General features: G+C 38.1%; 37 protein-coding genes and 1 tRNA gene. 15 read left to right on the top strand and 23 right to left on the bottom strand.

Annotated features, from left to right (window positions below; genetic code table 11):
- Positions 1–174: 174 nt before the first annotated feature.
- A tRNA-Arg gene (locus WD048_11255) sits at positions 175–248 on the bottom strand.
- Positions 249–635: 387 nt separating this feature from the next.
- Between WD048_11255 and WD048_11250 the strand changes: the two genes are divergently transcribed.
- On the top strand, positions 636–956 hold the full coding sequence (locus WD048_11250) for a hypothetical protein (GenBank protein ID MEX0812782.1): 321 nt from the start codon (positions 636–638) through the stop codon (positions 954–956).
- Positions 957–963: 7 nt separating this feature from the next.
- Here WD048_11250 and WD048_11245 read toward each other — a convergent pair whose 3' ends face one another.
- The 4 genes from WD048_11245 to WD048_11230 form a co-directional block, all read right to left on the bottom strand.
- Positions 964–1,404 (bottom strand): thioesterase family protein, encoded by a 441-nt coding sequence (locus tag WD048_11245; protein ID MEX0812781.1) that lies wholly within the window; start codon positions 1,402–1,404, stop codon positions 964–966.
- A gap of 1 nt (position 1,405) precedes the next feature.
- Positions 1,406–3,835, bottom strand: a complete 2,430-nt coding sequence (locus WD048_11240; protein ID MEX0812780.1) for a DUF5686 family protein — start codon at positions 3,833–3,835, stop codon at positions 1,406–1,408.
- A gap of 297 nt (positions 3,836–4,132) precedes the next feature.
- On the bottom strand, positions 4,133–6,226 hold the full coding sequence (locus WD048_11235) for a T9SS type A sorting domain-containing protein (GenBank protein ID MEX0812779.1): 2,094 nt from the start codon (positions 6,224–6,226) through the stop codon (positions 4,133–4,135).
- A gap of 767 nt (positions 6,227–6,993) precedes the next feature.
- A complete protein-coding gene (locus WD048_11230; GenBank protein ID MEX0812778.1) occupies positions 6,994–10,350 on the bottom strand; it encodes a VCBS repeat-containing protein in 3,357 nt (1,118 codons plus the stop codon).
- 100 nt (positions 10,351–10,450) lie between these two features.
- Between WD048_11230 and WD048_11225 the strand changes: the two genes are divergently transcribed.
- Complete coding sequence (locus tag WD048_11225; GenBank protein MEX0812777.1) at positions 10,451–11,542, top strand: TauD/TfdA family dioxygenase; 1,092 nt, start codon at positions 10,451–10,453, stop codon at positions 11,540–11,542.
- Positions 11,543–11,564: 22 nt separating this feature from the next.
- On the top strand, positions 11,565–12,452 hold the full coding sequence (locus WD048_11220; protein MEX0812776.1) for a bile acid:sodium symporter family protein: 888 nt from the start codon (positions 11,565–11,567) through the stop codon (positions 12,450–12,452).
- An 85-nt stretch (positions 12,453–12,537) separates the two neighbouring features.
- On the opposite strand, the gene WD048_11215 is transcribed toward WD048_11220, so the two are convergent.
- Complete coding sequence (locus tag WD048_11215) at positions 12,538–13,191, bottom strand: ABC transporter ATP-binding protein (protein ID MEX0812775.1); 654 nt, start codon at positions 13,189–13,191, stop codon at positions 12,538–12,540.
- Positions 13,192–13,300: 109 nt separating this feature from the next.
- On the opposite strand from WD048_11215, the gene WD048_11210 reads away from it, so the two are divergent.
- Entirely contained in the window at positions 13,301–13,552 is a 252-nt protein-coding gene (locus WD048_11210; GenBank protein MEX0812774.1) for a hypothetical protein, read from the top strand.
- A gap of 8 nt (positions 13,553–13,560) precedes the next feature.
- Here WD048_11210 and WD048_11205 read toward each other — a convergent pair whose 3' ends face one another.
- Entirely contained in the window at positions 13,561–14,763 is a 1,203-nt protein-coding gene (locus WD048_11205) for an acyl-CoA dehydrogenase family protein (GenBank protein ID MEX0812773.1), read from the bottom strand.
- 110 nt (positions 14,764–14,873) lie between these two features.
- Here WD048_11205 and WD048_11200 point away from each other — a divergent pair, with 110 nt between their 5' ends.
- The 5 genes from WD048_11200 (at position 14,874) to WD048_11180 (ending at position 17,583) form a co-directional block, all read left to right on the top strand.
- A complete protein-coding gene (locus tag WD048_11200; protein MEX0812772.1) occupies positions 14,874–16,148 on the top strand; it encodes a DUF2851 family protein in 1,275 nt (424 codons plus the stop codon).
- Positions 16,149–16,175: 27 nt separating this feature from the next.
- Positions 16,176–16,394 carry a PspC family transcriptional regulator gene (locus WD048_11195; GenBank protein MEX0812771.1) on the top strand — a complete coding sequence of 73 codons (219 nt, stop codon included), beginning with the start codon at positions 16,176–16,178 and terminating at the stop codon, positions 16,392–16,394.
- A gap of 41 nt (positions 16,395–16,435) precedes the next feature.
- Positions 16,436–16,600: a PspC domain-containing protein gene (locus WD048_11190; GenBank protein ID MEX0812770.1), complete on the top strand. Its 165-nt coding sequence runs from the start codon at positions 16,436–16,438 to the stop codon at positions 16,598–16,600.
- A 13-nt stretch (positions 16,601–16,613) separates the two neighbouring features.
- Positions 16,614–16,790 (top strand): hypothetical protein, encoded by a 177-nt coding sequence (locus WD048_11185; protein MEX0812769.1) that lies wholly within the window; start codon positions 16,614–16,616, stop codon positions 16,788–16,790.
- Between the two features lie 241 nt (positions 16,791–17,031).
- On the top strand, positions 17,032–17,583 hold the full coding sequence (locus WD048_11180) for a transposase (protein ID MEX0812768.1): 552 nt from the start codon (positions 17,032–17,034) through the stop codon (positions 17,581–17,583).
- A gap of 141 nt (positions 17,584–17,724) precedes the next feature.
- Here the strand turns inward: WD048_11180 and WD048_11175 are convergent, their stop codons facing one another.
- A complete protein-coding gene (locus tag WD048_11175) occupies positions 17,725–21,168 on the bottom strand; it encodes a pyruvate carboxylase (protein MEX0812767.1) in 3,444 nt (1,147 codons plus the stop codon).
- A 348-nt stretch (positions 21,169–21,516) separates the two neighbouring features.
- Positions 21,517–22,041, bottom strand: coding sequence for an rRNA adenine N-6-methyltransferase family protein (locus WD048_11170; protein MEX0812766.1), 525 nt, complete (start codon positions 22,039–22,041; stop codon positions 21,517–21,519).
- A 198-nt stretch (positions 22,042–22,239) separates the two neighbouring features.
- On the opposite strand from WD048_11170, the gene WD048_11165 reads away from it, so the two are divergent.
- Together WD048_11165 and WD048_11160 are read left to right on the top strand one after the other, a co-directional pair.
- The gene (locus WD048_11165) at positions 22,240–23,193 is read left to right on the top strand and encodes a phytanoyl-CoA dioxygenase family protein (GenBank protein MEX0812765.1); all 954 of its coding nucleotides are present in this window, start codon (positions 22,240–22,242) and stop codon (positions 23,191–23,193) included.
- 3 nt (positions 23,194–23,196) lie between these two features.
- Entirely contained in the window at positions 23,197–24,126 is a 930-nt protein-coding gene (locus tag WD048_11160) for a hydrogen peroxide-inducible genes activator (GenBank protein ID MEX0812764.1), read from the top strand.
- A 101-nt stretch (positions 24,127–24,227) separates the two neighbouring features.
- Here WD048_11160 and WD048_11155 read toward each other — a convergent pair whose 3' ends face one another.
- The gene (locus tag WD048_11155; GenBank protein MEX0812763.1) at positions 24,228–26,411 is read right to left on the bottom strand and encodes a gliding motility-associated C-terminal domain-containing protein; all 2,184 of its coding nucleotides are present in this window, start codon (positions 26,409–26,411) and stop codon (positions 24,228–24,230) included.
- Positions 26,412–26,501: 90 nt separating this feature from the next.
- Positions 26,502–28,523, bottom strand: a complete 2,022-nt coding sequence (locus WD048_11150; protein MEX0812762.1) for a VWA domain-containing protein — start codon at positions 28,521–28,523, stop codon at positions 26,502–26,504.
- A 217-nt stretch (positions 28,524–28,740) separates the two neighbouring features.
- Here WD048_11150 and WD048_11145 point away from each other — a divergent pair, with 217 nt between their 5' ends.
- The gene (locus WD048_11145) at positions 28,741–30,534 is read left to right on the top strand and encodes an SLC13 family permease (GenBank protein MEX0812761.1); all 1,794 of its coding nucleotides are present in this window, start codon (positions 28,741–28,743) and stop codon (positions 30,532–30,534) included.
- Between the two features lie 21 nt (positions 30,535–30,555).
- On the opposite strand, the gene WD048_11140 is transcribed toward WD048_11145, so the two are convergent.
- From WD048_11140 to WD048_11095, 10 genes are all read right to left on the bottom strand, one after another.
- The gene (locus tag WD048_11140) at positions 30,556–32,910 is read right to left on the bottom strand and encodes a tail fiber domain-containing protein (GenBank protein MEX0812760.1); all 2,355 of its coding nucleotides are present in this window, start codon (positions 32,908–32,910) and stop codon (positions 30,556–30,558) included.
- An 85-nt stretch (positions 32,911–32,995) separates the two neighbouring features.
- On the bottom strand, positions 32,996–35,482 hold the full coding sequence (locus WD048_11135) for a tail fiber domain-containing protein (protein ID MEX0812759.1): 2,487 nt from the start codon (positions 35,480–35,482) through the stop codon (positions 32,996–32,998).
- Between the two features lie 11 nt (positions 35,483–35,493).
- A complete protein-coding gene (locus tag WD048_11130) occupies positions 35,494–37,344 on the bottom strand; it encodes a hypothetical protein (protein ID MEX0812758.1) in 1,851 nt (616 codons plus the stop codon).
- Between the two features lie 25 nt (positions 37,345–37,369).
- Positions 37,370–37,987: a tail fiber domain-containing protein gene (locus WD048_11125; protein ID MEX0812757.1), complete on the bottom strand. Its 618-nt coding sequence runs from the start codon at positions 37,985–37,987 to the stop codon at positions 37,370–37,372.
- A gap of 97 nt (positions 37,988–38,084) precedes the next feature.
- Positions 38,085–38,927, bottom strand: coding sequence for a hypothetical protein (locus tag WD048_11120; protein MEX0812756.1), 843 nt, complete (start codon positions 38,925–38,927; stop codon positions 38,085–38,087).
- 105 nt (positions 38,928–39,032) lie between these two features.
- A complete protein-coding gene (locus tag WD048_11115; GenBank protein MEX0812755.1) occupies positions 39,033–39,590 on the bottom strand; it encodes a hypothetical protein in 558 nt (185 codons plus the stop codon).
- A gap of 411 nt (positions 39,591–40,001) precedes the next feature.
- Complete coding sequence (locus tag WD048_11110) at positions 40,002–41,873, bottom strand: hypothetical protein (GenBank protein ID MEX0812754.1); 1,872 nt, start codon at positions 41,871–41,873, stop codon at positions 40,002–40,004.
- A gap of 25 nt (positions 41,874–41,898) precedes the next feature.
- On the bottom strand, positions 41,899–44,487 hold the full coding sequence (locus WD048_11105; GenBank protein MEX0812753.1) for a tail fiber domain-containing protein: 2,589 nt from the start codon (positions 44,485–44,487) through the stop codon (positions 41,899–41,901).
- Positions 44,488–44,492: 5 nt separating this feature from the next.
- Complete coding sequence (locus tag WD048_11100; GenBank protein MEX0812752.1) at positions 44,493–47,147, bottom strand: tail fiber domain-containing protein; 2,655 nt, start codon at positions 47,145–47,147, stop codon at positions 44,493–44,495.
- Positions 47,148–47,159: 12 nt separating this feature from the next.
- Positions 47,160–49,070, bottom strand: coding sequence for a tail fiber domain-containing protein (locus tag WD048_11095; protein MEX0812751.1), 1,911 nt, complete (start codon positions 49,068–49,070; stop codon positions 47,160–47,162).
- Positions 49,071–49,342: 272 nt separating this feature from the next.
- Here WD048_11095 and WD048_11090 point away from each other — a divergent pair, with 272 nt between their 5' ends.
- From WD048_11090 to WD048_11080, 3 genes are all read left to right on the top strand, one after another.
- Positions 49,343–49,897 carry a hypothetical protein gene (locus WD048_11090; protein MEX0812750.1) on the top strand — a complete coding sequence of 185 codons (555 nt, stop codon included), beginning with the start codon at positions 49,343–49,345 and terminating at the stop codon, positions 49,895–49,897.
- A gap of 93 nt (positions 49,898–49,990) precedes the next feature.
- On the top strand, positions 49,991–52,300 hold the full coding sequence (locus tag WD048_11085; protein ID MEX0812749.1) for a TonB-dependent receptor: 2,310 nt from the start codon (positions 49,991–49,993) through the stop codon (positions 52,298–52,300).
- Positions 52,301–52,368: 68 nt separating this feature from the next.
- Positions 52,369–52,791: a transcriptional repressor gene (locus WD048_11080; protein MEX0812748.1), complete on the top strand. Its 423-nt coding sequence runs from the start codon at positions 52,369–52,371 to the stop codon at positions 52,789–52,791.
- A 3-nt stretch (positions 52,792–52,794) separates the two neighbouring features.
- Here WD048_11080 and WD048_11075 read toward each other — a convergent pair whose 3' ends face one another.
- Complete coding sequence (locus tag WD048_11075) at positions 52,795–54,969, bottom strand: hypothetical protein (protein ID MEX0812747.1); 2,175 nt, start codon at positions 54,967–54,969, stop codon at positions 52,795–52,797.
- Between the two features lie 225 nt (positions 54,970–55,194).
- Positions 55,195–57,390, bottom strand: a complete 2,196-nt coding sequence (locus WD048_11070; GenBank protein ID MEX0812746.1) for a hypothetical protein — start codon at positions 57,388–57,390, stop codon at positions 55,195–55,197.
- Between the last annotated feature and the right edge of the window lie 281 nt (positions 57,391–57,671).

Below are 57,671 nucleotides of genomic sequence, written 5' to 3'. Positions count from 1 at the left end.
GTTTGAAAAACAAAAAAGCCCTCCAATTTCTTGGAAGGCTTTGTGATCGCGACAGGATTCCCCGCCCGCCTGAATGCGTTCGGGCGGGGAACCTGTGACCGTCTGCGGTTTTCAAGAAATAAATTCACTCAAATTATAAAATAAAAAAGGCTCCACACTTGTGAAGCCTTTTCGTGATCGCGACAGGATTCGAACCTGTGACCGTCTGCTTAGAAGGCAGATGCTCTATCCAACTGAGCTACGCGACCATGTTTTCAAAAATTAAAATAGTCAATGTAATGCTTTAAGATGCTCCCCGCCCGAACGTGCCTTTTCGGTACGGGCGGGTATCCAACTGAGCTACGCGACCAATATTTCAAAGCAGGATTAAAAACCTGCGGTAATCAAAAATTGCGATATCCAATGCAGACGATTCTCTGAATGTCTGCATCCAGACAAGCTTTGCTTCGTCTGGACTGAGCTACGCGACCATTTTAAAATTTGGAACTGCAAAAATAGCCATTTTCTGCCTCATTAAAAAAGCTTTTGAGGCTAAACACGGTAAATAATTGAGAATGTATTTTATCGAACAATATATCTCCTATCTTTGAGCAATGTTTATAAAAAAGATAGTCAGCTTCCTTTTGTCCCTATTTATGATCATTGCAGGTATAGGGCACTTTATCAATCCTGAAATGTACAATCCTTTTATTCCGGATTTTCTTCCCAAATTGGCGGTAAATTATATCACCGGTATTGTAGAAATTGCGTTGGGTATTGGTTTGTTAATTCCTGCTTTTCAAAAAATGGCCGCATTTGGAATTTTCCTTTTGATGTGTGCTTTTCTGCCCTTGCACATTATCGATGTATTTATTGAAAATCCTGCCATTGGCAGCAAAACAATGGCCTATATAAGGCTTCCCATTCAATTTGTATTTATCGCCTGGCCTTTATGGATATGGAAATCAAAGAAGTAGATTTAAATTATAATTCTTCCAGCATTTTTTCCATACGCTTTTTAAAAGCCTCCGGCACCGGAACTACCTTCCGACTTTTATAGTCAAAGGTGACCAGTGTACAAAAAGCATTGGCCACCTCTTTATCGCTATCTGCATGGCGAATACGATACACAACGCGATAAGCCTTAGAGAAAAATGCTGTAATTGTGACCTCTACAATTAAAGTATCTCCCCAAAATGCTTCTCCCTTAAATTGACAAGACATATCGCCCATAATAGAGCTGCTGCCTTCTACATCGGCCTCATCATATCCAAGCCATCTGAAAAAACGTACACGGGCTTCATCAAGCAGTCCAATGATTTGTACATTGCCCAAATGTCCGGCATAATTGATATCATTGGCACGGACTTCCATTTCGGTAGAAAACAAAAACTTTTCCGGCAATTCAATTTCCAGTTTTTCCATACTATATTTTAAGATACAGGCTCAAATACAAAGCCCAATTGGTAATTTGAGGTTTATCGCGATGGGTAATTCTCCAAATGGAATCTATGCGAATGACTTTAAAAATATTTTCAAAACCAAAACCCGCCTCAACATAGGGTACCGGATAGGCTACATCATATTCATTGAAACGATTGATGTACTTGTTTTCATCACGCAAATTCCCGTAAAAAACATTAGCTGTGAGTACCTCGCGCCATTTCAATTTTTTAATCCCCGGGATTTTATCCAAAATAGACCCGCCTATAAAATACTGGAAATTCAAGCTGACATACTGATCTGCCACAAACTCCAGTATATTCATATTGTTAAACAGGTATTTGTTGTGGATATAGGAAAAATTTCCCTCCGGTGATTTCAGCAATAAAAAAGGCAAAGTGCCATAAATCTTTCCTGCCCATAGGTTGTAATACATTGACATTTTCGAATTGAGCCGCACATCGCCCTGCATACCTACACTTACATCATGGTATTCAAAATCACTGTTGATTACATTTTTAAACCCGGATGTATAGCGTCCATGAAAAACAGGAAAGGAATTCTTCTTTCTAAATTGAGCAAATAGACTGCTGGCAGATGCTTCCCTGTTGAATGTGCCCGGCAATGGCCTGGACTTGTGCTGCCACCTCAGCGCAATTCCCGCTTCCGAAATTTTAACTTCATCGCTGAAACCTCCATTGCTTTCGTATAAAAAATCAAACCCAGGTGTAATACGCCTATGCCGTGCACTAAAATAGGCGGTTACATCTTTATGAAATTCAGTATCATAAACAATACTGTATTCATCTATATTGTAAAGCCGCTGCAGGGTATTGGGTTTTTGAATAATGGTAAATACATTGTCCTTATCCATTTCTTCTGCATGACGTGTCATCAGATCAACATCTGTCCGGGCAGAAATTGAAATCTTGTTCCAGGGCCGTTTTGAAATGATAAACTGAAATTCACCTCCATATTTAATCCTTTCATCCTGCAAGCCATAAGCTGCATATCCTCTGAGCAAAACCCGTTCGGAAAAATCGGTATTGGTTTTAAATCCAAGCCTGAATCGCCAACCTTCCAAAGCATTTCTGCTCACTAAAGAAGTAATTGCGCCAAGACCAATTCCACCTAATTTCACATAACCTGAAGTAGCGGTACGCACCAGGTATTCATAAACTTTATAAGTTCTCGTACGCTTCAGGCTATCGACCATATCGTAAATTCCCTGCTCGCTATGCTCCAAATCCATATGCCGCCTGCTTTGCCAAAATGAATCGCTACGTGCACCGGCCTGATCAACAATATTAGAAGCCTCAAAAGCATTGAATTCCTTTGATTTATGACTTGCATCAATTTTAATATCCTTATAACTTGTGGTTTTCTTGCCCAATATCTTGGCTTCAGCACCAATAATATAATTCATTTTCACTTTCATAAATTCGCGATCGGGCAACCACATTAATGTGCTGCTGTCATTTGATACCTGCATCATTCGAGGGGCAAAATGCAGCTTGAATTCCAGGGCCTTTACCAGCTCAATATTAATATCCTCCACCATTTCAGCCTCAATACTGGCAATAGCATAGTTTTTAATATTTACAATAAAACTGCCTCTGAAAGTATATTCTCCTTTTCTTTTGGGTTCAAATTCCATTTCAAAATGAGGTACGCCCTGTATGAATAATGTATCGTAAACATTAAGATTGTAGCGATACACATTCATCCCATAATCTGCAATTGGACTAATGAAGTTTTTGCCAAATACCACCATCAGATTATCATAGATATTGAAATTCTGATCCACATTAGACAAGAGTTTGGCAATAAAATCCTTGCGCTGTACACCTGAAACTCTTACACCCTGAATTTTTTCAGAAACTTTACGCGGATTGTTCTGCTTGTATATACTTGCAATATTTTCAATCATAAAGAGTGGCAATATTGTTGTGTTTTCATCTTCTAATGAATCTATGTACTCGGACAGTATCGGAAATTTAGAAATGATCAGCTTTTTTTGAATATCCTCAGGAGTGACATCAAGCAAATCAACTTCATATTTATTGTAAACTTCATAGCTAATGGCATCTAAACGGTGAATATCGTGATTGGCCTTATTCTTTATAATTCGCCTGAACAGCACTTTGGCTGGATCCATTTCTGCTGACACGCTTATCTCACCAATACTGATCTCATCCTGTTCTAAAGCAATTTTTAAATTATTGGGATTTTGATTAGCTATTGATAATGTTTGAGATTTATAGCCCATCGCAGATACGGTAATAGAATCACTGCGCTTGCTAAGTTGTAGACTGAATTTCCCGTCAACATCTGTTGATGTGCCAGTGAATTTTCCCGGAACTGTAATATTGCAAAATGGAATGGGTTCCCCACTTTTAGCTTCACTAACCATGCCGCTGATTACAATCTGAGCACTTGAAAAATGCAGACCTAATCCAATGCAGAATAAAAAAATAAAAATTAAGCGGCTCAATATTGATATCAAAATAACAGGAAAGTTCAAAAATAGAACATCTCATCAAAGAATACGTGTAATATTATTGTTTGTTTGTTGGGAACAATAGAAAGACGAAGGAGCATGTATAAATAGTTGTATGCCTAATCACTAAATTAAAGTGCTCTTAATAAACTGAGCATAGAAATTCTTTAGTACAAATTTTTTATAATATTTATAGAACTTAGTATAAGGCTATAAAATTTTCAGCATCTTGAAACTTTGCATTTTTTTATCAGACAAAAGCTGAAGGAAATAAATCCCTTGAGGCAATTCCTGTAAATCAATAATATTGGACATGGCTTTCAGCTCCCCTTGCTTGTAAACCCGTCCGCTTATATCCACCAGGCGAAAATCATACGCCAGTTTAACATCAATATAAAGCAGATCTTGAACTGGGTTAGGATGGATTTTAATTTTGCTCCTTATTGAAAACTCATCTAATTCCTCCACCCTTACATTTGTGGTATCACCTAAACTATCAGCAGTTGCACTGTATTTAAAATATACCGCTAATGAAAAAGCAGTGCAGCCGTTACTGTCAATTACTTCAGCCTGATATAGGCCACTTGTGTCGGGCAATATTGCCGTCTCATTTTGAAATTGATTCAGTTGAATGCTGTCATTATAATACCAGTTGATATTGCCGTAATTGGCCGGATTTACCAAAAAAACTGAATCAGCTATAGTGTCTATTAGCGGATTGGGCAAATCATAGAAACCAACTTCAATACTATCAGAATAATATACGCAACCAAAACTATCTGTCCGCTGCACAAAGAAAATCCCTGCTGAATCAGTGCTAATGTCCTGTTGATTTGAGCCATTGCTCCAAAAAACTGACCCATCTAATGTATCGCTCATAGAAAGAATAATGCTTTCTTCAGGGCAGGTGAAATTTGATGGCTTGGCACTTAACTGCGGTAAAAAATTTGTATCGGCTTTACTTAGAATTATATCAATTGAATCCTTGTTTACACAATTGTTGCTGTCAGTTATTTCTACTGTGTATATCCCAGATTCGCTCACCCAAAGTCTATTTACTCCAAGTCCTGACCAGGATACGGTATTGTAATTTCCCAGTAATTGCAATTCTATACTATCTATTCCGCAAAAGACAGTATCCGGGTAATTGAAAACAATATCAGCCGGATGGTTTACAGTAACAGAAATAGTTCTACTGGTATCTTTGCAGGCGTATTGATCTTCTACAATTAAATAATATTGGCCGCTGTTTTTTGTTTTGATGCTGAATGAAGTATCATTCGTTGACCATTTTTTTTTAAGCGTTGAAGTAGTATTGAGCACAATCGAATCTCCTAAACAAAATGTACTGTCACCTTGTGCCTGAAAATTTGCTTCCGGCAATGCATAAGTACAGTTTGTCTGAACCACTAGTCCGGTAGTGTTCTGAAGTGAAAGTTCAAAATCCGTCCATTTATTGCACTCCGTTTTTAAATGAAAATCCAGCCAAGGCCCCAAGACCGAAAAAGTGCGTAAATGCTGTTCTGCACGACTTATAAAACTGCAAAAAAGACAAACACTTGTTTCACCAAAATCACAAGCGGCATTCGAATTGGCAAATCCACAGTGGCTGCCCCCATCTAAAGTTATCAGGTATTTACAATCGCTTGCCAGGTTGTTGTACATATCAATTTGATTGCCCAAAGGTGGTGCTACATTGTCCTCCGAACCTGCAAAAACCAAAGCGGGAATATTTACGTTCTGGGCAGCAGCAATTGCAGAAACATTGGTTTCGGCAGCAGCAAAAGTAGCCATCACATTAATATTGCTGTTTTGCTCTGCGGCAAGAAAACTGCAACCACCACCCATAGAATGTCCCATTACAGCAGTTTTACCATTTATCTTTTGATAGAAAAAGGCATTTGGGTCGGTAGACTGTGCCTGGAAATAATCAGTCAAAAAACTCAAATCCTGTCCAAAAGCTGCATGATCGGGAAAAGGAATTGGGCCTACTTCCGTTTTAGGAAAAACCAGGATAAAACCTTTTGGTACAAATTCATCCACAAAATTCTGATAAGCACCAAAATTCATTGAAAATCCATGACCAAAAACAATAAGCGGAAAATTACCATTGGCTAACGGGGTATTGCTACCAGGCTGTGTTGCAGGATAAAAAATTTCTGTATCGATATTTCTTGATCGTTGTGGATCACTAATGCTTTGGCTGCTTTGTCCAATTGAAAAACTCTGTGCATAAAGATTGAAAGGTGAGATAATCCCAATACTAAGATATATACAGACAATACTGACAACAGAGCTTTTCATGAACTCATAAGTTTTAAATAATTAAGATAAGGAACTTGCACTTAAGCAAGCTTGAATACATTTTGCATTAACATTTATTGTCAAAAATTGTTTGTTGGTATTTTCCTTAACCATTTGCAGCAACTAACAGGAGGGTATAAAAACAAAAGGCGGGACTCAAATTGCTTTGAAATCCCGCCTTCAACAATCCGGCACCGTAGTGCGAATCATTGTCGAATTACAGTTATTACGGATTCCCATATTCCTGCAACATAAATGCTACAGGTTTTTTCGGGAAAACTTTAAAACTCATCTATCGAAATCCCCGGCTTGCACCGTTTCATTCAGTAACTCCAAGCTTTCGCAGGAGCGAGAAAATTCAGCCTTCTGAAGCTTACGCTTTTTCAATCTTTTCTTTCCGAAGAAAGAATCAATCCTTTAGCTTTCCTTTTCTCAGATGAAGATCAAAGCTTTCGGCTTTCGCCTCTACCCTTTATCTCTCATTCGATAGTATCAAAAGTAGATGTAAAATCCAGATGTACAAATCTTTTTGATAAAAATTAATACACAATATTCCCACTAGTCAATACACTAAAAATCCCTGTTTATTCACATAAAATATATAGATATCCACCGGTTTTTCGAAGAAATAAACATTTTGCGTAAAAGAGTTTGATTGCAAATAGGTTTATACACAATTGACTACAGAGATTCCGCAAAAAAAATCAATCGTGTAAGATATTTAATGCACTAAAATGCTACACTAAGCTGGTGCTTATACTTGTCAATTAGTTTGCAGAGTTTACCCATCTGAAAATTTTAAGAGCAGCATCATTTCTGCCCAAAAGTATCAGTGGCTTGTTCTGCTTATTCAATATTTCTATAAAACGGCAATCGCCATTGGCATAAAATCCAGACTCAGGAGCTTGTAAAGCAGTGAACCCACCATTTCCGTCACCTTCTAATAGAAGTCCCTTTTGGGCTGTATAGCTGCCCCTTTCGGTTTCTGTATGAAAAAAATTCCCCGCCAGTAAAATATCAGGATTACTGTCCTTATTATAATCCAATACTTGCATTGCTTTTACAGGGGCTACCTGTGCTGCTATTGGTAATTGATGAATTTTAAACGTTCCCTTTCCCTTATTTTCAAGATATACAGAAGCTGTTGTATGCACTTTCAAATGCAAAGCCTTATCTAATGGCTCTTTTCCGAAAATCTCTTCCATATCTGCTGAAGCAAAATCTGCATGTTTGTAATATTTTTTTGAAAACCCTGCAATCCTGTCTTTAAAAGTATTCAATTGTTTTACAGGATAAAGTCTTCCATCCTCATAATAGGCAGTAATTATATCCCTATAAGCATTTTCATCAAAATCAGCAGCAAAAATTTCCAGTGGAAAATCAGCACTGGCTTTATACCTGGTATTTAAACCCAAATTGCCAATCACGTAATCAGTTGAACCATTCTTATTGAAATCACCGGATACAATACAATTCCAAAAACCATTTAAACTGTCCCCCGGTAAAACTTTTGGGCTGACATCTTTAAAAAATCCCGATTTATTTTTGAAAAATTTCGGGGACATGTATTCTCCAACTACAATCAAATCAACATTGCCGTCCCCATCAAAATCTGACCAAATGGCATCACTAATCATACCTGCATTTTTAAGCCCGGGGGCCAATTGATCAGTCACATCCACAAAACGCCCATTTTCATATGCCAGCAAATAAGATTCCGGTGGAAGGGGATAATTTTTAGGTTTAATTTTTCCGCCTATAAATATCAATGGCTTTGTTGAATCAGAAGCTATATAATTTAGCTTCGCAACAGAAGCACTGCTGCGAATATCCGGTAAAATATTCTCCTGCTTAAAGTTACCATTGCCAAGGTTTCTGTATATCCTGTGCCTGTAGAATGAATCACCTTCTGCTTTTTCATTTCCACCGGAAGCAATCAGCAGATCATTAAGTCCATCACTGTTGTAATCAAAAATCAAAATTGCGGCATCTTCCTGCCATGCTTCATTTTCCAAACCAGCTAAAGTATCGCTCTCAAAAACTTCCGGACTGTTCTGATAAAAGATTGTAGTCGCCTGTGCCGCACCACCAATTACTACATCATCAAATCCATTGCCATTCAAATCGCCAATAGCTATACATGGCCCTTCGCGAGAATACATTTGCGGCATTAATGGGTTTTCTGCCAAATCATTGAAATTATTTTCTTTATGCAAATATTTCAAGCCTTTGATTTCCACTGCTTCAAAAGCTTTTTTGGTCAATTCCTTTTTAGGTGAATTTCTAAGTTGAGGATCAGTATATTCAATTTCGAGCAATTGATTGGCAGCAATATTTTTCACAATGCTTTGCTTGCCATTTGGCCAGCTAACAATCACAGAATCGATAATTTTTTGTGTGCCCAGCCCAAAATGCAATACATCCTCTGAAGCGGAATAAAAACCCCGACATGGCTGCAATTCCTGCATTTGCATTTCAATTCCCTTTTCAGCATAGTAATAAATATGAACTCTACTGTGCAACAAAGGCCTGCGTTCTGAGTCTGTTAATTTTACTCTCAAAAAATTATTCCCTGTTAGTTCATCACTTGTGTTTTTAAGAATCAGAGCAGGTGATTTGGCATTATTGAGAATTAAGTCAAGGTCACCGTCATTGTCAAGGTCGGCATAAGCAGCACCACGAGTGTTTAGAGCTTTTGAAGGCTGCCAGGTATCACTCCTGTTTTTAAAAGAAAGTGCTCCTGTATTGGAAAAAAAGAAATTCTTAAAAACAGGAGCTGTGAGAGTATCTCTTTTTTGAAGCTTGATGAGAAAATCTTTATCGGATATTGCCGGCAAAGTCTGACGAACAGAATCGAAAAAAAGCGGTGTATCGTGTTTGAAAAAATCCTGGTGGAAATAGCCATTTGAAATAAAAATATCTTTATTTGAATTGTTGTCAAAATCTGCAAGAAGTACCGACCAGCTCCAGTCTGTAGCGTCAGCATTAATCATTTGTGCTATTTCAGAAAATTGCAATTCCCCGTGGTTAAGAAATAATGTATTTCTAACTTCTTGCCTTGCAATATCACTATGAGTTAGCATATTATCCCAGTTAAAGAGCTTTTCGTATTTCACTGTTTTTTGGCGGTAATAATTCAGTGGGCGCATATCCGATATCATAAAATCTACAAAACCATTATTAGAAATATCAGCCGCATCCATCCCCATTGAAAAAAAACTCATTGTTTCCTGTATATCGCTCTTTTTAAAACTTTTTCCATCATTATTAATATAAATCATGTCAGGTATATCAAAATCATTGCTGACAATAAGGTCCGGCCAGCCATCATTATCCAAATCAGTAGCGGTGAGAGAAAAAGAAGTCTTCACTGCACTTCCGTCATTTAAACCCATTTCCAAACCACGCTCCTCAAACACTCCTTTTTCACGCTGCATAAAAAGTTTTACAGGACTTTCATTCTTCATACTCAATTCTTCCACACTCAATAATGCACTGTTGATCTCTGAAAAATCTACATCCCATGTGGACACAGCTATATCCATGAGTCCATTTTTATCAAAATCTGCAAGTGTCATTCCACTTACCGGCCTGTCCATAGATATATGAAAATCAGGATCGGTACAGAACTTAAAATCTCCTAAATTGAGATAAACAAGTAGCTTGCTTTCAGTTTCTTCCAAATTGGAAGTATTAGTTTTCATTTGATGAAGCGGATTGTTGGACACTGAACGCCTGCCCAAAATAATGTCAGGTTTTCCATCCTTGTTAATGTCATAAATCAAAACGGAAGTAGCACCTCTAACTGAAGGGATACCACTTTGACCAAAACGCTGTTCAAACTTTAAACCGCCCTTGTTTTCATAAAGTCCGTGCAATGAATCCCCAACAAGGAAAATATCATAGAAGCCATTGCCATTCAAATCGCCCACAGCCACTCCCCCACCTTCAATCCCGGCATGTGATAGCTTGCCAAACTCGTGTTCTATTCCGCTGGCTTTAGGATCGAGTATTTCAAATAAAAAACTTCGTTTAGAAAAATTGTTTTCGGATGAAAACGAAAAAGTGATACTATATGAAAACAGCAAAATAAAACATAGGCTGTATCTGAAATTCAATGACATAAAGTAAATTTAGCCAATCTTTTATCAATCCACAGAGAAACAAGTTTTACCACATTTTAAAATTTCTATTTTCTTTTTATTTTCTTTACTTTAGAATTAAATGATTCAAGGAAAAATGGAAACCAACACATTGAAAGAAAAAGACAAATTGAATTTCAGGTATTTTGATGAGGAAATAAGTTTACCGCTCGTTGCTGAAGCAAAGGAGGATAAAAGTAAAGCTGCACTTATCGAATGGATAGATCAAAACAAAGAATTTATCGACAAACAAATTTATAAGGATGGTGCAATTCTCTTTAGAGGATTTGACATCAACACTGCCCAGGATTTTGAAGATGTAGCAATAAAAATTGACCCGGATTTAAAAAACAATTATTTGGGAACTTCACCGCGCAACAGTGTTACAAAATATGTCTTTTCTGCAAGTGAGCTCCCCTCTCATTACCCTATCATGCAGCACTGCGAAATGAGTTTTTTACCCAACCCGCCCCGCAAACTCTTTTTCTTTTGCGAAACACAACCGGAACTGGGTGGAGAAACACCTATTGTTAATTTCAGAAAAGTATATGAACAAATGGATCCCGAAATCAGGCAGGAATTTGAAACCCGGGGTATTAAAAATATTAGAAATTATAATGGCCCCAACAGCAAAAGCAAATTTGATTTGTGGAAGCTCAAGCGTTGGGATGAAATGTTTTTAACAGATGACAAAAATGTTGCTGAGGAAAAATCAAAAGAAAATGGTTTGGAGGTAGTTTGGAAAGACAATGATAAGCTACGGCTAATCAATGACCAAGAAGCTTGTATTACACACCCGGTGACTGGCGAAAAAGTTTGGTTCAATCATTTGCAGGTTTTTCATCGTTCTGCTGCGGCTATAGAATACAAAAAGATCCACAAATTGCAGGGTAATTTGCGCTCCTTTTTCTACAACAATTTCATTTCCATAATGACATTCTTTAAAGAAAAATTCAGCAGTCCGATGGATCAAGCCATGCATTGTACCTTTAAAGATGGCTCTGAAATTCCAAGAGCTTATGTGGAACATGTAGAAGACCTTATTTGGAAAAACATGAGCGTTTTCCCATGGAAAAAAGGCGATGTAGTGGCTATTGACAATTACAGTACCAGCCACGGAAGACTCCCCTACGTAGGTGATCGAAATATTTTAGTAAGCTGGTCTGCCGAATAAACATCCCCCAAAGCACTTAATTTTGGAAAAACTTTCCGGGAATATTCAATTCAATGAAGAGAGTCTTTTATTGCTCAATATCTGCATAGGCTTTATACTTTTTGGAATAGCACTGGATTTAAAGGGTTCTGATTTTAAGCTTGTGCTCACTAGTCCCCGATCTGCAATTGCTGGCTTTGTTTCCCAGTTTTTGTTCTTACCTGCAGTCACTGCGCTTTTAATTTGGTTGTTTGAAATTCCTACCGGTTATGCCCTGGGAATGATATTGGTAGCTGCCTGCCCTGGAGGTAATATTTCCAATTTTATCAGTCATCTGGCAAAGGCCAATACAGCTTTGTCGGTGAGTATGACTGCCCTGGCAACTGCATCGGCAGCAGTTCTTACACCAATTAACTTTACATTTTGGTCACAGTTGCTGTTTGACAATTTAGATACAGAATATTTCACCCTAGATCCCCTCAAGTTGGCTGAAACGATTTTCCTGATCATGGCAGTGCCGATTATGTTGGGAATGGCTTTTAACTTTAAGTTTCCAAGCAAAGCGCTCTTGATTAAAAAACCTGTGCGTATTTTATCCATGATCATTTTTGTAGGCTTTATTGTCATTGCAATAGCTCAAAACTTTGATGTGTTTACGGCACATTTCAGCGAAATATTTTTGCTCGTTCTCATGCATAATGCCCTGGCCTACACAGTGGGTTTTTTAGTTGGTTTTATCCTGAAAGTACCGCTTGCCGATAAGAAAACCATTGTGATCGAAACAGGCATCCAAAACTCGGCACTGGGTCTGGTCATAATTTTTTCCTTTTTCAATGGCGCAGCGGATATGGCCTTAATTGCCGCCTGGTGGGGCGTTTGGCATGGTATTTCGGGAAGTGCACTTGCATTTATTTTATCGCGATACAGGTAGCGATAAAACATTTTCAAAGCCTGAGTTTTGCCAATAAATCCAAGATATAATCTCAGTTGAAGCTCGCGTCACCTGAGCATTGGCTCTAGCTTAGAATCAACCCATCCTGCATTTCCAGTTTGCGGTCGGCCATATTTGCCAGGTCTTTATTGTGGGTGACCAATATAAATGTCTGCTCCAATTCATCTCTCAGGCGGAAAAACAATTCGTGCAGTTCCTTTGAATTATTGGAATCCAGATTGCCTGAAGGTTCATCAGCCAACACGAGTGCAGGCTTGTTCATCAATGCGCGGGCAACAGCTACTCTTTGCTGCTCTCCCCCGCTCAGGGCATTGGGCTTGTGTTCCATTCGATTCTTTAAACCCAGCAAATCCAGCAATTCCTTTGCGCGCTTTTCCGGATTGGAAATATTTGCTTTGCCCAAATAAGCTGGAATCAGAATATTTTCCAGCGCAGTGAATTCAGGTAACAAATGGTGAAACTGAAAAACAAAACCGATCTTCTCATTTCTGAATTTGGCCAATTGCTTTTCATTCAGGCTGTCTATTGCTGTATTGTCAATTTTAATGCTGCCGCTGTCGGGCTTGTCCAGCGTACCGATGATTTGCAAAAGCGTACTTTTCCCGGCACCCGAAGCTCCCACTATACTTACAATTTCAGATTTTTCCACTTTCAGGCTTACACCTTTCAGCACTTCCAGTTCCCCGTATTTTTTATGGATATCCCTTGCTTCGAGCATTCTTGGATTTTATTGAATCAAAATGTAAATATACCGATCTGGGTTTTATCTATTGGTCTCCAAAGAGCCACATTTTTTATTTCTTTGCAAAAAATGAAAATCCGCTGAAATGAAATTTCCACTTTTCCGAAAATACAGCAATGAAAAGAGTTATTTTCAAATCAATGATGAAAACTCATTTACTGAATTGAAAAGCCTTCCCGGTGATCAATGGGAAACCAATGATTTTCATGCCAATAATTATTTCGACCGTCTGTATATCGAACAATTGATAGAAGCGGAACCCGCCCACTTTGTAGCCATAGAAGCGGAGGAATACAACAGCATTAAATCCAGGTTAAAAAAACCGGAAGCTGAATAAAATCCTGCTTAGGCAAATGCATTTATCCCCGTCACATCCTGCCCGGTGATGAGCAAATGGATGTCGTGTGTGCCCTCATAAGTAATGACCGATTCCAGGTTCATCATATGGCGCATAATTGAATATTCACCTGAAATGCCCATAGCTCCAAGAATCTGACGCGATTCACGAGCGATTTTCAATGCAAACTCCACATTGTTGCGCTTGGCCATGGATATTTGTGCGGGTGTTGCCTTGCCTTCGTTTTTCAATGTACCCAAGCGCCAGGCCAGCAATTGCATCTTGGTAATTTCGGTGATCATTTCTGCCAGTTTTTTTTGTGTCAGTTGAAAAGCTGCAATGGGTTTGTCGAACTGATAGCGTTCTTTGGCATAGCGCAAAGCCGTATCATAGCAATCCAATGCGACTCCAATGGCACCCCAGGAGATGCCATAGCGTGCAGAAGACAAACAAGTTAACGGACCTTTCAGTCCTCGTATTTCTGGAAAAAGATTGGACTTTGGCACTTTTACATTATTAAAGACCAATTCGCCCGTAGCACTGGCGCGCAACGACCATTTTTGCTTGATCTCAGGTGTAGAAAAACCTTCCATACCTCTCTCCACAACCAACCCTCGGATTTTGCCACTTTCATCTTTTGCCCAAACCACTGCAATATCGGCAAAGGTGGCATTGCTGATCCACATTTTGGCACCATTGAGCAGCACATGGTCTCCGTCATCTTTGATGGTAGTTTCCATTCCGCCAGGGTTGGAGCCGTGATTGGGCTCGGTCAGGCCGAAACAACCCATCATTTCGCCTGTGGCCAACTTGGGTAAAAACTTCTTTTTGATTTCTTCTGAAGCAAATTTGTAAATAGGATACATTACAAGCGAGCCCTGCACAGATGCGGTAGAACGAATGCCCGAATCACCCCGTTCAATTTCCTGCATAATCAGGCCATAGGAGATTTCGTCCATGCCTCCCCCTCCGTATTCCGTTGGGATATTCGGACCAAAAGCGCCAATCTCACCCAGCCCTTTGATCAGTTGTTTGGGAAATTCAGATTTTTGCGCATAATCGTCAATGATCGGGCTGATCTCTTTCTTTACAAAATTGCGTACCGATTCGCGCACCAGCTTGTGCTCATCACTGAGTAAATCATCTACATTGTAATAATCGTGGTGTTGGTAAAGGTCGCTTTTGTGTGATTTATTTTCATTTTGGCTCATACTGAAATGTTTTGTTGTTCAAAGTTACATATTTCAGTCTATCTGGTATTTGTAGAATGAAGAATGATTTTCCTGCTTTACTTTCCTGCATTTTTCATATATTCAAAAAAATGAAAGAGGAGCTTTTACATTTTATATGGCAGTTTCAGAACTTTAAGCAAAATGAGCTCGAAAGTTTTGACGGGAAGCAAATTCAAGTACTCAACTCTGGGCAACACAATGGCGATGCCGGGCCTGATTTTTTAAATGCCAGAATTAAAATAGATGACACGCTTTGGGCGGGCAATGTGGAAATCCATGTGCATCAATCCGACTGGCAAAAACACGGGCACCAGAAAGATCCAAAATATAAGAATATTATTCTGCATGTCTGTTATTTCATGGATACTGAAATTCCGGAACTCAATGCGCATGTGCCTACACTCGTACTCAATGGAATAGTTCAGCCTAGTCTGCTCGATAAATACAAAAAATTGCAGCAAAACAAGCATTGGATACCTTGTGCCAGAATGATCACCCCTGAGATTTTAAAAAGTCAAATGCCATTTTATGGCTTTGCACTTTGTATGGAGAGAATGGAAAAGCGTTGCGCTGAAATTTCTGAAATTTTCAAAAAAAGCAAATCCGACTGGGAAGCCACAGCTTATGCTATGCTTGCCAGAAGTTTTGGTTCGCGAGCCAATAAATTTGCCTTTGAGCAATTGATGCAATCCATTCCGTACAAAATCCTAATCAAACATGCAGGCAATATGTTCCAGCTTGAGGCACTCCTTTTAGGACAGGCAAACTTGTTACCAAAAGCAGCCAATGATTCCTATGTGCAAAAACTGATTGAGGAATATCGCTTTTTAAAGAAAAAATACAATCTAAAGGCAATGAAACGCGAAGCCTGGAATTACTCCAAATTGCGCCCCGCAAACTTTCCCGACTTAAAAATTGTGCAAATGGCACATTTCATTCATCAATTTCCACAGCTTTTCTCCAAATTCTTAGCGCTTAAAAATGCAATTGATTTCAGCAAACACACAAAAATTAAAGCCTCCTCCTATTGGGACAATCACTATCGTATTGATACAGCATCAAAAGTAAAAAGGGAGAAAATGCTGAGTCCTTCATTTCTGAACTTGTTAATTATCAATGCAATTGTGCCGCTTGTTTTTTATTATGGAAAGAAAAATGATAATTTAGAGATTAAAGAGTGGGCGTTAAATTTATTGGAGCAGATTCCCGCAGAGAACAATTCAATAGTAAAGCGCTGGGAAAGCTTGGGATATAAAGCTGAAAATGCGCTGGAAAGTCAAGCTTTGATTGGGCTTAAAAAGGAATACTGCGACAAAATACTTTGTCTAAAATGTAGAATTGGTGCAAAACTCTTCAATTCTTAATATATTTGGCTGAATAATTTTTCAGAAATGACAGATCTTAAAAGTTACCTACAATTGCGTTTTTACGGAGTCTGTACTTATCTTGGTGAAAAGCTGGATATGCCTTCGAGCAAAATCCGTTTGTTTTTTATTTACTCGAGTTTTGTAGCTGTCGGCTCTCCAATCATCATTTACCTTTCAATGGCTTTTCTGCTCAAGTTGCGCAATTATATTAAAGGACAGAGAAATCCGGTTTGGGATATCTGATTTGCTCTATACATCAATTGCTTTGCTAAAAACACAAAATTATGACTGAAAGAAAAATTCTTGGAGTCTGCGCATGGCTGGCTGACAAATTTGAAATAGATGTGAGTATCCTGCGCATTGTATTTGTTATAGCAGCCATTATGGGAGTAGGCTCTCCGGTATTGATCTACCTTATCCTTGCGCTTATAAAGCCTTCTCACTACTAAAAACCTGTGTCTTATGAATTTCGAAATCGACAAAAGCACTTACGAATACATTGAAAAAGCCATTCACAGCGATACCAGCCCTGTCGGAATTGATGCCAAAAAAACACATATCCTTATTCTGCAAAGACTGGAAAATATCAGCAAACGGCTGGAAAAACTTGAGCAGAAAATAGAGGAAAGCAGCAAGTAGCATTCAAGTAAGCAAATCCGTAGCGAGGCGCTACGGATAGGTTGATTTGACAGCTGTGTAGCTATTCCCGCAACGAACTAATGTTTTGGCAACTGATTCGTAGCACCTTCATCAAATCCTGTTCGTAGCACCCTTGCTACGAACTATTCTTCAAAATCCCAATTCACTTCCCAACTGTTCGTAGTACCGAACTACAAACAAAAAACTCGACATTTTAATATATTTTTAATAAATTCACGATATGTCAAAAGGTGGATATAAAATACGTGATCAGAAAGCTTGTTATTTTGTTACTTTTCAAGTTGTTTACTGGATTGATGTGTTCACCCGACAAACATATAGAGATATCTTTTTAGACCTCTTGCGCTTTTATCAGGAAAATCAAGGTTTGAAAGTACATGCATATGTGATTATGAGCAATCACATCCACCTGATCCTTTCTGCTTCTCAATCAAAAAATGATTTGAGTAGCATTATTGGCAGAATCAAATCCCTTTCCAGTAAGAAAATTAAGGATGAAATCGAACAGAGCAATGAGAGTCGTAAAGAATGGATACTATGGATGATGAAAAGAGCAGCAAGCAAACATAAAAGAAACGATTCATTTCAACTATGGACACACGATAGCCATCCTATTCTATTGGATGACAATATCAAATTAAAGCAGCGACTGGATTACATTCACCAAAACCCTGTGAAAGCAGGAATTGTAGCTAATGCAGAAGATTATATCTATAGTAGTGCCGGAGCTTATGCAGGCTTACCAAGTTTAATTAAAATTGATTTTATTTAATTTGTTTCATTAGCATTGTAATCCGTAGCGAGGCGCTACGGATAGGTTGATTTGACAGCTGGCAGCTATTCCTGCTACGAAATACTGCTTTGACAACTGTTCGTAGCACCCTTGCTACGAACTATTCTTCAAAATCCCGACTCACTTCTTCATCCTGATCACCAAATCATTGGAATAAACCATTTCCCCGGCTTTTAAAACAACATCTTCCACTACCCCACCGCTGTTGGCCGTAATGGTAGATTCCATTTTCATAGCTTCAATTACAAAAAGCGGTGTGTTCTTTTTGATCTTGTCACCGGCTTTTACCAGCACCTTGGTCAACAAACCCTGCAGCGGTGCTCCAATCTCATTTTCACCTTCAGCTTTTACATGTGCTACTTTATCCACTTTTACAGATTCATCACGTACCATAACTGCACGTGATTGTCCATTGAGCTTGAATGTCACCAGGCGCATTCCATCCTCATCAGCAACGCCTACATGCACCAGTTCTACCAGGATGTTTTTTCCCCGCCCAATGGTGATCATGGCCTCTTTCTGAACTTCTGTCATTCCGTAGAAAAACAAAGGTGTAGGTATAACACTTACATCCCCGTATTCTTCTCTGTGATTGTAATAATCTTTATAAACCTTTGGATAAAGCTTGAAAGAAAGAAAATCGAGCTCTGTAGGTGAGGCTTCGGGAAAAGCTTTCTGAAATTCTTTCAATTCTTGCTTAAAATCAATGGGTTTAAGATGTTCGTTGGCACGACCTTTATAAGGCTTTTCACCTTTAAGCACTATTTTTTGCAATTCTTTTGGAAACCCACCATGAGGCTGTCCCAATTCCCCTCTGAAAAAAGCTTTTACGGAATCCGGAAAAGCAATAGAATCGCCTTTTTCCAAAATATCGTTTTTACTCAAATTATTGGACACCATAAACAAAGCCAGGTCACCTACAACTTTTGAAGAAGGGGTCACTTTTACAATATCACCAAAGAGCTCATTTACATCAATATAGGCTTGTTTGATTTCCTGCATTCTATCATCCAGCCCGAGGGATTCGGCTTGTGGCTTGAGATTGGAATATTGTCCTCCCGGGATTTCATGCTGATAAATCTCAGCAGTTCCTGCTTTTAAACCCGATTCAAAGGGATAATAATATTCCCGCACATCTTCCCAGTAATGCGAGTATTGATTGAGTAAATCAATATTGTAGGGTTCATATCGATCAGAATTTTTGAGTATTTCCAGTAAGGTATTGAAATTGGGCTGGGAAGTAAGCCCCGACATGGATGCCAAAGCAACATCTACCACATCCACACCTGCTTCAATGGCCTTCATGTAGGTGGCCAATTGAGCAGCACTGGTATCGTGCGTGTGTAAATGAATTGGCAAATCAGTTTCTTTTTTCAATTTACTGATCAATATTTCAGCAGAATAAGGTTTTAGCAAACCCGCCATGTCTTTTATAGCCAAAATATGTGCTCCGGCATCTTCAATGCGTTTTGAGAGATCAGCATAGTAATTCAAATCATATTTCTTCTGCGATTTGTCCAGGATATCGCCAGTATAGCAAATCGATACTTCAGCGATGGAGTTGGTACGCTCCCGCACTGTATTGATACTCACTTTCATATTCTCCAGCCAGTTGAGGGAATCAAAAATCCTGAACACATCAATACCCGTTTCAGCAGATTTTTCAATAAATTTTTCTACCAGATTATCGGGATATGCAGTATAACCCACTGCATTGGAGCCGCGCAAGAGCATTTGCAACAACACATTGGGCATGGATTCCCTCAATTGTGCCAGACGCTCCCAGGGAGATTCTTTTAAAAAACGCATGGAAACATCAAAGGTGGCACCTCCCCAAACTTCCATAGAAAACAACTGAGGAAAATGCTTGGAAAAACCCTCTGCTACCGAAAGCATATCACGGCTGCGCACCCTTGTAGCCAAAAGCGACTGATGTGCATCCCTGAAAGTAGTATCGGTAAATTTTACAGTTTTCTCCTTTTTTAGCCATTTGGCAAATGCTTCCGGCCCTTTTTTATCCAGGAGTTGTTTTGTCCCTTTTGGATGATCTGAGAATTTATCAAAAATGGGGATTTCAGGTGTTTTTAATTTTTTAGAGGGATCAACAAAGCGCACATCTGAATTGCCATTGACAGTAATATGTGCCAGGTAACGGAGCATTTTAGTGCCCCTGTCCTGCTTGGCTTCATACTTCAAAAGCTCTGGGTGCTTTGTTATAAAATTCACTCTTGCATTTCCTTCCTGAAAAACGGGATGTTCTACTAATTTCTCAAGAAAAGGGATATTGGTTTTCACACCGCGAATCCTGTACTCTGTTAAGGCACGATGCATGCGCTGACAGGCTCCTTTTAAAGTACGACCGTTGGCCGTTACTTTCGCCAGCATAGAATCAAAAAATGGAGAAATGGTAACGCCACGATAAGAACTTCCTTCATCAAGCCGAATACCAAAGCCACTGGCATTTCTATAAGCTACCAGGGTGCCGTAATCCGGCTTGAAATCATTTTCGGGGTCTTCTGTAGTAATGCGGCATTGAATGGCAAAACCCTTGCACTGGATATCGCTCTGATTGCGCAGAAAAATACTTGGGCTATCAAGACGCTGACCTGCTGCAATCAATATTTGACTTCTGACAATATCCACGCCTGTTACTTCTTCAGTAACGGTATGCTCTACTTGTATCCGGGGATTGACTTCAATAAAATAAATATGCTCATCCGGATCGACCAGGAACTCGACAGTTCCGGCATTGTTGTAGCCTACTTTACGCGCAATTCGCAGTGCATAAGCATACAGTTTATCGCGCGTAACTTGTTTCAAACCCTGTGAAGGTGCCATTTCCACCACTTTCTGAAAACGCCTTTGTACCGAACAATCACGCTCATAAAGATGCAGCACATTGCCGTATTTATCACCGAGAATTTGTACTTCAAGGTGTTTGGGATCTTCTATAAATCGCTCAAGAAAAACCGTGTCATCGCCAAAGGCATTTTTTGCTTCTGATTTGGCTTCGGGAAAACTTTTTTTCAGTTCTGTGGCATTGCGCACTACACGCATTCCTCTTCCACCACCACCTGCATTGGCTTTCACGATCAGCGGGAAACCAATTCTTTCTGCTTCTTTAAGTGCCTCTTTTACATCATTCAATACGGTAACACTACTTTCAATAATGGGTACATCGGCAGAAACAGCTACCTTTTTGGCTTTTTCTTTATCTCCGAGCTGATCCATTATTTCAGGATCTGGGCCGATAAACACAATGCCTTCTTCACGACAGCGCCTGGCAAAATTTACATTTTCAGACAAAAAACCATAGCCGGGATGAATGGCCTCCACCCCTTCTCTTTTCGCCAGGTGAATGATTTCTTCAATATCGAGATAGGGCTTCAAAGGTTCATTGTCCTGCCCTACCTGATAGGCTTCATCTGCTTTGTAGCGGTGCAGTGAAAAACGGTCTTCATAAGTATATATCGCCACTGTTCTGATCTTTAATTCAGATGCAGCGCGCAAAACACGTATGGCAATTTCTCCTCTGTTGGCTACCAGTAGTTTATTGATCTTCATAGATATATTTTCTTGCTGAATAATGTCGGGGTAAATAAATCCCTGAACAATTTATAACTAATGTGCTAAATCAGGGAAAAAAATTGCAGTTTTTTGAGAAATGATCTTAAACTACTGTTTAGATTTCCGATAAACAAACGATTAATTGTAAAAATAAAACATGGGTGTAAGTTTGTGAATAGAACCTGAAAACATACGACTCCTCTGGAGTCGGTTTAGTGAGTGGATGGCAAATTCATAAATATATGATACCTCCTGCATCAGCATCACTCAATTTCAAAAACGCGTGTCTAATCCGTAACCCTGACCCCCAACGGGGTCGCACATATCATTTTCAAAAAATAAGTACTACTTCTCTCCTTCTACAACAAGCAATGGAGGAATATTCAGTGGCTGTATTCCGAGCTTTATAGTGCCAAACTGCCGCTTGATGTATTTGTTCACCGTAATAGAAAACTGGTATGAAATAAATTTTCCGCCTTTTTTAAGTGCTGAATGAGAAGATTGAACCAATTTCAATCGTTGTCGTGGAGATAAAAAGGTAAAAGGAATACCGGTAATTATATAGTCTGCTTCCTTAATCTTTAAACGCTTTAAAACTTTATTTACATTTAAAGCACTTTCCTTTACAACGATTACCCGATCATCACTGTCAAATTTTAGTTTTAAAACTTTGACAAATTCAGGGTTTGTTTCAAAGAGCACCAATTTTGCAGAAGGCGTCATATTCGACAATAGCATTTCTGAAAACACACCATTGCCAGGGCCGTATTCCAGAATTACATCAGCATCCTTAAAATTGATTTTACCTTTTAAATACCGGACACTATATTTTGAAGAAGGCACTACAGAAGCTACCTGTTTGTCCTTCATGAATTGTTTTATATAATCTCCTTTTAATTTCAATGCTTGTAGTCTATATTTGTTAATAATGCGCAAAGTTTATAAAAAGAAACCCCTAAATAAAATTTGCCGCGATAATATTCGGTAACTTATGTTAAAGCAATAGTGCTGTTTCTTTATAAAGTGCTTGTTTTTTTATTAATTTTATCTATCAAAATAAAAAACACATTGTTTAAAGCAATAAGAAAATTTAAGCCCGCTTATACGATCTACAATATTCTGCACAAAGATCAATTGGCACAAAATAAAAAAGCATTGGATGCTTTGGGAATCAATCATTCCCCTTATACCTCTATTGACAGCAGTTTATTTGAAAACTACAAAATACCATTTTCTCCTTTCTTAGACGAAGGTTCTTCTAAAACAAAACTTCCAAAACTGGAATTGTTTAAATCGCTTGAAGCAGAACAACAACAAGCGCTATTGCCCTGGTCTGAAAAAGGCTACAGCATCCTCAAAGGCTATTTCAGTTCTGATGAAGTAGATGAAATCAATGCTGAAATCAAAAAGCTGGTTGATGCAGGGGCTGCCGATTGGCATTATTCAAGGCCGAGAATTATGTTTGCCATTAGAAAATCCAAAAAAATCAGGGAAATCATTGGGCGAAAAAAACTTGAAAGTATTTTATCGATGCTGTTGGGCAGGGAATTGAATCTGTTCCAAAGCATTAATTTTTTGGAAGGGAGTCAACAAAAAGCGCATTCCGATTCTATTCATATGACTACATTTCCTCTGGGTTTTTTGATTGCCGCATGGATTGCGTTGGAAGATGTGGATGAAAACAATGGGCCTTTGTTTTATTACCCGGGAAGTCACAAACTGCCTTATTTGCTCAATAAAGATTTTGACCATGGGGGCAATGCTTTATTAATTGGTGAAAATGCCAACAACCAATATGAAAAGGCTATTGAAAAGCTTATTGAAAAAGAACAATTGCAAAAAGAAACTTTTTACGCAAAAAAAGGAGATGTATTGATCTGGCATGCCAATTTAATCCATGGTGGCAGTGCAGTAAATGATGCCGAGCGAAGCCGTAAAAGCATGGTTTTACACTATTTCGCTAAAGATGTAATTTGCTATCACGAAATTACCCAAAGACCTGCATTAATGCCTAAAACTTGATTTATGACCTTAGTACAACTTGAATATATTGTAGCACTTGACAATCACCGGCACTTTGTGCAAGCTGCCAAAAGTTGTTTTGTCACACAACCTACCCTTACCATGCAGATCAAAAAATTAGAGGAGGAACTCAATGTAGTGATCTTTGACAGACACAGAACACCGCTTGTTCCAACAAAGGAAGGTGCTAAAATTCTGGAAAAAGCCCGGGATGTGTTGCGCGAAGCCAGGCAATTGAGAACTATGGTTAAAAGTGATAAGGAATTATTGAGCGGTAAATTCAGAATTGCTGTAATTCCAACATTGGCCCCCTATATTTTACCACTATTCTGGACACCTTTTCTCAATGAATTCCCGGAATTGGATTTGAAAGTAGAAGAAGAACAAAGTGATCAGATTATTGAAAAACTAAAAAATGACGAACTGGATATGGCGATACTGGTGACACCGGTAGAAGACAGACAAATCAAAGAACACCCAGTTTTTTACGAAGCTTTCTTAGCCTATACGGCTCAAAATCAATATTTCTACAAGCAGGAAATGGTAGAGCCTTCTGATATTGAAAATAAAAACCTGCTGATTCTCAATGAAGGACATTGTTTTAGAAACCAGGTATTGAATATTTGCAGCCAGGACAGCAAACGCAAAAGCAAATTTGTGTATGAAAGCGGCTCAATAGAAACGCTAATCCGTATGGTTGACAAAGGTTACGGCTACACTTTGATTCCTGAGCTCGGTGTGCCGCAGCATCCTAAAGATCCAAAAATGATCAAAAAATTTAAAGAACCACAGCCGGTAAGGGAAGTGAGTGTAATTACACACAAAAGCTTTGTCAATGATCTTTTGCTGGAAAAAGTAATCGATACTTTACAATCTGTGATTCCGGAAAGCATGAAAAAAGTACACAGAAGAAAGCGTATAGCATGGAAATAAAAACCCTCCACCAGAAATATCCAGCAGAGGGTTGTCATCATGAAAAACTTGATATTTAAACAACCATTATTTTGCTGTTAATGTTTACTTAAAACTCTTTTTTATTTCAGCATTGTTACACTACCACTTTTAGTAACCACATTGCCATTTATAAATGTTGCTTTTATTAAATAAACAAAAACACCAGGATTTAATTCTTGATTATTGTATAAGCCGTCCCAATACTCTCCAACTTTAGTACTTTCAAAAACCAACTCACCCCATCTATCAAAAATTTGGAAAGTCCAATTATCTACACACTTATAAACTGGCTTATAATAATCATTTATCCCATCATTATTAGGAGAAAAACCATTAGGCATATATAAATAACAATATTCTTTCATAACTTCTATATAAAGCGTGTCAGAATTAAAACAAATACCATCACGAGAGTAGTTTAGAATTATTGGTCCAGATTCCGACAAAGTTGCTGTCGGGTCAGGACATTTTTCACAGTTTAGCAAATGAGAGGGATACCAAGTGTATTCACCTGGATAATTTAAAACACCATTTATATGACTATTTAACTGGATGCTGGCATGTTGATTGATAGTTGTATCTTCTCCAAGATAAACTGATGCAGTATCATTTTTAATAAAAATATTAACAGAATCAACTGATAAACAACCATTTGAATCAGTTACAGTAACGCTGTAATTCCCACTTAATTGAATGTTTATTACTCTTGTAGTATCACCAGTTGACCAAATATATTTGGTATAATTTCCAGCATCAATACTCTGAAACAAAGTATTACAAATTGTATCATCTGGTCCAAGATCAAAATTTAATGGATTTGGGTTACTCAAAATAATAGTATCTCTCATAACACAATTATTTTGATCAACCACCTTTAAAAAATAAGTTCCAGGTGCCATATTACTAACAATAGAATCATGACTAAACACATTATCATTTTCATCACTCCAAAAGTATTCTAATGGAGGGTAATTACTTGCAACTACAGATTTTATCACACCATTATTAGAATTATTACAAGTAACAGAATCAATCTCAAAATCAAGTGAAATTGAATTATTAAATTCATCACACACTGTATCACAATCATATGTTTCATTATTGTATTGGTAGCCTTGAATAAAAGTTGGGGGAATTCCTGTTTGAACCGTATCAAAATCAATTGCACTATTCACATAATCACATAAATTACCAGTTGCATTAGGATTGTTTACTACTGATAAATAATGATTATCTGGAATACATCTTTTCATATAAATTTTACCATCAGGAGCAAGTTGAAGACCTCTTTCAGAACAACCAGCTTGATCTATCTGAATTTTTGATGCATTAATTGCAAATGAAGTACCGCCTCCAGCAGTAATATCAAATTGATGGAGCCCTCCTAAAAGGCTAGTAATGTACAATTTAGAATTATCAGGTGAAAACTCAACACCAAATACTGCTCCATCAACATCTAGACTTATAGCATTAGAAATTATACCTGTAACATTATTAAAGTCAAAAAGCTCACCTACAGGTGAAGGAGCATTGGAAAAAACTAAAGCAATTTTATTCCCATCTGAGGTTGCTTTAATTTGACCTATTCCAGCTCCTGTGCCATTGAAATAATTTAACAATCCGATATGCACTGAACCTGTATTCGAAATAACAGTATCCGTAATGCCTGTTTCAGTTAAAAGAAAAGCGAAAAATGCATCTGTAAAAAATTCATGTGACACTATCCAAATATCTTTACCATTTGTGTGATATATTGCTACAATTTTTTCACTTGCTGGTTGAAGTAAAGGAATATTCTTTTTTCCAGGTATTACATCTCCCAGCCCTCCATCTAAACACATATTGATAATAGAATATCTCAAGCCATATTGTAAATTTCTCTGCATTCCGTCTAATGTAAACAAGTAAAATAGAGAGTCTGACAATGGTTTGGGAACTATATAAGCAGCGTGAGTTGCAGAATAATGTCCATATAAACCATCACCATTAGGCATAATTTGATGGTTTCGATTCCAAACTTTCTCTCCATTTGAATAAAAAAGAAGATTTCCACTACTATCAGAAATAGTTGCACACCCTTCATTATACAGGTGATCCATAGGTCCCTGTGGATTCCCATAAATCTGTCCCCCAGATATTGGGGTTGGGGCTGAACCATTAAAATCTAATCCTGCACCTTCACCAAAAAACCAAATATTTCCTTGCTTTTGACCATAAATTGGTAAAAAGCACATAATTGTTATGGAAAAAAAAATAGCTCTCATTAGAGTTAAACTAAATAAGCAATATCTCTCAGTGTCAAAATAAATATTTAAACAATAAAATCAAAAATATCATGCTAAAAATAATTTATTTTACTGTTTTTGAGACTGCGTTTTAATTTCTTCCACAAGTATATCTCCCGCTTCACGCTTATTGGTGATATGAAGAAAGTTACCATTGCCCACTCTTGCCAGTCGCTGCATTGTTTTTAGCGCATCCTGATCATCGCCAAAACCTAAAACAGAAATTTTAGTGTCCCCTCTGTTACTGCGCACAAGACTGTACAAATCCCTTTCAGTAAAAGTCGGGTTGTTGAATTTACCATCAGTGGAAATAATGATCTGGTTGTTGCCCGAACTTATAAAATGATCGTTGACAATTTCAAAAGCGTGATTCAGCCCCTTTAAACCAAATGTCCAACCGGAAGCTTCAAGGCTATTGATCTGGTTTTTTAATGCTTCCTTGTCCTCTACTTTTCCGTGTTCAAGTAAAATATCGGTTTCACTGGAATAAGTCATTACTGTAAGAAAATCAAATTCGCGCAACACCTCTACCAAATTATTCATGGCCATTTTCAAAAGATCAATGCGTTCTGCTCCTTTCATTGAGGTAGATACATCTATCAAAAACAAAATATTATTTGCAGCATAAACATTGGGGTCTAAGGGAGTTTTTTGGTCTTCGATTAAATCTGCTTCAGCTGCTGCTTTTTCAAGAGGCTGTTCTGTTTTCGCACGCTGACTTGGAGCTGCCTCAGTTTCTTCAGAGAAAAAATCGGGCTTCTCATATCCTGCATTTTGCTTTTCTTCCAATTGGTGCACTTCTTCCAGGTAAGCTTGGTATGCTGCATAGCCCATGTCTTTCTCGGGGTCTGTTGGTGGTCGCTCCCTGTTGTAGAATTCCAATGGAGCAGTTTCAGCCAATTCACTTGCCGATTCCGTTTTTGAAAGTGTTGTGTCCTGCTGATTGCTTCTTTCTATTTCATTTTCTGAATAATCAAAAGGACTTTCCCAGGCTTGTTCTTCTTCGCGTTCAGCTTCTTTCAGGGCTTCTATTCGCTCAAGATAATCCTGACCTGTATCTGAGTTATTTTTTTCAGCCCTGTCATTATTATAAAACTCCAGTTCAACCTCTTCTGTTCCAATTCCGGAATAATCAGCTCGCGTCTTTACTGGCGAATTATATGTTGTGTTTTCTTCAGAAACTTGATTTTGTCTAGCCCCTTTATCCTGTCTTGGATTAATTTGAGAAGTTTTACTTTCTTCTAAATTTGTCCTTGTAGGCTCTATGGTTTTTTCACGCTGTACTGTATGTTGAGTTTTAGGGTAATAGATTCCTTCTTCAGCAGCTTGATTTTCATATTGCTTATTATCCAAATCATTTCTGGCGAATGTAGCTTCTTCTATTGGCTTTAGCGGAATAGTAACGATACCGCTGTTCCTGCTGATCAAACCATTGGCCGTATTGGGCTCAAAACCTTCCCTGCTTGCCAACAAGCTGTAATTTCCGAGCACAATTTGCTCCACAACCTTACCCGATTTGTCTGTGGTACTTTTGTGGGCTGCGCGATTGTTGTAAAACCATTTTATCTCAGCATTTTCAATAGGTTCACGTGTTTTTGCATTTATTACTAAAACTTCCTGATAAAAATCCTGGGCCTGAGGTTTGTCTTTGTTAATTGTAGGACAAGCTGTATGAGCTGATGCCGACATAGAAACGATTTCCCCTTTGATCTTTAATTCAATAGCTTTTTCGCTGCTGCCGCTATAAATACTGATCTTTTCACTAAAACTGCCCAGTTCAGAGGTATAGTAATAGACTTCAATTTTAGCACTTTTTCCAGGGGCAATGGAAGTTTGTGGCAATTTCACCTGGAAATTTTGGGTGGGAAAAGTAGGCAAAAACTGCAGTTTTTCACTGCTGTGATTGATGATCTTAAATACTGCTGGCGGATTTTCCCAATTATAGACTTTCCCAAAATCATATACAGCGGGAAGCAACTCAATGTCATTCTTCTTAGCGAAAATATTGAGTGCAGTTATCAAAATCAGTAATACAACCGGAAATAAGCGCATATTGGTAATTTGCTCTAAGATAAAAAACTGCAACCGCATGTTTTTATTTTGTGAATCAATATTTATGGAAAATAAAAACGCAGTTAAATTAGCAATCAATTAATTCTCCATCTTTAAAGCAGAGTTTCTATTTTTATGAAGTTTTAAGTTTGTAGATTTGGTTTTTTTGAATTTAATTCAATGAAATTCGTATCTCTTTTCTACCTTCATTTTGTGGAGGTGCTTTTAAGTATATAAGAGGGGTTAAAGTTTCCATATGGGAATAGATGCTATTATTGTCTTGGTTATTATAGTTATTGCGCTGGCACTTTTTGTTTCAGAGCTACTCACTATAGACCTAGTAGCATTATTAATAATGGTAGCCCTTGTAATAACAGGTGTTCTGAATGTTGAAGAAGCTGTTTCAGGATTCAGCAACCCAGCCACGGTTACGGTAGCTGCAATGTTTGCCATAAGTGCTGCAATGTTAAAAACCGGTTTGGTATCCACTATAGGTCCGCGCCTGGCAAAATTGATCAAAAAGAATTTTTTTCTGGGCTCTTTGGTATTGATGGTTTCGGTGGGTATATTTTCAGCATTTATCAACAACACACCCGTAGTAGCTGTTTTTATCCCTATAATTATAAAAGCAGCAATATCCTCAGGATACAATCCCACTAAACTACTTATACCGCTGTCTTTTGCCTCCATTTTTGGTGGAACCTGCACATTGATCGGCACATCTACCAACCTGCTTGTAAGTGGAATAGCTGTACAACATGGCTTGGAGCCTTTCTCTATGTTCCAGGTAGCTCCTTTTGGAATCGTGATTTTCACGGTAGGCATTCTGTTCATGCTTTTTATTGGCCAGAGACTATTGCCTGACCGCATCCAGGAAAGTGACCTGGAAAAGAAGTTCAATATGCGGGATTACCTTATTGAACTCACCATTTTAGAGGATGCCCCATTCGTTGGTCAAAGAATAATGGATGTAGAATTCATTAAAGACCTTGATATGGACGTGATCCAGATCAGAAGAGCTGGTGAAAAATTTCTGCTTCCACCGCAGGATATGGTTTTGCAGGAAAATGACAAGCTGAAAGTGCGCTGCAATTATGAAAAAATCAAGCAGCTCAAAAACCAATTAAAAATTTTCATTGGCCCGGCAGTATATTTCAGCGAATCGGACTTAACAGAAGATGATACTACACTTGTAGAACTGATTATTCCTCCAAATTCCTTTCTGGAAGGAGAAACACTGGGAAATGTAGAATTTAAAAGAAGGTTCAGGGCAGTTCCTTTGGCCATAAGGCACAGGGCAGAAATACAACACGAAAAATTAAATAATACGCGTATTTCTGCAGGAGATATTATCCTGGCAGAAATCAAAACACACCGGCTCGAACTTTTTAAAAACCAGGAAGCTAAACAGGAAAGTCCTTTTATTATTCTTTCTGAAGAAAGTCGAATTTCCTTTGATAAAAAACGCTTTGGCATTGTGCTGAGTGTAGCATTAATTGTTGTATTGCTTGCGACTTTTAATATTTTGCCAATTTTAGCTGCGGCACTAATAGGGGTTGCTACACTGGTACTCATACGTCAGATAAACATGAAAGATGTTTATGAAGCTATTGATTGGAAGGTAATTACCTTGCTTGCCGGAGCACTGAGTCTGGGGACTGCCATGCAAAAAAGCGGACTGGCATTGTATACTGCTGAAAATATTTTATTACATCTCGGAGAATATGGCCCTGTAGCAATTATATCGGGCCTGTACCTGATCACTATTATTCTTACTGAAATGATTTCAAACAATGCTACAGCGGCACTCCTTGCTCCTGTAGCTATTATCACTGCCGAAAAGTTGGGGCTCAATCCTATGCCCTTTTTGATGGCCATTACCTTTGCAGCATCTGCCAGTTTTATAACACCTATTGGCTACCAAACCAACACGATGGTTTACAGTGCCGGGCAATATCAGTTCAAGGATTTCTTTAAAGTGGGAATTGGTCTAAGCTTGATCTTGTGGCTGTTGGCTACCCTGCTTATACCAATGATTTATGAGTTTTGATACCAATTATCTTTTCAATCATTACTTATTTTTTGCCGACATCTCAATTATTCCTCTTAATTCCGAAACTTGTGTTTTCAAATCTTCCAATTCATCAAGCTTTGTTGTAAGGTTTTCAATCTTTTGATCCCTGAGGCACATATCATTTGACTGCTGTTCTATGATTTTCTGTTGCTCTTTAATAGCCTCTATCAAGAGCGGTACCAGGTGTGAATATTGCACAGACTTAAAACCCTCTGTATCGGTATCGACCAGTTCCGGTACAATTTGTTCTACTTCCTGGGCGATAACCCCCAGCTCAACACCTTCAGAAAACTGTTTAGTGGGATATTGCTCAGCATTCCATTCATAGTTTACGCCTCTCAATGCCATTACCTTCTCCAGCGCATGTTCTATGCTTTTCACATTCTTTTTGAGTCGCGCATCTGATGTTTCGTTTATACCATCAGTACGGAGTTTTCCATGCACCATCACTTTGTAACTGTTATTGGGTGCACCTCCAATCCCCACATTTTCGCTTGAATTGATATAAATGGTACGTTTCCAGTTTGCCGTGAGTGGTCCGTGGATGTCTTTCCAGCCAAAATTTGTTGTAGTGCTTCTGTCAATGCTCCAGCCTGTAGAATAATCTGCTGATGATCGTGTGATCCAGGCATCTACCGACAAGCGATAATAATATGCGCTGCTGCCTGTATTTCCAAAAGCAACAGCAACATTGCCATTGGCATCTATTCCTATGTGTTTGTCCCAGCTATCACTGCCCTGATCACTCAACTCTATATTTCTTACTGAACCTGAGCCTCCATCAATATTTCCATTACTTCCACTGTATGCATAACCAGAAACAGTAAAATCAATTACATCTCCATTGCCATATCCATAACCGTGCACTCTTATAGTAAACATTCTGTTGGAGTTTCTTGGAATAGGTGTATGCACTATCCATGCACCGCTTACTGTAGTATTCTGTGCATCTGATACCACATTCGGGTAAAATCTTTCGTCAGAGCCATAGCCCTGGCTAAGGGTTTTGAGCTTAGTATGCCCATTTACTTCGAGCTTAGCAGTCGGATCAGTAGTGGCAATACCTAAATCACCGGTACTGGTTAGTGTCATATAGGTTCCCGAAGTGGGATTCCAGGAATTTCCAATTTTAAATTTATCATCATCATTTGGGTCTATCCCCATGCTGTATGTTCCGGTGCCGCTGGCATTATCAATACTAAAGAATAAATGCGATGCCGGATAAGTGGCAGAGCCCTCAGTATTTATATGCAGTTTGGAATTTATGCTGGCAGTACCAATGCCTACATTACCTGAAGATGTATTGGCAAAAAGAGCAAGGGTGGTTCCTCCTGCCCGTATATTTCCACTGGAATAAACACCATTTGACTGTGTATATGTATCGTTATCATTCCATGAGCTTGACAATGAAATTTGCTTTGCATAAACTGCTTGTGCAGCGCCTACATTCGCAAATCTTACTGTCCCTGTGGATTGTATTTGTCCTGATCCTTCATAGCCTGAAGCCGGCAGCCGAATACTGCCATTATCAATATGCAATTTACTGGAAGGGGAAGTCAGTCCGATTCCAACATCTCCGGTTCTGCCAATATCCCCTGTCGTATTATCAGGGCCAACCCAACGATCACCAGGAGGGTTTGATATATTGCCCCAGTTGATACTTCCTGAAGTAATATTCCCATTGGCATCGGATTTTACCACACCCGCCCCAAGATCGCTAACTCTGAGGCCACCAGCAACTCGAAGCTCACTTTCATGTGTAGTCTGGCTTTGATATGCAGGGTAGGTAGCGGTAAACTCAATTTCCCAGCCCGTTTTTAGTTTGTCGTAATGTGTTGAGCCATAACCAATGTCAACATTTTCAATCACAATATGTGAATACCTTAAGTAAATTGTGGAGCCGTTATTGGACAATACAATACCAAAACGACCGGAGTTATCTACTATAAAATCTGCCCTGTTGATGTCAACATTTCCTGTAGAAGTAAAAGCTGTATTACTCCAGCTTGGGGTTGGAGGGTATGTATAGCCGCTAAAAATTAAATTCGCTGCGTAATTGGTAGAGTACCTGTAAAATTTTGCTTCTATATTCATCATCGATCGGATGGATGCATCATTGGGAAGCCATATAACAATATATTTATTATGGCCGCTATTTCCATCATAAAGGTAAGCACCTTCCGGATAGGAAATACTCATACTGCTGGCATTAGAAATACTACCAGAAGTTTGAATATTTCCGGAAACATCCAGTTTTTCAACGGGTGTGGGATTGCCTATGCCTACATTTTGGGCATTCAACAAAAAAACAGTTCCTATGGTAATCAATAAAGTAAGTAAATTTCTTTTCATTGTTGTGTAATTTAAATGAATGGCAATATACAGATAAGTAAAACTGATTTTTATATACGCCAAATTTAAGCATCAGTTACTTAAATTATTTTTTTGCCGTATGAATCATGTGCTCTTTTAAATATTCAAGCTCTGCTTTCAATACATCCATCTCTGATAATTTAACTTTTAAATATTCTATATCACCAGCCTGTGACTCAATTTTATCACTGTGTTCACAAATTAAAGCCTTTTGATCCATTATTATTTTCTGTTGCTCTTTTATTGCTTCAACAAGTACAGGAACAATGTGGCTGTACTGAACGGATTTGTATCCTTCGTTGTCTGTATGGACTACTTGAGGTATTACTTCTTCTACTTCTTGCGCAATCAAACCAAGGTCTAAGCCATCGTTGAACTTCTCATTAGGAAATTCATCCTGTCTCCAATAATAAGAAACCCCTCTTAACTGCTCAATTTTTTCAAGGCTCTTTTCTAATGTATTGATTTCTTTCTTGAATCTTATATCTGAAGTTTCATTGATGCCATTCGACTTGATTCTACCTGAAACATGCAATTCATAACTTGGCGTAGAATTGTTTATACCAACTTTATTTCCTTGATAAATAGTTAATGGTCTATTTCCATTCCAGCTAGTACTACCATTAGATCCGTGAAGTACATACATTCTGTCACTATTAACATGAATCATATAAGCAGGATTATCTGTATCCGTAAAGTAAATAGTTGGAGACGTATTTTGTATATACATACCGCCATCTGCTCTTAAATTACCGGGAGTATAAACCCCACTTGAGAAATTACCATCTTGATTCAATCTTAACCAAGTGTCATTTCCTCTAAAAGCTAACTTACCATACAAACCAATATCTCCATGAACATCTAATTTATCACTAGGGCTTGTTGTACCAATTCCAATATTTCCAGCAAAATACGCATTCCCATTAGTCATGCTCATTGCAATATTTCTTGTACCATTACTGGTCAACATAATTTGATGTCCCCAGCCAGCTATAGGTTTTTTATTAGTAGTTGTACCTGCATTGGTATGTGCATATGCTATACCGTATTGGGTACCAAAATCATTATCAGCTGTAGATATCTTATAGTTTGGCGCAATGCTCCATATTCCTTGTACCTCCGAAGAGTTATAAGTACCTCCAATACCCATTCGTGAAACACCAATAGCACCGTCTACTTCTAAAACCACGTCAGAAGGGATGCTTGTTGTACCAATACCAACGCCAGAACCATTGTCATAAATCTGTGAATTACCAAGACTATTGGTTCCTGTAAACTTACTTACATAATTAGTGGTCCCATTAATATCGTTACTTGACATAACTCTTGACCAAGAAGTAGTTGCACTGTTATCTGTTTTTCTATACCACAAGTTTTGATCGAAGAAACTACCTGCAATTTGCATCCCATAATTATTTGTGACATTGTTATGTCTTATATCCAATAAATGCCACCAACTGCTTGCTCCAGCAGGGAAGTTCGCTGGAGAACTGGTTTCGTAAAAACCACTTCTAACTCCAGATCCCATAGCACCTGCATCATTTCTGGTTTGTGTTCTTGTTTGATTATTTCCCCAATAAACTTCACCTGAAGCTTTAATATTTCCGGAAACATCTAATTTTTCAGATGGACTGGTTGTCCCTATGCCAACATTGTTATTGTCTTTTATAACCAAACTTCCTCCGTAAGAACCTCCATCCATTCTGAGTTCCATTCGATCAGAATCAACAACACGAATACCTCCCCAAGACGTACCTGAACCATCATATTCTCGAATGATAAGGCCATGCTCTGTATGACTTGGACGAAAGTCAACATAACCATTTCCCGCATTGAGTCTTAAGTTAGTATTGGAATTTACATCATCTCCAGTAACTGTTAGATCACCAACAGATATATTGCCTGTTCTAGTTACTGATGCTGTTGTATTGGCAGCACCACTCCAAGTAGGATCTGTCTCTGTAACAGCACCTACTTGATTGTCAACATATTCTTTAGAGGCTGCGTGAGCATTTGCTGTTGGAGTTGTAGGAACAATTACTTGCCCTGTAAAACGAGCGGTTCCTGATACGTCTAATTTAAAACCTGGACTTGCTGTTCCTATACCTACATTTCCTCCATTGACATTAAAAATGGCATCCGTGTTAGCATAATGCTGAAAGTAAATCTTACTTGAGGTCTCTGAGTCGATATGCAGATTACCATTGGTTACTCCAACTGTAGCTTCTGTAGTAGATAAATTGGCCTGAGATCCACCTCCAATATACAAATCCCTTCCACTTGCGTTATTGCTAAATAAAACAGAAGGGAAATTACCACCTGTAACCTCAAGTTTTTGACTGGGAGCCGTTGTACCAATTCCTACATTGCCGTTATTTAAAATGTAGAGTTTTGAATCATTGGTTTGATCCTTGACATTGAACAAATCATTGCCAGAATCTCCTTTGATTTCCAGCTTGGTATTCGGTAAAGATTCACCTATGCCTACATTTTGGGCTGGGAGTTGAATTGAAAATATTAAAGTAATCAGGAGGAGTATAAGTTGTTTCATAAAGTTTTTATTTATTGGGTTACATTTAGAGTACCACCAGTTGCAATTTCAACCAAAGCTCCACTGGTAGATTGCACTTCTATGGTTCTACAATTACCGGTAATGCTATTTCTAATTAAAGGATTATTGCCTGTATTTGGTATCAATACGTTGGTTGTAGTATTTGGAACAATACCACACTCCCAATTCACCGGGTTTTCCCAATAGCGATTAGAGCCATTACCAGTCCATACCCCAATAGGTCCGCCATTTGCCCTTGCTTTTAATGTAGAAACCGAACCATTGCTTTGGCAATTGGATACATTGTAATCAAAATTATTGATCAAAATTCGAAGCTTACCTGTATAAGTTGCAGTCCAGTTTACTGATGCCTGCAAACTTGGATTGCAATCAGGACCATTGTCGTCATTATAAAACAAGCCGGAAGCACCATTGTATCCTGAAATTTCGGTATCAAAAGAAGAACCACAGGTGCTAAAATCGTAATTGACACCTTGTACCACATCAAACTCTACATATGTGCCTGAAGCAACGCTAATATTTGTAAAACTGCCACAAGAAGGCGAACCCCGGTCAACCGGACTCGCAGGGTTATTGGTGTTGGGACAGGGTCCATAAAAAGCAACAACATACCTGAATGTAACAATATTATAAGTTGTATTACAACCCGAACCGCCCCAGGTTCTTGAAACATACCAGGTATAAGGCACAGATCCGTTTGATACATGCCCCTGAGAAACATCTAAAAAACCTGACCACAATTCATAGCCGCCAGAATATGCCCCCCCTGCAAAAACAGGCGAAGTAGCAGAAGGGCCTTGTATGTAATGTCTCTGCTCAGACCTATACGCACCATTGTAGGCATAAAAATCGGTTTCAAAATAGGTTTTTCCTAAAATCTGACCAGCTGGTACCGGAGCGTAAATAGTTGCTGCATAATAACTTGGATAATAGCAAGAAGGCACGGTCGCATTGCTGTACGCAGTTGCATATGGATCAACTGTCACAGGGTATTGAGTAGTTGCATTAAAAACAGCTGATTTGTCAAAAAGAAATTTCAACTCCTGTGTATCACCTTCATCAAATTCATACCAACCAAGAGTGTGTTTGTTTGTATTTTTTAAATCATTATCGTGGATCAAAATCGGACTAAAAAACAAGGTATCACTATTGGTAAATAGCTGGATATCCTTGTTATTATTGTTTGAATATGCAGATAAAAATTGATTGTTTTTTTCATTTACATCAATTGTAAATGAAACCGAGGCTGTAGCTGGCAACAAGCTTGGTTTACTCTTTATAATAAAATTGGTTTTGGTAGCCAGGGGACTGATTTTGATCACCATGTCTATATCAGGAAAAATATTTTCAAATAAAACAACCTCTGAATTGACTTTTGCTTTGGTAATTTTAGCATTCTCAGTATGCAGCAAATTCCCAAATTCATCATATTGTTGCATTTTAATTGCTCCCGAAAATTTAAATTCTGAGTTTTCTGAAATAAAATACATATCACCCTGGCTGGAATTTACTTTCATTTGTACAGGGACTTCTTCAATACCATAAAATTCATTGTTATTATCTATCCAGTTTGTTTCCATTGCAATTTCTTTCCATTCGCCATTGGCAGTTTTATAGTGTAATGGCTGGCCGCCCTTTATCAGTACCGATTGTGCACCTTTGGAAAAATGCTTTTCATCAATGGTTCTTGCAGCAATGTTTTCAGTATATCCGGAATTAACTAATTTCTGAATAATTGCAGCTTTTCTGGAATTGTTTTTATTACCATAACCAGAATTATCAGAAGCAATAAGATTTCCTGAGAGGAAAACCATCAGTAAAAACAAATACAAAATTCTCATAAAGGCAATATTTTGAGATTAAAAACTATTTTACATCAGCACTCATAGAAATCTGCTCTCTAATATATGAAATTTCCTTTTCTAAATTATCCATCCGCTTTGTTTGTGAGCGGAGTAGAGATAACTCATCTTTCAATTTTTCAATTTCACATTTGTTGTTTTCGGCCATAGTCAATTGCTCCTTTCTCGATTCAGACAGTTCATCTGACAATTCCTTCACAGCTTCAATCAACAAGGGAGTGAGGTGGCCATATTCAACCGAGAGGTATCCATCCTCATCTTCATCCACAATTTCAGGCAATACTTTTTGAATTTCCTGGGCTATTAATCCCAGTTGCTTTTTATCTGACAATTGCATTTCAGGATATTCATCGGCTTTCCAATTGTAATACATACCATTGATCTGCAGAACTTTTTCCAAAGCATTTTCCAGCTTTTGAAAATCTTTCAGGCCTGACTCTGCTCCATGACGTGTTACCCAAAGGGCACTTGTTCCGCCATCATTTAGGTTGTCAACTACCAGGCCGCCCTGCACATCGAGCTTTTGGGAAGGGTTTGCTGTGCCAATACCCACATTCTGGGCACTGAGTGCAGAGGAAAGCATTACAATAAATGAAAGGGTGAATAGGTAAATTTGCTGCATATGCCTCGCTTTTTACCTAAGGTATAAAATAATGCAGTAAATAGCAATAAAAATTGGTGTAAAAGCGGGATTAAGCTCTGATCATATTAAACAAATATCATTGTGTAACACGAAGTTCTGCATTATTAGTTGATTGAATTTCTATTTCAGCAGAACCCTGAATGGTCAGGGTATAACAATAAGCATCAACGCCAGAATTGGTATTTCTTACCACCGGGTTATGATATGTTGTAGGAGGATTGGTTGGAGGGTCAGGAATAACCACATTTTTTGTAGAGGTAGGTACCGAATTGGTACTCCAATTACAGGCATGGTTCCAATCATCACTGTAAAAACCTCTCCAATAATAAGTACCTGCTGTACTTCCTGTATATTCCCAATAAGTATTGATTTGGATACCCCATTGATAATAAGGATAATAAGGTGAGCTTCCTCCATAATATTCCGCACCCGTATATTGCCAGGTTCCATTTACAATTTCACTTCCATTCCACTGACAAGGGGGACCCATATTTCTATATTGAATATTTGAACCAATTCCACCTGGTCCCCAATGCGCATCGTCACCATCATAACAATTGCTAAATTTACTGCTTTCATAACCGCAGTTTGGACCACTGCAGCCATCTTTCTCAAAAGACTCAAGTCGTAGATCTATCCCTCCAGGCACATTTGAACCTGTATAATAATTATTCATTACCCAATAGGCATTACCAAAATGATTTGGTGCATTGACCCACTGATAACAGGCACAATTATATTGAATACAATGATACCCCTGCCAGTCCATACCGTCTAAGTTGGGGTAATCTCGAGCCCATACTTTCCACCTCGGTTCCTGATCTCCTCCAAAAACATCATAATAGTCATCTATATAAACAAAAGCAACTCGCACTACCAACCTCATAGGGCCATCAGAATAGGTAGTTTGGGCTTGCATAATTGGATAAAGCAAAAAAAACAACACTCCAAATAATATTATATTTTTTGTTTTTTGTTTATTTATATAATTTTCTGAAATCATATTAATAGAAGTTTAATATTGCTAATTAAATTCAGGGTAATAGCCTTTATATTGACTTGTATCTACTTCAGTAGGAAATTGATTAGGATGTGATATGATTTCAATTGAATCTGGGATAGTTGGAAGTTCACCATACTTCTGAACATATGTCTCTTTGTTAAATTCGTAATACCAATGCTGTAATTTTCTTTTGTAAACCAGGGAGTCATAATCTGGATTATTATTATCTATAAAATAAGGTTTGGTCTCATTTACAGGGTAATTCATAAACGCAGGCAATGTACCTACCGGTGGTAAACTTAAAGGTCTGTCACCGGGTTTTGGAGCACGGCTTTTTATTGGAGCAAAAACATTTAATGAAGCATCAATAGCAACAGCTTTTTTAAACTCTTCAGGATATTCAGCTACCCATTCATCCATAGCCATACGATAATCATGTAATTCTATAAGTTCGCCTTCAGGTCTTTCAGGCATATTAGGTGCTACTTCACTTATCGTGTTATTGGGTTTATTTTCCTGCGAGAAAACACATGGTAATATTATTATAATGACAATGAATGATGCAATGATGTTTTTCATAATGCAATTATGTTTTTTTACCAATTACTATGAAATTAATATTTATTTGCCATTTAACCATTAAATGTAATAGAAAAATTATCACAACATGATATCATTTCAAAACGAGAGCGAATATAACTACACATTAAATTACATGTATTACAGTAAAAACTATTAAGGCTTTGTATAATAATTTTCGTAAACAGCAGTCATCGGACGACTTGCCTTCTGAAAAGTTGAAAAGTCCGTAGTGTGGGCACTACGGACAGTGGGTGATTTTATCAGACTTCCCAATTCAGATTTTATCGGAATGAGCCTTTGGAAGTCTTGGCAGCTTAGTTTTACAGGGTTGACAGGCATACACCAAGCGCACTGCTCTGCTGCCTGCTGATAAATGCTCAACACTTAGATCTCACAACCCCATTAAAATTAAGGATAAGTCGGGCAAGAGCCATTACCCACATTCAATGTACCGGTAGAAGTAATAGTGACTTCAGCACCTCCGCTTGAATGAATGGTAATACAACTTACATATTGATTATCAGATAAAGTTGGATCGTTTGGTTCATTTGGTATATATACTCTATGGGAAGAAGTAGGTACACCGATAGGGCACCAGTTGCTGGAGTTGTTCCACGCAGTGCTTACACGACCCGTCCATATTTTATCAAAACCAGCAGGAGCACCACCTTCGTAATCTATGCTTACATATGGTTTAGCGCTACTTTGGTAACCATAAACATTTTGCCAATTACCATCATCACCACCACATGAAAATGAACAACAATCATCACCGCCATTGTATGCCCAACCTATAGAAATATAGTTAGAACCTAAATTATTTGATATATGAGTCGTATTACCTGTTTGGTAATGTCTTCCAGTAGCGTTTTTACCAGTGCCTCTATAATAATAATCGTTACTTCTAATTCTTTCACCCACAATATCACATGAACTAGTTTCTGCTAAATTAGTATTGTACTGAGATCTACCGAATCTCAATGTGATCTGATCATCACACCACCTATAATAGTAAAGCCACCAAGAATATGTTGCAGAAAAAACACAGGAATTATCTGGTATAGATGTGAGATTGAAAGTAGCATGTCCATCAAAATAAGGATTATTTGTTGGCCATGTATCATCAGCCCATCCATAGCTAATGTCATATTCATAAGTTCTATTATAACTTGTGCCCCATGTTGTACACCAATAATCACCTGAATTATCACCTCTATATGTAGTCAAAGAAGGCACATAAGTCCATATTGGGTCAGGATAATAATTTGTTACAGGGTCAATTACAACAGGAAATTCTCTTTGGCTCAGCCAATCCAATGGAACCAAAGTAAAAATTTCAAATTCACTGGAATTTGACTTGAGCAGGTATGCACCATTCATATACCTATCGCGGTTTAATGAATCGAACTCACTTCTATGTTGTTGAAAAAAAAGTGGTGTTTTAATTTCAATCATAGGATTGTTCCTTTCATTAACTATCATAATGTCATTGTAAACATCTCCATCATTTAGCCCTATAAACTTTTCTTCACCATTTGTATTTCCTGTTATTTTCCAGGTGGGATCAAAACGAATATTTTCCTTGAAAGCCAAAAATACAGCCGAATTAGGTTTTTGATTTAGAATAGAAGCGTCTTTGAGTAAATAGTTTAATTTTTTAGTGGTAATGGAGTTAGATATTAAGGCATCTGTATTTGGGAAAATATCTCGATATAGCAAACTATCCTTATTGTATTCAGATTTTGCCGCCCTATTAAAATTAACTTCTGAAAGTACCTTGCCTTGAGCATCTAACCATACCATAGTTGGTTTTTCCCAGTCTTTGTATACATATCCTTCTTTTTCTACAAGTATCGGCTTGCCGGGAAATTCAGGGAAATACATTTTATGTTCATTGAAAGGTGCAGCCAATTTATAATCGGGATGTTTATTGGTATTGTTTTCAAATATATATTCCAATATTGTTTTCCACGCTCCATCTTCTTTGTAGTGAACAGGACCTGCTCCTACAACAGCAGTTATGTTTCCATTGGAGTTTTTAAAATGCTTGGATTCAAGCGTTCTTTTTTCTACAATTTCGTCTTCCGGATTAAAATCACGAAAAGCTCCATCATTCTTGAATAAAGCCTCAACAATTTCCTGTGGCATCTCAATTTGACTGTCAGTTTGCTCACTTGAATCTTCCGTTTTATTGTCATTTGCCGTAAGGCCAACGAAAGCAAAAATCAACAGAAAAAGGAAAGTAAATTTGGGTATTTTATAAGTAGTTATTGAGTACATAAGTATCTGTTTTAAGTGTTCAAAATTAATCCTTCTTCACCATTAAATCACTTTTCCCAAAGGCATTTAATAGCTTTTGTTTGTCCAATTGATCCATAAAAATTCTATATTCCTGAACTTCAGTAGATAGTGCACAATTTTCTTTTTTCAATTGATCGATTTCAGCTTGTTGTTCTTTAATGGCTTCAATCAAGAGCGGAACCATGTGACTGTACTGAACCGATTTATAGCCCTCATCATCGGTATCTACTATTTCGGGCAGTATTTTTTCCACTTCCTGTGCAATTACTCCCAATTCAACTCCTTCAGAAAATTCCTTATCGGGGAATTCCTCGGTTCTCCACTCATAATTTACACCCCGTAAAGCCATTACTTTATCCAGCGCATTTTCAAGGCTTTTTACATTTTTCTTGAGGCGGGCATCCGAGGTTTCGTTGATGCCATCTGACCTAACTTTTCCGTGCACTCTTAATTTATAACTACTACTAGTTCCACCACCAATAGCTACATCTCCAGTATTAGATATAGCCATAGCATTAACCTTTGAGGCCCAGCCGCTTTGCATTCCTGTATAGAACTGCATACCCTGATCTGCAGATAAATATAAGTTCTCCGAACCGGCAGCAACATTGGTTCTCACCTGCCCAGCAGACTCTCCAGCACCCACAGCTGTTAAACCACCACCACCTATGATTACCGAATTACCATAAACATCCTCATCAAATACCATCCATGTAGAAGTATAATTTAGCCCTCTACTTTTAAGCCCTCCGGTAAAAGTTATACTTCCAGATACATCCAACCGGTCATTAGGTCCTGATGTGCCTAAACCAAGATTTCCACCTGTTAGATATGAATTTGCATTTGAACGTATAGCCACGTCACTCCCTGCATAATAACCACCTTCTCCATCTAAAATCACACCCAAGGTAGTTTCAGTAGATTTAAAGTGAAAGCTTGCACCATTGCCCTCTGAATCAGTATTTGTATGTTCAAAAGTAAAATAACCTGTTTGGGTATTTTCATCAGTATCGTGGAACTCTATACCTACATCTCCATTATTTCCTATACGCGTAATATTTATTGGATATTGAATGTCCCCTTCTATATCAAGCAAAGTAGAAGGTGATGTCTTACCTATTCCAACATTACCAGTTCTTCCAACACTGGCTGTAGTATTTGCAGAACCGCTCCATGTCGGGTCAACTTCATCAATACTGCCCGATGGAATAGTCCCTACAGCACTTACATCGCCATTGCCATCTACACGTAAATATCCGTTGCTATAAGCAGATAAATTCAAGCCACCATTGGCCCTGATACGCATTCTTTCTGCCAGGTCATTATCACTAGTGCTTACAGCAGAGGCTGTGTAAAAAAGCAGGTCAGCAGTTCCTTCAGCTTGCATGCCACTGCCTGATGATTTATCCGTATTGGCATGTGCAGCTATTCGTGCTTGTGGGGCACCATTGTCGTTGCCATCTGCAAATTCAAAATCCATAAAAATCCGGCTGTTGTCATCAATATCACCTTCATTTTTTGTCAATTTGAAAAGTGTAACAGCTCCTGTCTCAGATTCATATATTTCAAGAGGTGTAGTTGGTGTACTTGTTCCAATTCCTACATTGCCACTATTGTTATTGTAAATATCATTGTTGTTCTTATCCCAGTGGTCCTCGTCACTTACTAATTTGTCAACATAATCTTTTGAAGCAGCATGTTCGGGATTTACCGGAAGCAAAGGAATGGAAACCTGGTCGGTAAATCGAGCATTTCCGGTAACATCAAAAGCAAAAGCGGGGTTAATTGTATTTACTCCTACCCTTCCGTCTCCCCTGATCATCAATACATCCGACTGACTGGTAGAAGTTACCGCATCGTGCAGTTTAAACTGAATGTAATTCGCAGAAGCATTACCGCTATGATAGGAGTGTACCGAGTGATAGCGCACATTTATATCTTCACGCCCAAAGCGCAATTGTTCTGCATCTGTTGAATGGCTTGGAGCAGCTCTTAAAAAAGCAACTCCTACAATATCTAATTTTTCCCATGGTTCTACCGTACCAATACCTATATTTCCATTTGAACGTATGGTCATTCTTCTTTCGGGGTTGCCATCGCTTTGCCCAACCTGTGAGGTCCAAAATTCCAACATCCCATCTCCTTCAGTACTTGTACCGTCACCACCATCGTGCTGCCAGGAAATTCTGGCCACTTCCCCACTGCCATCATTATTATCGGCATTGTAAAACCCAATGCTCCCACCGGTTCCTGCAGCAATATCACTTCCACCAGCATAACGCTCAAGACGCAATACTTCAGAAAGTTGAGCCATATCGGTAGCATCAACAAAATGCATCATTGGATTGCTGGCAACTGAGTGCCCACCAAAATTTCCTCCGGGAGTAGTGGTGCCAATACCTATTCTTCCGGCATCATCTATAAAGAGTTTGGAATTGTCTGCATTGTCTTTAACATTCAGTAGGTCAGCTCCTGAATCACCTTTGATTTCTAATTTGGTAGAGGGTGCAGCTTCGCCAATACCCACGTTTTGAGCGTTGAGATGAAGTGAAAAAACTAAAATTATTGCGGTTAAAAAGTATAAGTGTTTCATGGCCATTATTTTTGGGCTGACATCTCAATCATCATTTTCAATTCACGCATTTCAGATTTGAGCTGCTCAACATCATTTTCCAGGTGATCAATCTTACAATTTTTAACATTCACCCTATTTGCATAATGATCTTTAAGTAATTCAAGTTCATTGGAAACTTCTTTTAGAGCCTCAATCAAAATAGGCACCAAGTGACTGTATTGCACTGACTTATAGCCTTCAGAATCTGTATCAACGACCTCTGGCAAGATTTTTTCCACTTCCTGGGCAATTACCCCAATTTCTTTTCTGTCAGAAAAGTTTTTATCGGGAAATTCATCCACGCGCCAGTAATAACTCACACCCTCAAGTGCATTTATAACTTCAAGTGCATTTTCGAGGGGTTGGATGTCTTTTTTCAGGCGTTCATCAGAGGTTTCATTGATGCCGTTCGAACCAATTTTTCCATTTACATATAATTCGTAGCTTCCATTAGTTCCACCAGCAACTCCTACTCTACCATCATCAACTTTTAAACCTAGATCCCAAGAAATAATATCACCAGCCGTTCCACTTGGTGCAGTACTAAATTCAAAACCGGCACCTGAACCAGTTTCCATCCATGTTGCAGGTTCACTACTTACATCATATCTATGATCACTACCGCTATCATAGGCATTCCAATAATGATGTACTCTACCAAAACCATCCTGAATGCCAATTCTATAAGCAGAGGTTGTGCCATTCATTTGTAAACCCGCAGTTCCATCACCAGCATGATCGATTTCCAAAGCAACACTCGCATTGGAATAATCTGTTGCCGCACTGCCACCATTTAAAAGCACTCTTCCCGATCTATTAATATCTGATCCTGTAGAAGCAGTACCGTTCCAGGTTGGATCGACTTCGTTAATGCTTCCCGAAGGAATGGTAGCCACTGAACTTACATTTCCACTTCCATCTACCTGTAAGAAACCATTAGTATAATTATCAAAACGAAGATCACCTCCATCTAAAAGTGCAATTCCAATATTGTCGTTATCATCTACAAATTCGATTCCGTTGCCAACTCTTGCTTTAATCTTATCGGTACGCAAAGCACCTTCTCCATCTGTAATAGCGGGTAAATTGCCTTTGTCAACTTCAGCGACAAACCTTGTGTTGGCCGTTGCAGTTGCAGATCGACATTCTACTGGAAGTGTTGAAAGCGAAATATTATCACCGGGAGCTACAAAATAAGAGTTGTACCCGCATTTAGTTTGGGTCCAAACATATTCTGAGTCATAACCACAACCGGATCCCTCTGCAACGTTTGAGAGCACCTCGTCAACAGTCGGCAATCGCCCACCTTGGGCCTCAGCATGAGCTTTCGCTGCAGCCCATGTAACTAGCCCTGAACAAGGATCTGATTCTCCAACTAAATTTGGATAGTTGGCGTTTGATCCAGAAAAACTCACTTCACTAGCCTTCTTAATGCTTGGAACTGGAACACGGGACTCTAGCGCTGCTATGATGAGGTTTGAACCATTACCCTGAACAACATTTCCAACAACCTCAAGACTCTGAAGAGGAGTATCCTCGCCAATTCCTACATTTCCTGCATTGTTATTATATATGTCATCTCCAGTTTTATCCCAGTCATCACCATTAGCCAATTGGTCATCTACATACTTTTTAGTAGCGGCATCCTGGTCATTTGTAGGGTTGGCCATATTTATAATTTTACTAGATCCAGCAGAATTTCCAACTCCTAAAACATTAGATAAATTTTGATTGTCCGTGTTGTCCAGATAATAAGGCCCATTTTGACCATCCAATAAATCTGCATCAAGTCCCGAGCCTGAACCATCCAGACTTGTAAAATTGTTTTCATCCCAAATTCTGGCCCATCCTGTTCCGGTACGAGTACCTCCAATATAATCATCGTAGATCATCATGCCTTCGGATTGGTCATAAATAAGCCGCCCATTTATATCTGCATGGTAGGATGTTTCGGTATTGTTATAAATAGAAGATTCAATATTATTGATGTCATTTCCATTTAAATTAAGCGTTTGAGTAGCAGTATGGTCTCCCAGGTTATCCCCATTTACCAGATTATTCGCATCATCCCATACAAGATTTCCGGCACCATCTGATTTTAACACGTAATTGGCAGCACCTGCATTCGTAGGGAAATCATAGGCTCCATTAATGTTTAGTGAATTTAATCTGGCATTGCCTGCGACATATAATTTATAAGAGGCTGGATTTATAATGCCAATACCCACATTGCCAGCACTATTGATCGTCATATGCTGAAATTGATTCCTAAAATCAGTATTGCTTAGAGTAGAAAAAGCATTGTTACCTCCGGTAAAAAACGCCAGTTCTCCCTGACTTGAGTGCATTATGGCAGTAAAATCATTGTTACTACCACTTCCCAGTGTCCACTGATCATTGGCAGCATCCCATTCCAAGTCACCATCTCTTGATGAAACAATACTGGAACGCACATATCCATTGGCAGGTTCATTGGCAACATTATCAATTTTTATAGCTCCTATATCATTGTGAAAATACCCTGCACCAATTACGTGTAGTTTTTCTGATGGTAAAGGTGTACCTATACCCACATTTTGGGCATTTAGAATAAATGATATTAGAACAAGAGGTATTAATTGGAGTAAAAATTTCTTCATCACTATTGATTTTTAAAGATGTACGGATATTTTATTCGATTCTCGTGTATTTGAAAACACAGCATTCTCAAGCTTTTTTATGCGTTCTTCCTGCTCCATATTCAGAGCTTCTATAGTCTCAATTTTCTGATCTTTTTCATTGATGATCAGTTGTTGTTCCTTAATAGCTTCTATCAAAAGCGGAACCACGTGGCTGTACTGAACTGATTTGTAGCCTTCATTATCGGTATCCACTAGTTCGGGCAGGATTTTCTCCACTTCCTGGGCTATGAGGCCGAGTTCAATTCCTTCAGTAAATTCCATTTCTGAAAATTCATCAGTCCTCCATTCATAATTTACGCCACGCAGTGCCAATACTTTTTCAAGGGATTTATCAAGGCTTTTTACATTTTTCTTAAGGCGCGCATCTGAGGTTTCATTGATGCCGTTGGTTTTTAGCCGGCCATTTACATGTAGTTTATAGGATGGATTGGTTACACCTATACCAACGTCACCATCAGCATCAATTAAGAATTCAGGTGTATGAGTTACACTACAATCACTAATATGTCCTTGACTACTTATTACGTATTGGTCTGTAAGGCTTCCACAATTGTAGGGGATACCACTGTACCAATCTATTGTAGATGCATTAGAATGAACTACCATTGCTCTATCTTTTCCATCACCTCCTCTATTTAATTCAAGTAAAGCATTGCCTCTATTGTTAGGGTTATTTATAAGTATTTCTGTTTGTACTTCTAAATTTCTTGAGGGGCTAGTAGCTCCCCCGATACCAACATTACCATTCGCTTCTATAGTAAATACTTCACTGCTTGAACCTCCATTTGGAGTATGGAAAACCCTCATGGCTTTTTGAGCTCCATATATTCTCGTTAAATCTCCATTGTCTCCTTCAAATGAAATTCCAACGCTATTCGAATTGGTTCTTTTGAAATTGGCTATAATATCGGAGTTGTCATGTACCTCTAATTTTCTTGAAGAGGCACTTGTTCCAATACTTACATTTCCGGTTCTGTTTATATTTCCCGTAGTATTGTCTGTTCCATTCCATTTTTCACCTGGAACATTTGAAATATTAGACCAATCTATATTTCCCGAGCTAATATTTCCGCTACCATCAGCACTCAATACGCCTGCACCAAGTCCTCTCACTCTTACATTACCATCTACATCCAGTTTCTGTGTTGGTGAAATTGTTCCTATACCTGTGTTTCCTCCATGTGTCCAGCCTATATCCTCTGAACTAGGGAAAATTTCCGTTAGCCCAGCGGGATCCAACTCAGTGTAACTGTTCTCATTGATCCAATAATTATAATTTCCCCTTTCGAAAATGGTGATGTCCCAGGCGAAACTTTGCAAACCTGAACTAGGCTCAAAGCCTACTACTATCCTTCCACTAGCTGGATCTTCATAAACCTTTAAATCAATTATTTTACCTGCATTACTCTGCTTTTGCCAAAATTTTATGTTTTTACCGGGAAATGTATTGGTGCGAACCATAATGCTAAAATCAGATTCGCCAGCCCCAGCTCCTGATTGCCCATAAACTTTACCAGTAACCAATACATTATTGCTACTGCCGCCCATTATCAATTCTCCCATTTTGAATAAGCCACTTTGCGTGGAAGAAATGGAAGAGGAATATTTTCTTACAGTTCCAGCAGAATTACTGGTAACCAAATCACCGGCTATGTGCATTTTACCTCTTGGGGAAGTTGTACCTATACCAACATTTCCATCTTCCTGAACATAGAGTTTGGAATCATTGCTTTGGTCTTTCACATTTAAAAGATCGATACCTGCATTACCTTTAATCTCAAATTTTGTAGCAGGAGTTGATTCTCCCACCCCTACATTCTGAGAGATTACATCATTAAATACAAATAGTAAAAAGACTGTTAGGAGTAAATATTGTTTCATATGCTGTTGTTTGAATCAAAATAACTACTGACATTCATAGCCACTAGCATACTATAAGTTAATAAATACTTTGCAAAAATAAAAGTAACGTTTAAATAGCTGAATTTATATTGCTGTTTATACTACGTGTATTAGTATCACATTGTTCTATTATCAGCTCATTTCATTTCAAAAATGCAAAAACTTCAGTTATTGCCTGTTCTTTTTTGCAACTCAATTGCATTTGCTATATTTGCAACATTATTGCAAAACAACCTAGAACAATTTTAACCATGAAAAATTTGAATTATTTACTCATAGGATTTCTATTCCTTTTTTTAGCAGCTTGCGAAAAAGATGATCCAGAAATTCCTAATGAAGAAGAACTGATTACTACATTGACCTATACCCTTACACCTCAATCAGGGGGTGACAATGTGGTTTTAACCTTTAAAGATTTAGACGGGGATGGTGGCGATGCACCGGAAATCAGTTCGGGAATATTGGCGGCAAATACGACTTACAACGGAACACTTAGTTTGTTAAACGAGCAAGAATCTCCAGCTGAAGATATTACTGAAGAAATAGAAGAAGAGGAAGATGAACACCAATTTTTCTTTCAAACTACTGTAAATGGTGTAGCAATAAACTACGATGATGCAGATGGAGATGGCAATCCTATCGGTTTGAAAACAATTCTTAGCACAGGTGATGCAGGTTCAGGAACATTAAGCATAACTTTGCGCCACGAACCTAATAAATCTGCTTCTGGTGTAGCTGATGGCAACATAGCTAATGCCGGAGGAGAAACAGATATTGAAGTTACTTTCAACCTAGATGTTCAATAAAGCAAAACAACTTATTTAACCCAAACGGTCAGACGGCTTTTTGCTACTATTAAATAGCCGTCAGACCGTTTTTTTCATAGGACTAGACACTAGATGTCCAATAAAGCAAAGCAACTTATTTTCTTTTTAATATGGATACCTGTATGCTTATCTGCACAGGAATGCGACTTGAAAATTTCAGGTCAAATTTTAGATGAGCATACCCGTTTTCCTATTTCATTTGCCAATATATACATAGAAGAAAGCAAGAAAGGAACCACCAGCGATACTTCAGGCTATTTTGTATTAGAAAATATTTGCCCCGGTGAAAAACACCTCAGTATCAGCCATATTGGCTGCGAAACCATTCAGTTATTTTTCAATATCGAAAACGACACTGCTTTACTCGTTTATTTAGACCACAACAGCAAGTTAATTCATGACATTACCATCAGCGGAACTTCTAGCAAAGCTACCTTACAGGAAATTGAATCCATTAGCTCAAAAGAAATCAGCGAAAATTCGAATAAAAATCTGGCGAATATGCTGGAATCCATTTCTGGTGTTAGTACCCTTAGGACAGGTAATAGCATTTCAAAACCGGTTGTTCATGGGCTTTATGGTAATAGATTAACCATTTTGAACAATGGCGTAGCTCAAAGCGGACAACAATGGGGCAATGACCACAGCCCAGAAATTGACCCGCTTGTCGCCAATAAAATATCCGTGATAAAAGGTGTTGGAGCACTGGAATACCAAGGGAGTTCATTGGGCAGTATAGTACTTGTAGAGCCCGAAAAAATCAAAAAAGACCCCCACTTGCACGGCAAGGGCAGTTACTTCTTTGAATCCAATGGATTGGGGCATGGGCTTAATTTACAATTGCAAAGCTACAGCGATAAACTGGCCTGGAAAGTGAACGGCACTTTGAAAAACAAGGGCGATTTGCGCACAGCAGATTATTACCTAAATAATACCGGAAATAGAGAAGCGAATATTGCTCTGCAATTGGAAAAGTCATTTTCCGAAAAATGGAAAACCGATCTGTATTTCAGTTCTTTTAATGCAAAAATCGGTGTTTTGAGAGGCTCCCATATCGGTAACTTAACTGATTTGGAAAATGCGCTGGAAAAAGAAATCCCCTATTTTACGGAAGAGGAATTCAGTTATAAGATTGACGCACCTTTTCAGGCTGTAAACCATCATTTATTAAAATTCCATTCAAAATATTTATTCAACAACAAACAATGGCTTGATTTTACCTATGCAGGGCAGCTCAATACCAGAAAGGAATTTGATGTGCGCAGAAGCGGCAGGACAGACAAACCAGCCTTAAGCCTCAGGCAAATTTCCAATTTTTTCGAATTGAAATACAATCATTTGTTTGCCAATGGTATCCATTTCAAAACAGGTGCGCAGTTTAATATCGAAGACAATACCAATATTCCCGAAACCGGAATCCTGCCACTGATTCCCGACTATTTGGCTTATGAAAGTGGAGCTTTTATTTCTGCAAATAAAAATTGGGAAAAACTTTCTATGGAGCTGGGTTTGAGATACGATAATATTTACCAAGATGTGGTTGCCATTTCAAATGCTCCAAAAGAAATTGTTCGTTACGACAATCTATTCCACAATTTCAGTTCTGCTTTTGGACTGACTTATGAAATTCTAAGAGATATTAAATTGAGTTATAATTTAGGTTATGCGTCCAGAAACCCTGCTATCAATGAATTGTACAGCAATGGACTGCATCAGGGCGTAAGCGGAATTGAAGAAGGCGACCCCGATTTAAAAAACGAAAATGCTTTAAAATCAACCCTATCTGCCGATATCCACATCAAAGAGAAATTTTTCATAAAAGCATTGGGCTATTTCCAAAATATACAGGATTATATTTATTTGAATCCACAAGAGGAAATCCGGCTGACCATTCGGGGGGCGTTTCCGGTATTTAAATACGAACAAACAGATGCTCAGATTTATGGACTGGATATTTCTGCCAACTATGATTTTCACAAATATTTCAATGCAAACATTCGCTACAGCTACATTAAAGGCCGAGATGCGGGAAATGATTTGCCATTGATAAACATGCCTTCAAATAATATTTTCGGGGCTATTTCTTATCAATTTCCTAAAGTTGGAAGCTTTAAAAATTTAGAAATTGAGCTGAACAATCAATATGTATTTGAGCAAAAAAACTTGCTTGACGAACAGGACTTCTCCACTGCCCCAAAAGGATACAATTTAATTGGGTTTAAATCTTCCATAGAAAAACAACTTAAAAAATCCAGGATGAATCTCTACTTGAGAATTGACAATTTATTGAATACGGAATACAGAGACTACCTCAACAGGCAAAGGTATTTTGCCGATGATCTTGGAATCAATGTCATTGCAGGCATTAATTTGACTTTTTAGGGGCCTATCCAAACCAATTTCAAGTCCAAACTTGTTTAGCACTTAATCAGGTCTTAAATTTGAAAACCATGGAAGTTGCTGAAGATTTTTTGAGGGCACAAAGTTTGCGGATTACACCGGCAAGATTGGCCGTATTGAATCATTTTGTGCAAGAATCACAGGTGCTTTCCCATGCCGATTTGGAAAGTGCGCTCGGCAAGCAGTTCGACAGGGTAACGATTTACCGAACTCTCAATACTTTTTTGGAAAAAGACATTGTGCACAAAGTCCCCGGTGAGGAACACAGTACCAAATTTGCCCTCAACAGTCATTCCAATGCCTCAAAAAGCAAAAGCGTAGATGCCGGACATGCACATTTTAAGTGCAATGATTGCGGTAAATTACTTTGCTTACATGGTGTGAAAATCCAAAATGGTGAGCTGCCCCAGGGATTTGAAATGGAAAGCTCTAATATTATTTTATCGGGTACTTGTTCTGAATGCAACAGATAACAATTATTCCCTCACTGCATTGTGGATAGCAGCCATTATTTTGGTATCCCCACCTATTGCCGCATCCAATGATTCTCCCAAGCTCATGTAGGTTTTATATTCTTTGGGGGCATTTTTCTTTATTCTATTCATTAAAGGAGTGAATTCATTTTTAGTTATAGTGAAAGTAGTATTCAAAAACTCTTCTTTTAGATCCGAGGACTCAAGTAATTCATCAAATGATTGATTCCATTTTTTATAAATTTCTATAGCACTTAAAGCACGGTGATCAAATGTCATGTTTTCATATGCTATATCATTATTTTGATTTGCTTTATTGTTTGAAACCATTTGTTTATCCATTCCGGATAGTGATGGATCAATCAGTTTTATACTGTAATGAAATCCTTGAAAGTTTTTACCCCTACTCTTTTTATGTACACCAACTGTAAACCCATTAGCATCAACATTTTTGACAAATAAACCAGCAGTTCCAATAGAACTTAAATCAACTGTAATTGCATCAAAATCAATATTGGAACTCTCTAAGCTACGCTTAATTTTACCCTTCCAGGGAACATGTACTTCATCTTGGCCTGTGTTTACTTTTTCAGTACCACTTAGTTGAACGCCTCCCAACTTAAAGTCTTTTCCCTGAACTACCGTTGTATGGTCTTTAACACGTTCTATATGGGTTTTGCCCAGTAACACCCAAATCTTTCCTTCTTCAGCCCTACTACCATCAAATGCCTGCATAGCGTGGCCAATGACCATTCCGCTTTCAAGTGATTTCATACCCACACCCTCGGTGGATGAAGAAGTAATCGGATCCCCTATTTCTATTGCTCCACTTTCAGTATTTACTTTTACTCTTACACGACCAGACAAGGCAATAGGCATTCCTTCATCAGGACTATTTAGATAAACAGATGGATTTTCTGATATAACACCAGCTAAAAGTGGGTCATATGCCCGTCTGGACAATAAAAAAGTCTCATCCTCATCACGTGAAATGGAAACAATATCTCCAATCTCAGGAGTTCTGCCTCCAATTCTTGGCTTTACATCGAAAAACTCGGCCAAGTCACCATATTCACTGCTTGAATTGGCATATAGCGTTCCCGAAGCCCTAATCTCCCCATAAGCCGCATAGGTTGCCGTACCGCTGTCAGCATCATCAAAATCATAACTAATTGTAACGTTGTAGCTTTTCCAATGTCCACCGGCTGGATCTAAATGCTCAAATTGCATATCCCAATTTAATCCTGAAGGGTCAGTTTCATTCCACAACGAACTGTTAAAAGTTTCTGTATAACTTGCCATGTTCCCGTGCCCGCCAGGAGCACTTATTGGGCCAGCAATAATTGAAGCTACATAAGTACCCCTTAGAAATATCCTGGTATTAATACTCATTTGATGCCATGCATTCATAGTTAACTCAATCTCAACATCGGTGATACTTTTACAAAATCCAGAATCACATACAGGATAATGGTCATAAGTAGGTGTATAGCCATATCTAAAAAATTGCTCTGTATTAACATTATCAAAAGAACAGGTTTCAGGTTTATTGGGAGAACAACCACTATTACCTAAATTTCCAACTGTTAATCCATCAAGTACGGAAACCGAACCACCATATTTAGTTCCAGGGTTTCTGATAAACCCATCAACTGCAGTATTACCTTTAAAATAAGCTGCATAACCTAATGAATCACTATGTTGTGATATAAGTCCTAAACCATTTGTAGCATTGGTATATGAAAACAAGCCGACTTTACCCGCAAAACTCCCACCAATAGAGCCATTGTATTTAAAAAGTGGATCATAAGGTTCTAATAAACCACTCATACTATCCTGTGGAAAAACCGGATTAGAAATACTTCCCCCAGTACCTAACACGCCAACACCGAAGGAGTTTGAATTAATACCTTGTAAACCTATTTGTCCAAAACTAGTTGTACTTACGTGTAATTTAGATGTCGGATTATATGTACCAATACCAGTATTCCCTTCAATTATTAGTCCATTTGTAGGAGCTATTCTACTTCCAGAATAACCTGAACCTATGGTTACACCGCCATTGACGTCCAATCTATTAAGTGGCATAGGTATGCCTACACCAACATTCTGTGTATAAGCCACGTTAACAATAAACAATGTTAGTGTGAGATAAAAAAAAGTAGATATAAACCTCATACACATTTACATTTAATTTTGCAATTTTTAATTATTATTTATATATTACTGATTGAATTGCGATTTTCAAACTCTATTTAAAACAACAAGCTTTCATTCAATTGGTCAAATTTCATTGATTCATTTAAATTTCTGTGATGAAATTGTCCAGTTAAATTTGTCTATAGTTATCATAACATTTTAGTTGCTTTTAATGGGACAGCTTTAAAAAGCAGAAATATATTACTATTTTCTCACTGTATTGTGAATAGCAGCCATAATTTTAGTATCACCCCCTATTGCAGCATCCAGTGATTTACCAAGACTTATATACTCCTCATATTTTTGAGGGGCATGTTTTTTCATTCTATTGTAAAACGGAGTTTTTTCATCTTTCTTAATAGTGAAAGTAGTATTCAAAAACTCCTCCTCAAGCTCGGATTCTATAAGCAGTTCATTAAAAGATTTGTTCCACTTCTTATAAATATCAACAGCACTTGATACGCGAGATTCATAAGTCATATTATCGAAAACTACATTATTATGCTGATTGCCTTTATTGCCGGCAACAATTTGCTTATCCATATCCGACAAAGATGGAGCGATCATCTTTATACTGTAATAAAAACCCATAAAATCTTTATCTCTATTTTTTTTGTGAATACTGACTGTAACTCCCTCACTATTAACATTTTTCACAAGTAGCTTTGCATATCCTCCATAAGGATTCATATCAACTGAAAGTGCATCAAAATCTATTTCTTTATTTGTCAGCCTTGATTTAATTTTCTCTGCCCAGGGAATAAAAACTTCATTTTCATTTACATCCACAGCCTGCGAACCATTAATATCAACACCTCCTAAATTAATGTTACTGCCTTGAACCACTGTTACATGTTCTTTTGCCTTTTCATAATGTGTTTTACCAAGTAGCACCCAAATTTTACCCACATCAGTCCTACTACCGTCAAATGCTTGCATTGCATGACCTATGATCATACCACTTTCTGATGATTTCATACCAATTCCTTCTACTGAAGAAGAAGTAATTGGGTCTCCTGCTTTTATTACCCCCCCTTTAGTATTTACCTTTACCCTTACTCTACCCGATAACGCAATAGGCATTCCTTTATCAGGATTGTTTAAATAAACAGATGGATTTTCAGATATCACTCCGGCAAGATATGGATCGTTTTCTTGTGTTGATAAGCTAAAGGTTTCTGCCTCTTCTGGTGAAATTGAAACAATATCTCCAGCCTCAGGAATTCTTCCACCATTTCTTGTATTTACTTCAAAAAATTCTGCAAGGTCACCATATGCACTACTGGTATTAGCATATAAAGTTCCGGAAGCTCTTACTTGACCAAAAGCAGCATATGAAGGAGTAGAGCTTGTATCTCCGTAATTATAATTGATCGTTACATTATACTCTGTCCAGCGATCTCCTTCAGTTCCAATATAATCAAATCGCATGTACCAATTAACTCCATAAGGATCAGAACCATTCCATTCAGAACTATTGAATGTTTCGGTGTAAAATGCTAAATTTCCCTGACCTCCATTAGCCTGAAGAGGACCACTGATGATTGAGCCTAAATAAACACCTCTTAAATAAACTTCAGTATTCAATGGGGATCCGTGCCAATCAGACATTGTAACTTCAACCTCTACATTTGTAACACTTCTACAAAAACCAGCTTCACATACAGGGTAGTTGTCATAATTAGGAGTTGAATAACTTGGGTTACCACCATAAAAATTAAAATCAGGGTTTATAGAATCAAAAGCACAAATTGCTAATTTATTGGGAAGACATCCTGCTCCACTTAAATCCCCTACCGTTAACCCGTCATGTATAGCTACCGAACCGCCATATTTTGTTCCAGGGTTTCTGATAAATCCATCAGTTGCAATATTGCCTTTAAAATAAGCTGCAAAACCAAGTGAATCTGCATGCTGTGATATAAGCCCTATACCGTTAGTCGCATTGGTATATGAAAATATTCCCACTCCACCAGCAAAACTCCCCCCAACAGAACCATAGTACTTAAACGATGGATCATAAGGTTCCAACAATCCATATAAGCTATCTTGTGGAAATACAGGGTTGGTAATACTCCCCCCAGTACCTACTACTCCTACTCCAAATGAATTAGAATTAATCCCTTGTATACTTTTTTGACCAAAACCAGAGCTTAATACATGCAATTTTGAAGTGGGAGAATATGTGCCAATTCCAACATTACCTTCTATTATTAATCCGTTGGCAGGAGCTATACGACTTCCAGAATAACCTGAACCTATGGTTACGGCCCCTTTAATATCCAGTTTACTAACTGGAGAATTAGTGCCAATACCAATATTTTGCGCAAATATTTGGTTACTTGCCGTGAATAATGTAAGTGAAAGAGAAAAAGAAAAGAAAGTAGAAATCAATCTCATACACGCTGATGTTTAATAATGGAATAAATGTGATTCATTTTGCTTTAGACACTTAATATAACGATTAATACGCTAAATTTCAAGTTTTGTTTAAAATTAATCAAACCTTACTTCTATTTCACAAGAAGTAAGGTTTGAATTAATTAGTTCCCAATATCATTTGATACAGGGCTAGTTCTACTTATTAAGGATCAACTTACCTGTATGTACTTTTCCTTCCGTAGTTGTCAACCTGTAGAAATACATTCCATCTGCATGGTTGGCCCCTGAGAAATCAACTT

The organism is Chitinophagales bacterium, from assembly GCA_040877935.1.
Taxonomy (GTDB): Bacteria; Bacteroidota; Bacteroidia; order Chitinophagales; family CAIOSU01; genus JBBDNB01.
This window is presented reverse-complemented; position numbering and strand designations above follow the sequence as displayed.

What these genes read in the sequence shown, in the direction of transcription:
- WD048_11210 (MEX0812774.1), top strand. Translation starts at nt 13,301, where the DNA reads ATGAAATTTCCACTTTTCCGAAAATACAGCAATGAAAAGAGTTATTTT.
- WD048_11110 (MEX0812754.1), bottom strand. Translation starts at nt 41,873, where the DNA reads ATGTACTCAATAACTACTTATAAAATACCCAAATTTACTTTCCTTTTT.
- WD048_11235 (MEX0812779.1), bottom strand. Translation starts at nt 6,226, where the DNA reads ATGAAAAGCTCTGTTGTCAGTATTGTCTGTATATATCTTAGTATTGGG.
- WD048_11160 (MEX0812764.1), top strand. Translation starts at nt 23,197, where the DNA reads ATGACCTTAGTACAACTTGAATATATTGTAGCACTTGACAATCACCGG.
- WD048_11150 (MEX0812762.1), bottom strand. Translation starts at nt 28,523, where the DNA reads ATGCGGTTGCAGTTTTTTATCTTAGAGCAAATTACCAATATGCGCTTA.
- WD048_11115 (MEX0812755.1), bottom strand. Translation starts at nt 39,590, where the DNA reads ATGAAAAACATCATTGCATCATTCATTGTCATTATAATAATATTACCA.
- WD048_11145 (MEX0812761.1), top strand. Translation starts at nt 28,741, where the DNA reads ATGGGAATAGATGCTATTATTGTCTTGGTTATTATAGTTATTGCGCTG.
- WD048_11100 (MEX0812752.1), bottom strand. Translation starts at nt 47,147, where the DNA reads ATGAAGAAATTTTTACTCCAATTAATACCTCTTGTTCTAATATCATTT.
- WD048_11200 (MEX0812772.1), top strand. Translation starts at nt 14,874, where the DNA reads ATGAAAGAGGAGCTTTTACATTTTATATGGCAGTTTCAGAACTTTAAG.
- WD048_11205 (MEX0812773.1), bottom strand. Translation starts at nt 14,763, where the DNA reads ATGAGCCAAAATGAAAATAAATCACACAAAAGCGACCTTTACCAACAC.
- WD048_11080 (MEX0812748.1), top strand. Translation starts at nt 52,369, where the DNA reads ATGGAAGTTGCTGAAGATTTTTTGAGGGCACAAAGTTTGCGGATTACA.
- WD048_11170 (MEX0812766.1), bottom strand. Translation starts at nt 22,041, where the DNA reads ATGAAGGACAAACAGGTAGCTTCTGTAGTGCCTTCTTCAAAATATAGT.
- WD048_11215 (MEX0812775.1), bottom strand. Translation starts at nt 13,191, where the DNA reads ATGCTCGAAGCAAGGGATATCCATAAAAAATACGGGGAACTGGAAGTG.
- WD048_11185 (MEX0812769.1), top strand. Translation starts at nt 16,614, where the DNA reads ATGAATTTCGAAATCGACAAAAGCACTTACGAATACATTGAAAAAGCC.
- WD048_11120 (MEX0812756.1), bottom strand. Translation starts at nt 38,927, where the DNA reads ATGCAAGCCCAAACTACCTATTCTGATGGCCCTATGAGGTTGGTAGTG.
- WD048_11195 (MEX0812771.1), top strand. Translation starts at nt 16,176, where the DNA reads ATGACAGATCTTAAAAGTTACCTACAATTGCGTTTTTACGGAGTCTGT.
- WD048_11090 (MEX0812750.1), top strand. Translation starts at nt 49,343, where the DNA reads ATGAAAAATTTGAATTATTTACTCATAGGATTTCTATTCCTTTTTTTA.
- WD048_11085 (MEX0812749.1), top strand. Translation starts at nt 49,991, where the DNA reads ATGTCCAATAAAGCAAAGCAACTTATTTTCTTTTTAATATGGATACCT.
- WD048_11135 (MEX0812759.1), bottom strand. Translation starts at nt 35,482, where the DNA reads ATGAAACAACTTATACTCCTCCTGATTACTTTAATATTTTCAATTCAA.
- WD048_11175 (MEX0812767.1), bottom strand. Translation starts at nt 21,168, where the DNA reads ATGAAGATCAATAAACTACTGGTAGCCAACAGAGGAGAAATTGCCATA.
- WD048_11225 (MEX0812777.1), top strand. Translation starts at nt 10,451, where the DNA reads ATGATTCAAGGAAAAATGGAAACCAACACATTGAAAGAAAAAGACAAA.
- WD048_11070 (MEX0812746.1), bottom strand. Translation starts at nt 57,390, where the DNA reads ATGAGATTGATTTCTACTTTCTTTTCTTTTTCTCTTTCACTTACATTA.
- WD048_11125 (MEX0812757.1), bottom strand. Translation starts at nt 37,987, where the DNA reads ATGCAGCAAATTTACCTATTCACCCTTTCATTTATTGTAATGCTTTCC.
- WD048_11140 (MEX0812760.1), bottom strand. Translation starts at nt 32,910, where the DNA reads ATGAAAAGAAATTTACTTACTTTATTGATTACCATAGGAACTGTTTTT.
- WD048_11250 (MEX0812782.1), top strand. Translation starts at nt 636, where the DNA reads ATGATCATTGCAGGTATAGGGCACTTTATCAATCCTGAAATGTACAAT.
- WD048_11130 (MEX0812758.1), bottom strand. Translation starts at nt 37,344, where the DNA reads ATGAGAATTTTGTATTTGTTTTTACTGATGGTTTTCCTCTCAGGAAAT.
- WD048_11105 (MEX0812753.1), bottom strand. Translation starts at nt 44,487, where the DNA reads ATGAAACACTTATACTTTTTAACCGCAATAATTTTAGTTTTTTCACTT.
- WD048_11190 (MEX0812770.1), top strand. Translation starts at nt 16,436, where the DNA reads ATGACTGAAAGAAAAATTCTTGGAGTCTGCGCATGGCTGGCTGACAAA.
- WD048_11230 (MEX0812778.1), bottom strand. Translation starts at nt 10,350, where the DNA reads ATGTCATTGAATTTCAGATACAGCCTATGTTTTATTTTGCTGTTTTCA.
- WD048_11245 (MEX0812781.1), bottom strand. Translation starts at nt 1,404, where the DNA reads ATGGAAAAACTGGAAATTGAATTGCCGGAAAAGTTTTTGTTTTCTACC.
- WD048_11240 (MEX0812780.1), bottom strand. Translation starts at nt 3,835, where the DNA reads ATGGTTAGTGAAGCTAAAAGTGGGGAACCCATTCCATTTTGCAATATT.
- WD048_11155 (MEX0812763.1), bottom strand. Translation starts at nt 26,411, where the DNA reads ATGAGAGCTATTTTTTTTTCCATAACAATTATGTGCTTTTTACCAATT.
- WD048_11075 (MEX0812747.1), bottom strand. Translation starts at nt 54,969, where the DNA reads ATGAGGTTTATATCTACTTTTTTTTATCTCACACTAACATTGTTTATT.
- WD048_11180 (MEX0812768.1), top strand. Translation starts at nt 17,032, where the DNA reads ATGTCAAAAGGTGGATATAAAATACGTGATCAGAAAGCTTGTTATTTT.
- WD048_11095 (MEX0812751.1), bottom strand. Translation starts at nt 49,070, where the DNA reads ATGAAACAATATTTACTCCTAACAGTCTTTTTACTATTTGTATTTAAT.